The 55,288-nt window shown below is 72.2% G+C and carries 52 protein-coding genes and 2 pseudogenes (1 of these 54 cut by a window edge); 31 read left to right on the forward strand and 23 right to left on the reverse strand.

The features are described 5' to 3' along the window. The coding region (locus tag ACGF5O_RS30675; RefSeq protein ID WP_393813135.1) for a TIM barrel protein at positions 1-674 on the reverse strand (674 nt) is incomplete at its 3' end. A gap of 255 nt (positions 675-929) precedes the next feature. Between ACGF5O_RS30675 and ACGF5O_RS30680 the strand changes: the two genes are divergently transcribed. The 9 genes from ACGF5O_RS30680 (at position 930) to sigJ (ending at position 10,950) form a co-directional block, all read left to right on the forward strand. Further along, positions 930-2,447 (forward strand): sugar ABC transporter ATP-binding protein, encoded by a 1,518-nt coding sequence (locus ACGF5O_RS30680; protein WP_393813136.1) that lies wholly within the window; start codon positions 930-932, stop codon positions 2,445-2,447. Next, positions 2,444-3,484, forward strand: a complete 1,041-nt coding sequence (locus ACGF5O_RS30685) for an ABC transporter permease (RefSeq protein WP_393813137.1) — start codon at positions 2,444-2,446, stop codon at positions 3,482-3,484. The genes ACGF5O_RS30680 and ACGF5O_RS30685 overlap by 4 nt, the downstream gene beginning before the upstream one ends. After that, a complete protein-coding gene (locus ACGF5O_RS30690; protein ID WP_393813138.1) occupies positions 3,477-4,454 on the forward strand; it encodes an ABC transporter permease in 978 nt (325 codons plus the stop codon). Before ACGF5O_RS30685 ends, ACGF5O_RS30690 begins: the two co-directional genes overlap by 8 nt. An 88-nt stretch (positions 4,455-4,542) precedes the next feature. After that, positions 4,543-5,625: a rhamnose ABC transporter substrate-binding protein gene (gene rhaS / locus ACGF5O_RS30695; RefSeq protein WP_393813139.1), complete on the forward strand. Its 1,083-nt coding sequence runs from the start codon at positions 4,543-4,545 to the stop codon at positions 5,623-5,625. A gap of 32 nt (positions 5,626-5,657) precedes the next feature. Next, positions 5,658-5,978, forward strand: a complete 321-nt coding sequence (locus tag ACGF5O_RS30700; RefSeq protein ID WP_393813140.1) for an L-rhamnose mutarotase — start codon at positions 5,658-5,660, stop codon at positions 5,976-5,978. Between the two features lie 37 nt (positions 5,979-6,015). Then, complete coding sequence (locus tag ACGF5O_RS30705; RefSeq protein ID WP_393813141.1) at positions 6,016-7,440, forward strand: BNR repeat-containing protein; 1,425 nt, start codon at positions 6,016-6,018, stop codon at positions 7,438-7,440. A 100-nt stretch (positions 7,441-7,540) separates the two neighbouring features. Continuing rightward, positions 7,541-8,566 carry a LacI family DNA-binding transcriptional regulator gene (locus ACGF5O_RS30710; RefSeq protein ID WP_362595260.1) on the forward strand — a complete coding sequence of 342 codons (1,026 nt, stop codon included), beginning with the start codon at positions 7,541-7,543 and terminating at the stop codon, positions 8,564-8,566. Positions 8,567-8,663: 97 nt separating this feature from the next. After that, entirely contained in the window at positions 8,664-9,965 is a 1,302-nt protein-coding gene (locus ACGF5O_RS30715; RefSeq protein ID WP_393813142.1) for an alpha/beta fold hydrolase, read from the forward strand. A gap of 79 nt (positions 9,966-10,044) precedes the next feature. Beyond that, on the forward strand, positions 10,045-10,950 hold the full coding sequence (gene sigJ / locus ACGF5O_RS30720) for an RNA polymerase sigma factor SigJ (protein WP_393813143.1): 906 nt from the start codon (positions 10,045-10,047) through the stop codon (positions 10,948-10,950). Positions 10,951-10,966: 16 nt separating this feature from the next. Here sigJ and ACGF5O_RS30725 read toward each other — a convergent pair whose 3' ends face one another. Beyond that, the gene (locus ACGF5O_RS30725; protein WP_393813144.1) at positions 10,967-12,049 is read right to left on the reverse strand and encodes an aldo/keto reductase; all 1,083 of its coding nucleotides are present in this window, start codon (positions 12,047-12,049) and stop codon (positions 10,967-10,969) included. A gap of 160 nt (positions 12,050-12,209) precedes the next feature. Here ACGF5O_RS30725 and ACGF5O_RS30730 point away from each other — a divergent pair, with 160 nt between their 5' ends. Beyond that, on the forward strand, positions 12,210-13,124 hold the full coding sequence (locus tag ACGF5O_RS30730; protein WP_393813145.1) for an AraC family transcriptional regulator N-terminal domain-containing protein: 915 nt from the start codon (positions 12,210-12,212) through the stop codon (positions 13,122-13,124). A gap of 9 nt (positions 13,125-13,133) precedes the next feature. Beyond that, entirely contained in the window at positions 13,134-13,967 is an 834-nt protein-coding gene (locus ACGF5O_RS30735) for a pentapeptide repeat-containing protein (protein WP_393813146.1), read from the forward strand. On the opposite strand, the gene ACGF5O_RS30740 is transcribed toward ACGF5O_RS30735, so the two are convergent. Continuing rightward, a complete protein-coding gene (locus tag ACGF5O_RS30740) occupies positions 13,926-15,464 on the reverse strand; it encodes a cytochrome P450 (RefSeq protein ID WP_393813147.1) in 1,539 nt (512 codons plus the stop codon). The genes ACGF5O_RS30735 and ACGF5O_RS30740 overlap by 42 nt on opposite strands. Before the next feature lie 108 nt (positions 15,465-15,572). Between ACGF5O_RS30740 and ACGF5O_RS30745 the strand changes: the two genes are divergently transcribed. Together ACGF5O_RS30745 and ACGF5O_RS30750 are read left to right on the forward strand one after the other, a co-directional pair. After that, on the forward strand, positions 15,573-16,178 hold the full coding sequence (locus tag ACGF5O_RS30745) for a TetR/AcrR family transcriptional regulator (protein ID WP_393813148.1): 606 nt from the start codon (positions 15,573-15,575) through the stop codon (positions 16,176-16,178). A gap of 111 nt (positions 16,179-16,289) precedes the next feature. Then, positions 16,290-17,021 (forward strand): DUF2470 domain-containing protein, encoded by a 732-nt coding sequence (locus ACGF5O_RS30750; protein ID WP_393813149.1) that lies wholly within the window; start codon positions 16,290-16,292, stop codon positions 17,019-17,021. Here the strand turns inward: ACGF5O_RS30750 and ACGF5O_RS30755 are convergent. The 3 genes from ACGF5O_RS30755 to ACGF5O_RS30765 form a co-directional block, all read right to left on the reverse strand. Continuing rightward, positions 16,989-18,191, reverse strand: a complete 1,203-nt coding sequence (locus ACGF5O_RS30755) for a lactonase family protein (protein WP_393813150.1) — start codon at positions 18,189-18,191, stop codon at positions 16,989-16,991. The genes ACGF5O_RS30750 and ACGF5O_RS30755 overlap by 33 nt on opposite strands. Positions 18,192-18,296: 105 nt before the next feature. After that, positions 18,297-19,349: a hypothetical protein gene (locus ACGF5O_RS30760; protein ID WP_393813151.1), complete on the reverse strand. Its 1,053-nt coding sequence runs from the start codon at positions 19,347-19,349 to the stop codon at positions 18,297-18,299. Continuing rightward, positions 19,346-20,626 (reverse strand): aromatic acid exporter family protein, encoded by a 1,281-nt coding sequence (locus ACGF5O_RS30765; protein ID WP_393813152.1) that lies wholly within the window; start codon positions 20,624-20,626, stop codon positions 19,346-19,348. The genes ACGF5O_RS30760 and ACGF5O_RS30765 overlap by 4 nt, the downstream gene beginning before the upstream one ends. A gap of 197 nt (positions 20,627-20,823) precedes the next feature. Between ACGF5O_RS30765 and ACGF5O_RS30770 the strand changes: the two genes are divergently transcribed. Then, on the forward strand, positions 20,824-21,222 hold the full coding sequence (locus ACGF5O_RS30770; RefSeq protein ID WP_393813153.1) for a DUF3592 domain-containing protein: 399 nt from the start codon (positions 20,824-20,826) through the stop codon (positions 21,220-21,222). Positions 21,223-21,333: 111 nt separating this feature from the next. Then, a pseudogene (locus ACGF5O_RS30775) lies at positions 21,334-21,522 on the forward strand (DUF3626 domain-containing protein); the annotation flags it as partial. Here ACGF5O_RS30775 and ACGF5O_RS30780 read toward each other — a convergent pair. Beyond that, positions 21,507-21,898 (reverse strand): annotated as a pseudogene (locus ACGF5O_RS30780) (helix-turn-helix transcriptional regulator); the annotation flags it as partial. The pseudogenes ACGF5O_RS30775 and ACGF5O_RS30780 sit on opposite strands and share 16 nt — an antisense overlap. A 35-nt stretch (positions 21,899-21,933) precedes the next feature. Here ACGF5O_RS30780 and ACGF5O_RS30785 point away from each other — a divergent pair. The 3 genes from ACGF5O_RS30785 to ACGF5O_RS30795 all read left to right on the forward strand — a co-directional run bounded on the left by ACGF5O_RS30785 (position 21,934) and on the right by ACGF5O_RS30795 (position 26,657). Next, positions 21,934-24,774 carry a cytochrome P450 gene (locus ACGF5O_RS30785; protein ID WP_393813154.1) on the forward strand — a complete coding sequence of 947 codons (2,841 nt, stop codon included), beginning with the start codon at positions 21,934-21,936 and terminating at the stop codon, positions 24,772-24,774. Between the two features lie 216 nt (positions 24,775-24,990). Beyond that, positions 24,991-26,280, forward strand: coding sequence for an ROK family protein (locus ACGF5O_RS30790; protein WP_393813155.1), 1,290 nt, complete (start codon positions 24,991-24,993; stop codon positions 26,278-26,280). Between the two features lie 155 nt (positions 26,281-26,435). Beyond that, positions 26,436-26,657 (forward strand): hypothetical protein, encoded by a 222-nt coding sequence (locus tag ACGF5O_RS30795; protein WP_393813156.1) that lies wholly within the window; start codon positions 26,436-26,438, stop codon positions 26,655-26,657. A 47-nt stretch (positions 26,658-26,704) separates the two neighbouring features. On the opposite strand, the gene ACGF5O_RS30800 is transcribed toward ACGF5O_RS30795, so the two are convergent. Beyond that, on the reverse strand, positions 26,705-27,667 hold the full coding sequence (locus tag ACGF5O_RS30800) for an SDR family NAD(P)-dependent oxidoreductase (protein ID WP_393813157.1): 963 nt from the start codon (positions 27,665-27,667) through the stop codon (positions 26,705-26,707). Positions 27,668-28,126: 459 nt separating this feature from the next. Here ACGF5O_RS30800 and ACGF5O_RS30805 point away from each other — a divergent pair, with 459 nt between their 5' ends. Further along, positions 28,127-28,384, forward strand: coding sequence for a hypothetical protein (locus ACGF5O_RS30805; protein ID WP_393813158.1), 258 nt, complete (start codon positions 28,127-28,129; stop codon positions 28,382-28,384). 25 nt (positions 28,385-28,409) lie between these two features. Here the strand turns inward: ACGF5O_RS30805 and ACGF5O_RS30810 are convergent, their stop codons facing one another. The 4 genes from ACGF5O_RS30810 to ACGF5O_RS30825 all read right to left on the reverse strand — a co-directional run bounded on the left by ACGF5O_RS30810 (position 28,410) and on the right by ACGF5O_RS30825 (position 32,486). Continuing rightward, positions 28,410-29,654 carry a ricin-type beta-trefoil lectin domain protein gene (locus ACGF5O_RS30810; RefSeq protein WP_393813159.1) on the reverse strand — a complete coding sequence of 415 codons (1,245 nt, stop codon included), beginning with the start codon at positions 29,652-29,654 and terminating at the stop codon, positions 28,410-28,412. Positions 29,655-29,820: 166 nt separating this feature from the next. Continuing rightward, positions 29,821-30,273: a VanZ family protein gene (locus ACGF5O_RS30815; protein WP_393813489.1), complete on the reverse strand. Its 453-nt coding sequence runs from the start codon at positions 30,271-30,273 to the stop codon at positions 29,821-29,823. Positions 30,274-30,816: 543 nt separating this feature from the next. After that, complete coding sequence (locus ACGF5O_RS30820; RefSeq protein ID WP_351712197.1) at positions 30,817-31,449, reverse strand: DUF4230 domain-containing protein; 633 nt, start codon at positions 31,447-31,449, stop codon at positions 30,817-30,819. Between the two features lie 224 nt (positions 31,450-31,673). Next, on the reverse strand, positions 31,674-32,486 hold the full coding sequence (locus ACGF5O_RS30825) for a helix-turn-helix transcriptional regulator (protein ID WP_393813160.1): 813 nt from the start codon (positions 32,484-32,486) through the stop codon (positions 31,674-31,676). Between the two features lie 77 nt (positions 32,487-32,563). On the opposite strand from ACGF5O_RS30825, the gene ACGF5O_RS30830 reads away from it, so the two are divergent. From ACGF5O_RS30830 to tuf, 3 genes are all read left to right on the forward strand, one after another. Continuing rightward, the gene (locus ACGF5O_RS30830) at positions 32,564-33,280 is read left to right on the forward strand and encodes an SDR family oxidoreductase (protein ID WP_393813161.1); all 717 of its coding nucleotides are present in this window, start codon (positions 32,564-32,566) and stop codon (positions 33,278-33,280) included. 59 nt (positions 33,281-33,339) lie between these two features. Then, on the forward strand, positions 33,340-34,296 hold the full coding sequence (locus ACGF5O_RS30835; RefSeq protein WP_362595302.1) for a ribose-phosphate pyrophosphokinase: 957 nt from the start codon (positions 33,340-33,342) through the stop codon (positions 34,294-34,296). Positions 34,297-34,361: 65 nt separating this feature from the next. Continuing rightward, positions 34,362-35,555, forward strand: a complete 1,194-nt coding sequence (tuf, locus tag ACGF5O_RS30840; RefSeq protein WP_393813162.1) for an elongation factor Tu — start codon at positions 34,362-34,364, stop codon at positions 35,553-35,555. Between the two features lie 62 nt (positions 35,556-35,617). Here tuf and ACGF5O_RS30845 read toward each other — a convergent pair whose 3' ends face one another. Next, on the reverse strand, positions 35,618-36,010 hold the full coding sequence (locus ACGF5O_RS30845; protein WP_393813163.1) for an anti-sigma factor antagonist: 393 nt from the start codon (positions 36,008-36,010) through the stop codon (positions 35,618-35,620). Between the two features lie 207 nt (positions 36,011-36,217). Then, a complete protein-coding gene (locus tag ACGF5O_RS30850; RefSeq protein WP_351486588.1) occupies positions 36,218-36,646 on the reverse strand; it encodes a MarR family transcriptional regulator in 429 nt (142 codons plus the stop codon). 116 nt (positions 36,647-36,762) lie between these two features. Here ACGF5O_RS30850 and ACGF5O_RS30855 point away from each other — a divergent pair, with 116 nt between their 5' ends. Both ACGF5O_RS30855 and ACGF5O_RS30860 read left to right on the forward strand, forming a co-directional pair. Continuing rightward, positions 36,763-38,220, forward strand: a complete 1,458-nt coding sequence (locus ACGF5O_RS30855) for an aldehyde dehydrogenase family protein (RefSeq protein ID WP_393813164.1) — start codon at positions 36,763-36,765, stop codon at positions 38,218-38,220. Positions 38,221-38,245: 25 nt separating this feature from the next. Beyond that, positions 38,246-39,352 carry an NAD(P)-dependent alcohol dehydrogenase gene (locus tag ACGF5O_RS30860; RefSeq protein ID WP_393813165.1) on the forward strand — a complete coding sequence of 369 codons (1,107 nt, stop codon included), beginning with the start codon at positions 38,246-38,248 and terminating at the stop codon, positions 39,350-39,352. Positions 39,353-39,361: 9 nt separating this feature from the next. Here ACGF5O_RS30860 and ACGF5O_RS30865 read toward each other — a convergent pair whose 3' ends face one another. Then, complete coding sequence (locus ACGF5O_RS30865; protein WP_393813166.1) at positions 39,362-40,312, reverse strand: NADP-dependent oxidoreductase; 951 nt, start codon at positions 40,310-40,312, stop codon at positions 39,362-39,364. Positions 40,313-40,473: 161 nt separating this feature from the next. Between ACGF5O_RS30865 and ACGF5O_RS30870 the strand changes: the two genes are divergently transcribed. Continuing rightward, positions 40,474-41,319, forward strand: coding sequence for a hypothetical protein (locus ACGF5O_RS30870; RefSeq protein WP_393813167.1), 846 nt, complete (start codon positions 40,474-40,476; stop codon positions 41,317-41,319). A gap of 4 nt (positions 41,320-41,323) precedes the next feature. On the opposite strand, the gene ACGF5O_RS30875 is transcribed toward ACGF5O_RS30870, so the two are convergent. Both ACGF5O_RS30875 and ACGF5O_RS30880 read right to left on the reverse strand, forming a co-directional pair. Beyond that, positions 41,324-41,890 carry a TetR family transcriptional regulator gene (locus ACGF5O_RS30875; RefSeq protein ID WP_393813168.1) on the reverse strand — a complete coding sequence of 189 codons (567 nt, stop codon included), beginning with the start codon at positions 41,888-41,890 and terminating at the stop codon, positions 41,324-41,326. After that, entirely contained in the window at positions 41,887-42,249 is a 363-nt protein-coding gene (locus ACGF5O_RS30880) for a DUF1304 domain-containing protein (protein WP_362595319.1), read from the reverse strand. Before ACGF5O_RS30880 ends, ACGF5O_RS30875 begins: the two co-directional genes overlap by 4 nt. Before the next feature lie 346 nt (positions 42,250-42,595). On the opposite strand from ACGF5O_RS30880, the gene ACGF5O_RS30885 reads away from it, so the two are divergent. Genes ACGF5O_RS30885 through ACGF5O_RS30905 form a run of 5 tightly spaced genes read left to right on the forward strand, consistent with a single transcriptional unit; the run spans position 42,596 to position 47,024 of the window. Then, the gene (locus ACGF5O_RS30885; RefSeq protein ID WP_393813169.1) at positions 42,596-44,416 is read left to right on the forward strand and encodes an ATP-binding protein; all 1,821 of its coding nucleotides are present in this window, start codon (positions 42,596-42,598) and stop codon (positions 44,414-44,416) included. Positions 44,417-44,421: 5 nt separating this feature from the next. Next, positions 44,422-44,832, forward strand: a complete 411-nt coding sequence (locus ACGF5O_RS30890; RefSeq protein ID WP_046733906.1) for a roadblock/LC7 domain-containing protein — start codon at positions 44,422-44,424, stop codon at positions 44,830-44,832. Beyond that, positions 44,829-45,200 (forward strand): DUF742 domain-containing protein, encoded by a 372-nt coding sequence (locus ACGF5O_RS30895; protein WP_362595324.1) that lies wholly within the window; start codon positions 44,829-44,831, stop codon positions 45,198-45,200. Before ACGF5O_RS30890 ends, ACGF5O_RS30895 begins: the two co-directional genes overlap by 4 nt. Further along, positions 45,181-45,786, forward strand: a complete 606-nt coding sequence (locus ACGF5O_RS30900; protein ID WP_362595326.1) for an ATP/GTP-binding protein — start codon at positions 45,181-45,183, stop codon at positions 45,784-45,786. The genes ACGF5O_RS30895 and ACGF5O_RS30900 overlap by 20 nt, the downstream gene beginning before the upstream one ends. Beyond that, positions 45,783-47,024 (forward strand): cytochrome P450, encoded by a 1,242-nt coding sequence (locus ACGF5O_RS30905; RefSeq protein ID WP_393813170.1) that lies wholly within the window; start codon positions 45,783-45,785, stop codon positions 47,022-47,024. The genes ACGF5O_RS30900 and ACGF5O_RS30905 overlap by 4 nt, the downstream gene beginning before the upstream one ends. Positions 47,025-47,132: 108 nt before the next feature. Here the strand turns inward: ACGF5O_RS30905 and ACGF5O_RS30910 are convergent, their stop codons facing one another. The 3 genes from ACGF5O_RS30910 to ACGF5O_RS30920 form a co-directional block, all read right to left on the reverse strand. Then, positions 47,133-48,863, reverse strand: a complete 1,731-nt coding sequence (locus tag ACGF5O_RS30910) for a hypothetical protein (RefSeq protein WP_393813171.1) — start codon at positions 48,861-48,863, stop codon at positions 47,133-47,135. 677 nt (positions 48,864-49,540) lie between these two features. Beyond that, complete coding sequence (locus tag ACGF5O_RS30915; RefSeq protein WP_393813172.1) at positions 49,541-51,175, reverse strand: amidohydrolase; 1,635 nt, start codon at positions 51,173-51,175, stop codon at positions 49,541-49,543. A gap of 12 nt (positions 51,176-51,187) precedes the next feature. Continuing rightward, positions 51,188-52,681, reverse strand: coding sequence for an APC family permease (locus tag ACGF5O_RS30920; RefSeq protein WP_393813173.1), 1,494 nt, complete (start codon positions 52,679-52,681; stop codon positions 51,188-51,190). A 128-nt stretch (positions 52,682-52,809) separates the two neighbouring features. Here ACGF5O_RS30920 and ACGF5O_RS30925 point away from each other — a divergent pair, with 128 nt between their 5' ends. Next, positions 52,810-53,550 (forward strand): helix-turn-helix domain-containing protein, encoded by a 741-nt coding sequence (locus ACGF5O_RS30925; protein WP_393813174.1) that lies wholly within the window; start codon positions 52,810-52,812, stop codon positions 53,548-53,550. 61 nt (positions 53,551-53,611) lie between these two features. Here the strand turns inward: ACGF5O_RS30925 and ACGF5O_RS30930 are convergent, their stop codons facing one another. From ACGF5O_RS30930 to ACGF5O_RS30940, 3 genes are all read right to left on the reverse strand, one after another. Beyond that, complete coding sequence (locus ACGF5O_RS30930; RefSeq protein WP_393813175.1) at positions 53,612-53,917, reverse strand: DUF4235 domain-containing protein; 306 nt, start codon at positions 53,915-53,917, stop codon at positions 53,612-53,614. Positions 53,918-53,933: 16 nt separating this feature from the next. Then, positions 53,934-54,956 (reverse strand): glutathione S-transferase family protein, encoded by a 1,023-nt coding sequence (locus ACGF5O_RS30935; protein ID WP_393813176.1) that lies wholly within the window; start codon positions 54,954-54,956, stop codon positions 53,934-53,936. Between the two features lie 317 nt (positions 54,957-55,273). Next, positions 55,274-55,288, reverse strand: partial view of a nitroreductase family deazaflavin-dependent oxidoreductase gene (locus ACGF5O_RS30940; protein WP_393813177.1) — the final stretch only. 426 nt of this gene lie beyond the right edge of the window; the window shows 15 of its 441 coding nt (coding positions 427-441); the start codon falls outside the window, past its right edge — the gene reads right to left on this strand; the stop codon is at positions 55,274-55,276.

Consider the following 55,288-nt stretch of genomic DNA (forward strand, 5'->3'; position numbering starts at 1 on the left):
GTGCCCGGCGCGTGGTGGCCGGTGTCCACCACGACCTGCGCCTTCGGCCCCAGCTTCAGGCAGTGGGCGTAGGCCGTCCCCCAGTCCGGCACGTCCGTCGTGTAGAAGGCCGGCTCGAAGAGCTTGTACTCCAGCAGCATCCGCTGCCCCTCGCCGAGGCGCGCGTACACCTCGGCCAGCCCCTCCGCCAGCCGGTCCTGCCGGGAGCGGATGTCGTCCTGGCCGGGATAGTTCGTGCCGTCGGCGAACCACAGCTTCAGGTCCTTCGACCCCGTCGCGTCCATGATGTCGACGCACTCGAGGAGATGACCGACGGCCTTTCGGCGCACCGCCGCGTCCGGGTGGCAGATGCTGCCCAGCTTGTAGTCGTCGTCCTGGAACGTGTTGGAGTTGATCGCCCCCAGCCGCAGCCCGCGCTCCTCGGCGTGCTTGGCCAGGTCCGCGTATCCGTCGGCGCCGTCCATCCTGTCCCAGGGGATGTGCAGCGCCACCGTCGGCGCCACCCCGGTCACCGCGTGGACCTGCGCCGCGTCGTCCAGCTTCTCCTTCGGCGAGCGCGGCACGCCCTGCTGGGCGAACACCTTGAAACGGGTCCCCGAGTTTCCGTACGCCCACGACGGCGTCTCGACGGCCTGGGTCTTCAGCGCGGCCTTCACCGCGACGAGGTCGGTCACTTAGGGGCTCCCGGAGTGAATGATGAAACGATTCAGAACGGCAAAGTATGAGTCCGTCGAGGGGGTGTCAAGCTCTCCGGTCAACCCTGTTTTCCGTGACTCCGCCGTGACCTTAGGCTATCGAAATTTTTTCGACACGGACCCATTGACGTGACATGCCCGTGGTGCCTACGGTCCCGGCAATCCAGTTGAAACCTTTCACGACGCCGTGAGGTCCGGTGCCCACCGGCTCGCCGGTGTCGTCGAGGAGCCCCCATGACCCACCCGTCCGACACGGGACCGGCCCCGGTGCTGGCGCTGAAGGACGTCTCCAAGTCCTTCGGTGCCGTGCGCGCCCTGCGGGACGTCTCCCTGGAGCTGTTCCCCGGCGAGGTGCACGCCCTCGCCGGGGAGAACGGCGCGGGCAAGTCGACGCTGATCAAGACCCTCGCCGGAGTGCACCGACCGGACACCGGGCAGGTGCTGCTCGACGGCGGGCCCGTCGTCTTCCACGGCCCCGGCGACGCCCGCGACGCCGGAATCGCCGTGATCTACCAGGAGCCCACGCTCTTTCCCGACCTGTCGATCGCCGAGAACATCTTCATGGGCCGGCAACCCCGGCGCGCGCTCGGCCGGATCGACCACAAGGCCACCCGCGCGGCCACCGCCGCCCTGATGAAGCGGCTCGGTGTCGCCCTCGACCCCGACCGCCCCGCCCGCGGCCTGTCCATCGCCGACCAGCAGATCGTGGAGATCGCCAAGGCGCTCTCCTTCGACGCCCGGGTCCTGATCATGGACGAGCCGACGGCCGCCCTCACCGGCAGCGAGGTGGCCCGCCTCTTCGGCGTGGTCCGCACCCTGCGCGACCAGGGCGCCGCCGTGCTGTTCATCTCGCACCGCCTGGAGGAGATCTTCCAGATCTGCCGGCGCGTCACCACCCTCCGGGACGGCGCCTGGATCTCCAGCGAGCTCGTCGAGGGCATGACCGAGGACGACCTGGTGCGCCGGATGGTCGGCCGCGACCTGGACGAGTTGTATCCCAAGCAGGACGTCAGCCCCGGCGAAGTCGCGCTGAGCGTACGGCGGCTGACCCGCGAGGGCGTCTTCACGGACGTCTCCTTCGAGGTCAGGTCGGGTGAGATCGTCGGCCTCGCCGGTCTGGTCGGCGCCGGCCGCACCGAGGTCGCCCGCGCCGTCTTCGGCGTCGACCGCTGGGACGCCGGCGAAGTCGAGGTCAGGGGACGGAGACTGACCAACGGCGCACCCTCCGTCGCGATGTCCGCCGGCCTCGCCCTCGTCCCCGAGGACCGGCGCGCCCAGGGCCTCGTGATGGACATGTCCATCGAGCGGAACATCGGCCTGACCGGACTGCGGACGACCGTCAGAGCGGGCCTGGTCGACCGGGGCGCCGAACGCAGCCGCTCCCTCGACTGGGCGGTCCGGCTCCAGGTGAAGTACGCAAGGATCGCCGACGCCGTCTCCACCCTCTCCGGCGGCAACCAGCAGAAGGTCGTCCTCGCCAAGTGGCTGGCGACCGGGCCCCGGGTGCTGATCGTCGACGAGCCGACCCGCGGCATCGACGTCGGCACGAAGGCCGAAGTCCACCGGCTCCTGGGTGAGTTGGCCGCCGACGGGGTCGCCGTCCTGATGATCTCCTCCGACCTGCCCGAGATCCTCGGCATGGCCGACCGCGTGCTGGTGATGCACGAGGGCCGGATCACCGCCGAGATCCCGCGCTCCGAAGCCAGCGAGGAAACCGTGATGGCCGCAGCCACGGGGAGGGCCGCCGCATGACGGTGACCACGTCCGAACAGACCCCCGTCGCCGAGACGCCCGAGTCCGCGGGGACCCGGCTCGTCGACCGCGTCTTCAAGATGCGCGAACTCGCCATCCTCGTCGTCTTCCTGGTGATGATCGCCGTCACCCAGGCCGGCAACAGCGAGTTCCTCTCCGAGCAGGGCATCAAGGACCTGCTGCTCAACGCCACCATCCTGGTGCTGGTCGCCACCGGCCAGTCCCTGGTGGTGATCACGAGGAACGTCGACCTGTCCGTCGGCTCCACCCTCGGCATCACCGCCTTCGCCGCCGGCGACTACCTGCACGGCGGCGGCAGCACGGTCGTCGCGATCCTGCTCGCCGTACTCCTCGGCATCGGCTGCGGACTGCTCAACGGGCTGCTGGTCAGCCTCGGTCAGGTCCCGGCGCTCGTCGTCACCCTCGGCACGCTGTACATCATCCGGGGCGTCGACTCCATCTGGGTCGGCTCCCGGCAGATCACCGCCGCCGACCTCCCCGGCTCCTTCGTCGACTTCGGCTCCGGCGGTCTGGCGGCGATCCCCTGGCTGGCCCTGATCGCCCTCGCGGTCCTGGTCGCCACCGCCTACTACCTCAAACACTTCGGCAGCGGACGGGAGTTGTACGCCCTCGGCTCCAACCCCGAGGCCGCCCGGCTGGCCGGTATCCCGGTCCGCAAGCGGATCCTCACCGCGTACACCTGCTGCGGCGCCCTCGCGGGCCTCGCCGGAGCGATGTACCTGGCCCGGTTCGGGAACGTCGACTCCGGCACCGGCACCGGCTACGAACTCACCGTCGTGAGCGCCGTGGTCGTCGGCGGCGTCGTCTTCACCGGCGGCTCCGGGAGCGTGTACGGCGCCGCGCTGGGCGCCCTGCTGCTGACGTCCGTCAACAGCGTCCTGCCGGCCCTCGGGGTCAGCTCCGTGTGGGTCCTCGCCATCAACGGCTTCCTGCTGCTGCTCGCCATCGCCGTCGACCGGATCGTCGCGCTGCGGGTGGCCACCGCCCTGAAGAAGAGGAGCACCCGCCATGCCTGACTCCCTGACCCGCGCGGTCCGCTGGGACACGGTCGTCGGCGCGCTGCTGATCGTCCTCCTGCTGCTGTCGTTCGGCTTCGTCGACGGCTTCGGGAACTCGCTCAACCTGTCGTTCCTGATCGGCAACACGCTTCCCATCGCGCTCATCGCGCTGCCCATGACCCTGCTGGTCGTCGCCGGCGAGATCGACCTCTCGGTCGCGTCGACCGCCGGGCTCTCGGGCGCCGTCATGGGCCGGCTCTGGAACGAGGGGATGGCGATCGAGACGATCATCCCGTTGTGCCTGCTGCTCGGTGTCCTGTGCGGGCTGGTCAACGGGCTGCTGGTGACCCGGCTCGGGCTGCCGTCGCTGGCCGTCACCATCGGCACGCTCGCGGCCTACCGGGGCATCGCGCAGATCGTGCTCGGCTCGGATGCCGTGACCGACTTCCCCACGCAGTACCTGGACTTCGCGGCGGGGCGGCTCGGCGACACGTTCCTGCCGCGGGCGTTCCTGCCGTTCCTGGTGCTGCTGGCGATCGCCGTGGTGCTCCTCCACGCCACGCCGTTCGGGCGGTCGCTGTTCGCGGTGGGGGCGAGCGAGGAGGCGGCGCGGTTCGCGGGGATCCGCGTCAAGCGCAACAAGCTGGTCCTGTTCGTCGCCACCGGGTTCATGGCCTCGCTCACCGGGATCTTCTGGGCCCTGCACTACGCGAGTGCGCGGTACGACAACGCGACGGGGCTTGAACTCTCCGTTGTCGCCGCCGTGTTGCTCGGGGGGATCGACTTCGACGGGGGCAAGGGGACGTTGGGTGGCGCGATCGCCGGGGTGTTCCTGCTCGGGGCGTTGCAGAACGTGATGAGCCTGCTCAATGTCTCCGCGCAGTCTCAGATTGTCGTGACCGGTGTGTTGCTTGTCGTCTCGGTGCTTGGGCCTCGGGTTGCCCGGCAGATCTCGTTGGCACGGCACAGGGCGGCCAAGGCCGTCTGAACACTGCGGGCCGTATGTGGCTGGTCGCGCAGTTCCCCGCGCCCCTGAAGGGGCGCTCACCTGAACCCTTCTTTCAAAGGAACCCGTCATGCGTAAGTCGTCCCTCCGGCGTGTCTGCGTGGCCGTCGCTGCTGCTTCCTCCCTCGCCCTCTCCGCCACCGCCTGTGGTGGTACCACCAAGAACAACTCCGGCAGTGACGAGACGTCGGCCGCCACCTCCACCGCCAAGGCCGACCCGAACGCCGCGCTCAAGAAGGGCCTCACCGTCGGGTTCCTGCCCAAGCAGGTCAACAACCCCTACTTCACCTCCGCCGACAAGGGCGGCGAGAAGGCGCTCACCGAGCTGGGCAGCAAGTACAAGGAGGTCGGGCCGTCGAGTGCGACCGACACTTCCGGGCAGGTCAGCTACGTCAACACCCTGACCCAGCAGCAGGTCAACGCCATGGCCGTGTCCGCCCAGGACCCCGGCGCCCTGTGCACCGCGCTGAAGCAGGCCATGAGCAGCGGGATCAAGGTCGTCACCTACGACTCCGACACCAACGCCGGCTGCCGCAACGCCTTCGTCTCGCAGGCCAGCGCCGAGGACCTCGGCCGTACCGAGGTGCAGCTGCTCGCCGAGCAGATCGGGTACAAGGGCGAGATCGCGATCCTGAGCGCCGCGCAGACCGCGACCAACCAGAACACCTGGATCGGGTTCATGAAGGAGGAGCTGAAGGACCCGAAGTACAAGAACGTCAAGCTGGTCAAGGTCGCCTACGGCAACGACGACGCCCAGCAGTCCTTCCAGCAGACCCAGGGCCTGCTCCAGCAGTACCCGGACCTGAAGGGGATCATCTCCCCGACCACCGTCGGCATCAAGGCGGCCGCCCAGTACCTGTCCGGCTCCAAGTACAAGGGCAAGGTCAAGCTGACCGGCCTCGGCACGCCCAACGACATGCGCCAGTACGTCAAGAACGGCACCGTCGACGCCTTCGAGCTGTGGGACCCGGCGAAGCTCGGCGACCTCGCCGCCCGCACCGCCGTCGCGCTCGCCTCCGGGCAGATCACCGGCAAGGAGGGCGAGACCTTCAAGGTCGGCGACACCACGTACACCATCGGCAAGGACGGCGTGATCAACCTCGGCAAGCCGACCGTGTTCGACGCGAAGAACATCGACCAGTTCAACTTCTAGAGCATTCGACTCCCAGCAGGAGAGCGGTACTTATGCAGCGCGTCTGTTTCCTCCTCAAGGTCCGGCAGGACCGGCTCGCCGAGTACCGCGAACGCCATGCCGCCGTGTGGCCGGAGATGCGCGAAGCGCTCTCCGCCACCGGCTGGCACAACTACTCGCTCTTCCTGCGCGACGACGGCCTGCTGGTGGGCTACCTGGAGACCGAGGACTTCGACGCCGCCCTCGCCGGCATGGAGGCCACCGAGGTCAACGCCCGCTGGCAGGCCGAGATGGGCCCCTTCTTCGAATCCCTCGACGGCGCCCGCCCCGACGAAGCGATGAAACCGCTCACCGAAGTGTTCCACCTCGCCTGAACACGACACCTCGCCTGAATCACGACAGGAGCCGCTCGTGAAAAGACGTACCGTGCTGGGGGCCGCCCTCCTCGGCGCCGTGGCCACCCCCGCCCTTGCCGCCGGCACCGCCCGCGCGGCCGACCCCGGACCTTCGGTGAACAAGCAGCAGGCCACGCAACTCGACGCCCAGGCCATCTACTTCGTCTCCTACGACGGCCTGGTCAACAACAACTCCTTCCAGAAGAACGGCCTGTTCACATACCAGGGCTACCAGTACGCCGGCTGGTACACCTCGACCGGCGCCGCGGTGATCGGGCGCCGGGTGCTCGGCGGCTCGTCCTGGTCGACCGTCACCCTCGCCCACCAGCTGAAGTCCAGCGACTCGCACAACGTCATCTCCATGGGCGTCTCGAAGGTCGACGGGCGGCTGCACATCAACATGGACTCGCACAGCGACGGCTTCTTCTACGTGAAGTCGGTCGCCGGGCTGCTCGACAACCCCGGTTCCACGGCCTGGACTTCGGGCGTCTTCGGCGCCGTACAGACCTCGCTCGACGGGCTGGCGCTCACCTCGCAGTTCACCTACCCGCAGTTCATCGCCACACCCGAGGGGAAGCTCCAGCTCGGCTACCGGGTGGGGATCTCCGGGAACGGCCGCAACGCCCTCGCGGAGTACGACGGTTCGAGCTGGACCGCGCTGGGGGAGTGGAGCAGCTCCACCGGGACGTACACGAGCACGCACGGTTCGTCGACCGCCCGCAACATGTACCTGCACGGAATCGACTACGACGTCGACGGGCGGCTGCACGCCTTCTTCACCTGGCGCGAGCAGTCGGCGTCCGTGATGTGCAACAGCGGCGGCATCACCAACCACGACACCGGCTACGTCTACTCCACGGACCGGGGCCGTACCTGGCGCAACGACGCCGGCGCCCTGGTCGCCACCACCGGCAGCGCGGACACCGTCGCGGTCACCGACTCCGGGTTGGTCGTCGACTCGCTCAACCCGGACCACTCCCTGATGAACCAGGAGAGCCAGTGGACCGACTCCGCCGGCCTCCCGCACGCGATCATCAGCTATGTCCCCGGCCGCTTCGGCCAGTGCACCACCGACTACGTCGCCGACCGCACCGCCAACGGCCGCGCCTTCCACCTCCGCAAGAACTCCGCCGGCACCTGGCAGAAGACCGAGATCCCGGTCGCCCTGAACTCCAGCCAGCGCACCAAGCTGGTCCTGGACGGGTACGACAACGCCTACGCCGTCCTTCCCCACGGCCGGATCGCCGGGGCGTCCAAGGCCTCCGGTTACTCCGACTGGGCGTTGCTGTACGACGGCGCCGACCTGAACGCCTTCGGCGAGGTCGTCGTCGACGAACTGCGGGTCAGGGCTGACAACGTGCTGTCGTTCATGTACCAGGAGACGTCGAGCGGTACGACCCCCTCCGCGCTCCATGTCGTCGACTTCGCGCTGCCCGGCTGACCCGGACCGGTGTGCGAGTCATGCCGTAATGTGAAGTCCTTCCCGATGGGCCCTTCCGTGCTGTGAAGGCGCCGTCCATGTTTCCTGGAGGTCTCGACCGATGGCCCAGTCGGTGGGTATCAAGGACGTCGCCCGCGCCGCCGGAGTCTCGGTGGGCACCGTCTCGAACGTCATCAACCGCCCGGACACCGTCGCCGGCGAGACCCGGGCCCGGGTGCAGTCGGCGATCGACCGGCTCGGCTACGTCCGCAGCGAGTCCGCGCGTCAGTTGCGCGCGGGCCGCAGCCGGATCATGGGCCTGCTCGTCCTCGACATGGGCAACCCCTTCTTCGTGGACGTGGCCCGGGGCGCCGAGCGGGCGGCCCGGGACGCCGGGCTCGGGGTGATGGTCTGCAACAGCGCGCAGAACGCCGGCGAGGAGGCCGAGTACCTCTCGCTCTTCGCCGAGCAGCGGGTGCGGGGCGTCCTGCTGACCCCGGCGGACGCCACCGGCCGCAACATCGAGACCTTCCGCCGGCACGGCATCCCCTTCGTGCTGGTCGACCGGGTCGCCGAGGGCACCACGGAGTGCTCGGTCAGCGTCGACGACGTGGCGGGCGGGGCGCTGGCCGTGCGCCACCTGGTCGACGCCGGGCACCGCTCGATCGCGTACGTCAGCGGGCCGCCCGGGTTCAACCAGGTCCGTGACCGCCGCACCGGCGCCCTGAACGCCCTCGCCGAGGCCGGGCTCGGTCCCGACGCGCTGCGCGAGCTGCCGACCGAGCGGCTCGACGTGGCCGCCGGGCGGGACGCGGGCGCCCGTCTGCTCGGCCTCGCCGACCGGCCCACCGCCGTGTTCTGCGCCAACGACCTCCTCGCCCTGGGCGTCCTCCAGGCCATGTACGCGGCCGGGGTGGTCGTCCCTGACGACCTCGCGATCGTCGGCTATGACGACATCGAGTTCGCCGCCGCTGCCGCCGTACCGCTGACCTCGGTCCGCCAGCCCGCCGTCACCATGGGGGCCATGGCCGCGGACCTCCTCCTGGAGGAGACCGAGGAGCGGGACGGACAGTCGGCGCACGAGCACCGCCGGGTGGTGCTCCAGCCGGAACTGGTGGTGCGCCGCTCCAGCCTCGCCGGCCGCTGATCGGTTATTCAGTAACGATTTCATGATCCCGGGGGCGGATCCGCCCGGGACGTGTGCTGAACTGGGACGCGACCGTCCGTCCGTCCCGGGAGAACCGTTGAGCCTCAGCTACCGCCAGCCCGGCGTCGTCCTCACCGACCGCCGCTTCACCGTCCCCCTCGACCACGCGGACCCGGACGGTGAGACCATCGAGTTGTACGCCCGGGAGGCGGTCGCGAGCGACAAGGCCGGCAAGGAGCTGCCCTGGCTGCTGTACCTGCAGGGTGGTCCCGGATTCGGGGCGAATCGTTTCGTCGGGCGGCAGGCCTGGCTCGACCGGGCCCTGGACGACTACCGCGTCCTGCTCCTCGACCAGCGCGGCACCGGCCGCTCCACCCCGGTCAACCGGCAGACGCTCCCGCTCCGCGGCGGCCCGGCCGCCCAGGCCGACCACCTCGCCCACTTCCGCGCCGACTCGATCGTCCGGGACTGCGAGGCGATCCGCCCGCAGGTCACCGGCGGCACCCCCTGGACGACGCTCGGCCAGAGCTTCGGCGGCTTCTGCACGGTCACCTACCTGTCGTTCTTCCCCGAGGGCCTCAAGACCTCCGTGATCACCGGCGGCCTGCCCTCCCTGGACGCACACGCCGACGACGTCTACCGCGCCGCCTACCCGCGCATCGAGCGCAAGGTCAGGGCGCACTACGACCGCTACCCGCAGGACGTCGAGCGGACCCGGCGGATCGCCGAGCACCTCCTGGAGCACGAGACCCTGCTGCCGAACGGCTACCGGCTCACCGTCGAGGCCTTCCAGTCCCTCGGCCTGATGCTGGGCACCGGCGACGGCAGCCACCGCCTGCACTTCCTCCTGGAGGACGCCTTCGTCCGCACCTCCTCCGGCCTCGAACTCTCCGACGCCTTCCAGGAGCAGGTCCAGGGCCTGCTGTCGTACGCGAGCAACCCGCTGTACGCCCTGGTCCACGAGCCGACCTACGGCCAGGACGCCCGCCCCACCGCCTGGGCGGCCGAGCGGGTCCGTGCCGAGTTCCCGCAGTTCGACGCGGCCAAGTCGCTCGCGGGCGACGCCCCGGTGCTGTTCACAGGGGAGACCGTGCACCCCTGGATGTTCGAGACCGACCCGGCCCTGCGGCCCCTGAAGGCGGCGGCCGACCTGCTCGCCGCCCGCACCGACTGGCAGCCCCTGTACGACCCGGCGCGGCTGGCCGCCAACGAGGTCCCGGTCGCCGCCGTCGTCTACCACGACGACATGTACGTCGACGCCGGGCACTCGCTGGCGACCGCCCGGGCCGTGAAGGGCCTGCGCACCTGGGTCACCGACGAGTTCGAGCACGACGGGCTGCGCGTCGGCGCCCCCCGGGTCCTGGACCGGCTCCTCGCGCTCGTCCGCGACGAGGTGTGACCCCCGCCGGCAGAAGACGTCGCGGGCGCGGCAGGTCCGCATAGTCTGCGGCCGTGGACGAACGGGGGACACGGGGGACATGACCATGGACACGGAACTGCTGGCCGGCCGCTTCCAGGAACACCGCGGCCAACTGCGCGCGGTGGCCTACCGGATGCTCGGCTCGCTCACCGAGGCCGACGACGCCGTCCAGGAGGCCTGGCTCAGGCTGGGGCGCACGGACCCGGACGAGATCAGGAACCTGGGCGGCTGGCTGACCACGGTGGTCGGCCGGGTCTGCCTCGACATGCTCCGCTCCCGCGCGGCGCGCCGCGAGCAGCCGATCGACGAGACCTTCGTCCCGGACCCGGTGATCAGACCGCTGACGGGCATCGACCCGGAACAGGAGGCGCTGGAGGCGGACTCCGTCGGGCTCGCCCTCCTCATCGTCCTGGAGACGCTGGAGCCCGCCGAACGGCTGGCGTTCGTCCTGCACGACCTGTTCGCGATCCCCTTCGACGACATCGCGCCGGTCGTGGAGCGCACTCCGGCGGCCACCCGCCAGCTGGCCAGCCGGGCCCGCCGCCGGGTCCGGGGTGCCGTCCCGTCGGCCGACCCGGACCTGGGCCGACAGCGCCAGGTCCTCGACGCCTTCCTGGCCGCCTCCCGGGGCGGTGACTTCGAGGCGCTGGTCGCGCTGCTCCACCCGGACGTGGTGCTGCGCGTCGACTCGGGCGCGCTGGTGCGCGGCGCCGCCGCCTCCAAGGTGCTGCGCGGCGCGCGGACGGTGGCCGAACAGGCCCTCACCTTCCGGCAGTTCGCGGACGCGGCACGACTCGCCCTGGTCAACGGCACCGTCGGCATGGTCACCGCGCCCGAGGGCCGCCCGCTCTCCGTCATGGCGGTCACCGTCGCCGACGGCCGGATCACCGGGATGTACATCCTGGCCGACCCCGAGCGTCTGGGCCGCCTCGACCGCCTCGACTTCACGGCGGACGAAGGCTGATTCACCAGGGCCCCGGTCAGTAGCGGGCGGTGCTCGCCAGCAGAGACGGGTACGCCGCGCTCGGCACCCCGTCGACCGTGGCGCCCGCGTACTTGAGCATGGCGCCGACCCGTTGGTTGAGGTCGTGGGGGAAGCCGAGGGCCGGGGCGGACACCTCGTCGAGCCGGGCCGTCTGCTCCGGTGTCAGGCGGACGTCGAGGGCGGCGACGTCGGCCTCCAGGTGGGCGTGGGTGCGCGGGCCGATCAGGGTGGAGGTGACGCCGGGGCGGTTCTGCACCCAGGAGAGGGCCACGGCGGCCGGGCTCGCGCCGGTCTCCCCGGCGACCGCGGCGAGCGTCTCGATCACGGTGAACTGCTCCTCGGTCGGCTGTCCGAGGACGGCCGCCCGCTTCGCCTCGGCCGGTGCGGGCCGGTCCCTGCGGTACTTCCCGGAGAGGAAGCCGCTCTTGAGCGGGGACCAGGGCAGCATCCCCATCCCGGCGTCCTGCGCGAGCGGGATCAGCTCGCCCTCGATGGTGCGCTCCAGCAGCGAGTACTCCATCTGCAGCGCGGTCACCGGGGTCCAGCCGCGCAGCAGGGCCGTGGTGTGGGCCTTGGCGGTGAACCACGCCGGGGTGTCGGAGAAGCCGACGTACCGGATCTTGCCGGCCGTCACCAGGTCGTCCAGGGTGCGCAGGGTCTCCTCGACGGGCGTGGACCGGTCGTGGTTGTGCAGCCAGTACAGGTCGACGTAGTCGGTGCGCAGCCGGCGCAGCGAGTCCTCCAGCTGGCCGACGATCGCCTTGCGGCCGGCGCCGCCGCCGTTGGGGTCGCCCAGGTGCAGGTTGCCGAAGAACTTGGTGGCCAGCACCAGGCGGTCGCGGCGGCCCGGGCGGGCGGCGAGGAAGTCGCCGAGGATCGCCTCGGAGTGGCCGTTGGTGTAGAAGTTCGCGGTGTCGACGAAGTTGCCGCCGAGGTCGAGATAGGTCTGGATGATCTTCTCCGACTCCTCGACCGAGCAGCCGAAGCCGCCGTCCTCGCCGAAGTTCATCGCGCCGAGGCAGAAGGGGCTCACCTTGAGTCCGGACCGGCCGAGACCGACGTACGAGTCGAGTGCCATGAAATGCTCCGTGGAAGACGCGTGGGGATTCCGACTCCTTGAGCAAACCAGGCTGAGCTGGGGGAACGTTAGGGCGATCGCGTCGTCGGCTTGCACGATCCTGCCGGGTTTCCGGGGGAGGGCATTGCGGCCGTCCCCGGCCGGCGTTTCAATCGGGAGCGTGTCCCTCGACGAACTGCGCTCCCTGATCGACCGGCACGCCCCGCGCGACGCCGACGCCGTCCCCGCGATCGACGGCCTCCTGCTGACCCGCGCCGAACGGCCCACCGGGCCGCGCTCGGGCATCGCGGACCCCGTCCTCGCCCTGGTCGCCCAGGGCGCCAAACGGCTCACGCTGGGCGGCCGGATCTACGACTACGAGGTGGGCCAGTACCTGGTCGTCTCGGTCGACCTGCCGGTCAGCGGGCAGTGCACCCGGGCGAGCCGCGAGACGCCGTTCCTGGGGTTCGGGTTCCGGCTGCGGCCCGCGCGCATCGCGGCGCTGCTCCTGGAGACCGGCACCGACCCGCACGCGGGCGGGGCGCGCCGCCGTACCGGTCTGCCCGCGCTCGCGGTCGGCGAGGCGCCCGCCGACCTGCTCGACGCCGCCCAGCGGATGGTCCGGCTGCTCGACCGGCCCGCCGACATCCCGGTGCTCGCCCCGATGATCGAGCGGGAGATCCTGTGGCGGCTGATCAACGGCGAGCAGGGCACGCTGGTCCGGCAGATCGGGCTCGCCGACAGCAGGCTCACCCAGATCGGGCGGGCCGTCCGCCACATCCGCGCGCACTACACCGACGCCCTGCGCGTCGACGACCTGGCCCGGCTCTCCGGGATGAGCGCCTCCCCGTTCCACCGGCACTTCCGCGCGGTCACCGCGATGACCCCGATCCAGTACCAGAAGCACATCCGGCTCCAGGAGGCCCGGCTGCGCCTGATGAGCAGCACCGACGACGTGTCCGACGTGGGGTACGCGGTCGGCTACGACAGCGCCTCCCAGTTCAGCCGCGAGTACCGGCGGCAGTTCGGCCGGCCGCCGGGGGCGGACGCGGCCCGGCTGAGAAATTCGGACGAGGAGGTCCTCGCCGGTCAGTAGGCTGACCGGGTGCCAGAACAGATATCCGAACGGGCCCGGTTGAGCGGGGACTGCGCCCGTTGTTTCGGGCTCTGCTGTGTCGCCCTGCCGTTCGCCGCGTCGGCGGACTTCGCCTTCGCCAAGCCCGCCGGAACGCCCTGCCCCAACCTCGGCGGCGACCACGGCTGCGGCATCCACGCCGAACTGCGGCAGAAGGGGTTCAACGGCTGCACGGTCTACGACTGCTTCGGCGCCGGGCAGCGGGTCTCGCAGGTCACCTTCGGCGGCCGGGACTGGCGGGGCGGGTCCGCCGCGGACGCCCGCCGGATGTTCGACGCGTTCCCGGTCGTACGGCAGCTGCACGAGCTGCTCTGGTACCTGACGGAGGCCCTCGGCCTGGCCGCCGCCCGCCCGGTCCACGCCGATCTGCGCGCCGCGCTGCGCAGGACCGAGGAACTGGCTCTGGGGACGCCGGAGGAGCTGGCCGCCCTGGACGTGGCCGCCCATCGCCGGGAGGTCGACGTGCTGTTCCTGCGGACCAGTGAGCTGGTCCGGGCGGGGGTGCGCGGCCGGACGAAGGACCGGCGGGGCGCCGACCTGATGGGCGCCCGGCTGCGGGGCGCCGACCTGCGCGGGGCGAGCCTGCGCGGCGCCTACCTCATCGCCGCCGACCTCACCGGGGCCGATCTGCGGGACGCGGACCTGATCGGCGCCGACCTGCGGGACGCCGACCTCCGCGACGCGGACCTCACGGGCGCCTTCTTCCTGACCCGGCCCCAGCTCGACGCGGCCCGGGGCAACGCGGGGACGCGCCTGCCGGCGTCAGTCACCCGCCCGGTGCACTGGACAGCCGCCGCCCTCTGACGCGGGCGCCTCCGGCACGGTCACCGGCGCCGGGGCGGGGGTGCGCCGCTCCAGCCGCAGCCGCAGGCCGTCCGGCATCAGCGTGAGCCGCTCGGTCACCCGCAGCCGGTAGTCCGGGTCGGCGCCGAGGCCGTAGCGGCGCAGCAGCAGGCCGAGGACCAGGGTGGCCTCGTGCAGCGCGAACTGGCGGCCGATGCAGGCGCGTGCGCCGGTGCCGAAGGGCTTGAAGGTGTGCGGGGCCCGGCCGCGTGCCGCCTTCGCCTCGAACCGGTCCGGGTCGAAGCTCTCCGCGTCCGGGCCCCACACCCCGGGGTCCCGGTGCAGCATCGGCGTCAGGACCAGCGCCCAGGCGCCCCGGCGCATCGGGTGCCCGCCGGCCAGCACGGTGTCCTCACGGGCCTCGCGGGCGAAGGCGGGAGCCGTCGGCCACAGCCGCAGCGACTCGTCGAGGACCCGGCGCACGTAACGGAGCCTGGCCACCTGGTCGTAGCCCGGCGCGGGCGTGTCGCCCCAGACGCGGTCCACCTCGGCGGCCGCCCGGGCGGCGATCTCCGGGTGCAGGGCGAGGTAGTGCAGGGCGAAGGAGAGCGCGCCCGAGGTGGTCTCGTGCCCGGCGACCAGGAAGGTGATCACCTGCCGCCGTACGTTCTCGGCGGACAGCCGCTCCCCGGTCTCCGGGTGGGCGGTCTCCAGCATCCGGTCGAGCAGGTCGCCTTCCCCGCGGCCGGTCCTGCGCCGCTCGGCGACCAGGCCGTCGACCGTGCGGTTGAGGTGGTCGATGTCGGCGGCGTTGCGCCGGGCGGCCTGCCGCAGCATCAGCGGGGCCAGCGGCCCTGGCACGCTGTTCAGGCGCTGCGCGTAGGTGAGCGTGCCGATCATCGCGGTCACGAAGGGGTGCGGCCGGTCCCGTTCGAACGAGCCGAAGTCGTGGCCGAACCCGGTGCGGGCGATCGTCTCCAGGGTCAGCTTGGTCATGTCGCCGGGCACGTCCACCCAGCGGCCGGCCGCCAGCTCCCGGTCCCAGTGGTCGGTGAGCCGTCCGGCCACCGCCAGCATCATCGCGTGGTAGCCCTCCATGGCCTCCCGGCTGAAGCCCGGGGCCAGCACGTCGTGCGCCAGCTGCCAGTTCGGCTCGTGGTTGTAGGCCGTGAACAGGCCGTCCCCGGCGACCGGGCGGAGATTGGCCACCCCGAGTCCCACGTGCTTGGCGAACCGCGACTCGTCGGCCATGTCGGCGGCCGGTTCGGCGCCCGCCACGAACACGAACTCGTTGCCGAACGCCTTGCGCCGGAAGATCGGGCCGAGCTGCCCGCCGATCCGCATCGAGTCCTGGAGCGGGGTGCGCCGGTCGACGCCGAGGACGTCGCCGAGGAGCGGCAGGCGGCGCGGCGGGTGCGGGATGCGGTGCAGCTCGGGCCAGCCCTGCTCGGCGCCCCGGAACCCCTTCGGCAGCGGGCCGCCCGTCCCTGCCCCCGGCTGTGTGGCCGTCTCCGCCATGACGCGATCTCCCTCGATGCTGCGGCACGTCGATCTCGTTGTACGTGGGTTCAATAAGCGGTTTCAGTCTCGTCCCGTTGTTGAACTCACGTCAAGTAAAGTGCGGACATGGTCCCGAACCAGGGTGAGCGCAGCCGCCGCAGACTCAGCACCGCGGAGCGCCGTGAGCAACTCCTCTCGGTCGGGGCCAGGCTCTTCTCGGAGAGCCCGTACGACGACGTGTGGATCGAGCAGGTCGCCGAGATCGCGGGGGTCTCCCGGGGCCTGCTGTACCACTATTTTCCGACGAAACGTGATTTCTTCGCGGCGGTCGTGGCGCGCGAGAGCGAGCGGATGCTGCGGATGACGGCGGCCGAGCCCGGTGTGTCCGCCCGCGAGCAGCTCACCGCGGGCCTCGACGTCTACCTCGACTACGTCCACACCCACGCGCACGGTTTCCGCGCCTTCCACCGCGCGGAGGCCTCCGGCGACCAGGCCGTGCGCCGCGTCTACCGGCAGGCCCAGGCGGCCCAGGAGCGCCAGATCCTCGCCGCACTCGCCGCCGACCCCGAGTTCGGCCCCGCCCTCGGGCAGCGCCCCGACACCAGGCTGGCGGTGCGCGGCTGGCTCGCCTTCACCACGCACGTCTGCCTGGAGTGGCTGCGCACCGAGGAACTGACGCGGGAACAGGTCCGGGACCTGTGCGCGCGGGCCCTGCTGGGCGTCATCTCCTGACCGCCCGGCTTCCGGTCCCGGCCGGTTCTTCACGTACGTGACGCATCCCGTGCTTGGCGTACCCCCCGATCTTCGATAAGTTAGGTGAGGCTTACCTAAGGAGGTTTCGGGATGGGTGACGAACAGGCAGCCTGGGCGGCCGGACCCGGTGCGGCGGAGCAGGCCCGGTCCCTGCTGGCCGTCGCGTGGTCGTGCATGGTGACCGCGGACGGCGGACGCGAGGAGTACGTCGGCGCGCACGCCGTCGCCGACGACGGCCGGGTGCTGCTGCACGTGCCCGAGGACAGCGCCCTGCTCACGGCGGCGATCTGCGCCCCGCGCGGCGAGCCGTCCGCGGTGCTGGAGTTCGCCGACGTGGCGCCGGTCCCGGTGCGGAGCCGGATCCGGGCCCGGCTCTGGATGGCCGGCTGGTTCGGCCCCGCCGACGAGCACCTCGTCTTCCACCCCACCCGGGTGGTGTTGCGCCGGCCCTCCGGCGCCGTGGTCGTCGACCGCGACGAGTTCGCCGCCGCCCGGCCGGACCCGCTGGCCGGCGCCGAGGCCGGACTGCTCACCCACCTCGCCGACTCCCACCCGGACGCCGTCGAGCGGCTCACCCGGCTCGTCGAGCCCGAGAGCCTGCACGCCGCGACCCGGGTCCAGCCGCTCGCCGTGGACCGGCACGGACTGACCCTGCGCATCGAACGCACCCGCGCGCACGGCGACGTACGGCTCGTCTTCCACGCGCCCGCCGACGACGTCTCCCAGCTCACCGAGCGCATGCACGCCCTGCTCGCCCGGGCGAGCGCGGCGGCCTCCTGCCCGCGGACGCTACAGCGGCAGCGCGCAGACGGCGACCGGTGACGCGAACGGCTCGCCCGCGAGCCGGAGTTCACCGCTGTCCGGATCGACGGTGAAGACGCTCACGGTGCCGGACCGCTGGTTGGCCGCGAACAGCAGCCGGCCGTCGGGGGAGAAGGCGGTCTGCCGCGGGAAGTCCCCGTGCACCGGCACCGTGTCCAGCAGCCGCAGCCGGGCCCCGGCGGCCTCGACCGCGTACCGCGCAAGGGTGTTGTCGCCCCGGTTGGCCAGATAGGCATGGCCGCCGTCCGCGGTGACCAGGAACTGGGCCGGGTAGTTGGTGGTACCGGCCGCACTGCCGGTGGACTGCGGATCGCCGATCGTCAGCCGGCCGGTGGCCGGGTCGTAGCCGCAGACCGAGACGGTGTTGCCCACCTCGTCGGCCAGGTACGCGTACCGGCCGCCCGGATGGAAGGTCAGATGGCGCGGGCCCGCCCCCGGCTTCGTGTGCGCCTGGGCGGCCTCGGTGAGCGTGCCCCGGGCGGGATCGAGGCGGTAGCTGTAGACCGTGTCGGTGCCGAGGTCCGTGGCGAGTACATGGCCGCCGTCCGGGCTGGTGATGAACTGGTGGGCGTGCGGGCCCTGTTGACCGGGCCCTGGGGCCGGACTGGAATGCGTGACCAGGGCGGTGCGCTCGCCGAGGGCGCCCGAGGCGTCGATCGGGTGCACGGCCACACTGCCCGAGGTGTAGTTGGCGCTCAGCAGCCAGCGGCCGGTCGGATGGACCGAGACATGGCACGGGCCCGCCCCGCCCGTGCTCCGGCTGCCCAGGATCCTCCGGTCCGCCATGCGTACGGCGGTCACGCCTCCGTCCGTGCGCTCGTTCACCGCGTAGAGCGTGCGGCCGTCCGGGTGGACCGCGAGGTACGACGGGTCGGCGACCCCGGTGAGCGTGCCGGTGCCCGTGATCGCGCCGGTCACGGGGTCGTAGGCGGCCAGGCCGATGCCGGTGCCGCCGCCGTCCACGGAGGTGTAGGTGCCGAGGTAGAGCGGGCGGGGCGCCGAGGGAGTCCGCGCCGGGGTGCCGGCCGCCGGCCGCGGCGCCCGGCGGGACCGCTCCGCGGGGGGTGCCGCCGGCGCCGGGACCGCGACCACCGCGCCCACGCCCGCCACCGCGCCGACGAACCGGCGCCTGCTCCAGCCGCCGCGCGTCCCTTCCGTACCACTGCCCATGCCACGCACCTCAGGTCGTGAGTCACCCCGGACCTGACACACCTTGACGTGGACCACGGAGGCAGCGCAAGAAAAGCAACAGCCGTTGCATCGGGTGCAACGGTGTCACCAGTCGCCGTCCTCCACCGGCTTGCCCTGCGCGTCCTTCAGCGGAACCACCTGTCCCGGGGCCGGCTGCTGCCAGGTCTCCAGGTCGTCGCCGAGCCAGTCGCCCACCGGCTTGACCGCCTCCAGGGTGTCCGTGGGGGCGAGATCCCGGGCGTCCTGGTCGTAGTAGTCGTACCAGGGCAGGCCCGCGCGGGTGTACGCCGCCCGGTCCACCGGCGACGGCGGGGGCGCCTCGCCGGTGATGCGGTGCCACTGCGGGGGCGTGACCAGGTGCACGAAGACGCGCCCGGCCGGGATCCCGGCCCAGTCGCCCGGCGGCCGGTCGTCCTCGTACACCTCCTGGCGCATCGAGCCGCCGACGCCGAGCCCCATCCCGGCCGACCTGGCGGCCGGGGCGCCGCCCGGGGCGGGGGCGGGCGCGGGAAGGGCGGACATCATCGGCAGGGCCGCGCCGACGGCGCCGGCGGGCCCGCGCATCCGCTCCCGCCGCAGCTGCTCCTGGCGCAACCGCTCCTGGCGCCGCCACTCGGCGAGCGGGCCGTCCCCGAGCGTGAAGGACTGGAGCTGCACCCCGCCCCACACCTCCTCGCCGGTGACCTGCCCCTCCACCGTCGCGCCCAGCCCGAGCGGCACCGCCACGAACTGGCGGACCGTGCCCTTCCCGGAGTTGATGCCGTCCAGCCACGGCTGGCGCGGCAGCACCAGGTAGTTCTGCGGTCTCCGGGACAGCCGGTCACGCCACGGCTCGCCGGAGACCGCGCACACCTTGCCGACGCCGACCTGGAGCGCGGCCGGTTCCGTCGTGCCCGCGAAGCTCAGCCACATCGCCTCGCGCAGGTACACCGGCAGCATCACCCCACCGCGCGCCCGCCACTCCTCCGGAACCGTGTCCGGGAAATCGCTCACCCGCCGGAGCGGGAACTCGCCCAGCCCCGGCGGCAGCGGATGCGTGCCCGTCTCCGGCAGCCGCAGCGTGCGCACGAACCGCACCGCCACCCCGCCCGGCAGCCGCAGTGTGTTCCCGTCGATCCGTACCGCCGTGTCCGTCATCGGCGTGCCCCCTTCCCCGTCCCTGACGGAGAACGTCCGGGACCACCGCCCCGGTTCCGGCGCAGCCGGTCCGGTACGCCCACCCGCTCCCGCAGCCAGGTCAGCCACGGCCGCCTGGCGCGCTGCTCGCCGGAGACCCGGTCCAGTTCCTCCAGCAGACGGCGGGTGCGGTGCTCGGTGTCGAGCTCGTCAAGGAGCCGGTTGACCTCGGTCAGGACGGCGCCGAGCAGCTGCCAGTTCCGGTCGTCGTGGCGGATCTCCTCGTGGAGCAGGTCGGCGAGCTTGTCGCGGGTGCCGGACGCGGCGTGCAGCTCGGCGGCGAGCCGGGCCTCGGCCGACTCGGCGTTCTCGCTGATGCTGGTGGTCACCAGCACCGCGAAGCTGACCACGGCGTCGGCGATCTGGGACAGCAGCTGCTCCACGGCCGTACCCGCGTCCGACGCGAACAGCGGTTCGGGCTCGCGGGCCTTGGCCAGGTCGGTGAAGGTGCGGGCCAGCACGCGCAGCACGACCGTGCAGATCTCCAGCGTGTCCAGGCCGGTGCGCAGCACCACCCGGTGCAGCAGCCCCTCCCTGACCCGCGGATTGAGCCGCAGACTGTCCTCCGCCTGCCGCAGCGCCGCGTCCACCTCGACGATGGCGTGGTCCAGGCGGCGGGCCTCGTGCAGCCGTGCGGCGGCCTGCTGCCACGGCATGACCTCCGCCGCCTCCTCGCCCATCCGCAGCATCAGCTGCCGCAGCCGGCGGGCCAGGCCCTCGATCGACTCCCCGGCCTCGTCCACCCACACCGGGGGCGGCAGCAGCAGGTTGCAGCCCATGCCGACGACCGCGCCGATCAGGGTCTCCACGATCCGCGCCCACGCCGTACTGCTGATCGTCGTGACCCCGAGGACCAGCATGGCGCTGATCGCCACCTCGGGGATGTACTCGTCGACCCGCACCAGATGGCCGACCCCCAGCGAGGCCACGATCAGCAGGGCCAGACTCCACCAGGTCAGCCCCACCAGCTGGCTGAAGGCGATGGCCACCAGTACCCCGGCCACCACCGAGTTGACCCGGCGGAAACCGTTGGTCAGGGTGGCGTACAGGGTCACCTGGACGACCAGCAGCGCGGTCAGCGGGGCGGTCAGCGGTGCCGGCTCCGGGCTCAGGTGGAGCGCGACCACGTAGGCGATCGTGGCCGCGGTGGCCGACCGCAGGGTCTGGACGACCACCGGGTCCCGGTGCCGGTGCAGGAGTCGCCGCAGCCCCTCGGCCCACTTCCGTACGGTGTGCATCCCTTGGCCTGTTCCCACTCGTGTGTCACGGCGAACGTGTTTTCCGCAGATGACTACCGCGCCGGTGGCTGCTTGACCAGAGCCGATTACGGAAAGTTCCCGAAGCGGAACCCCGGCCTCGGAAACCGAACGCCAGGCCGACGCGTCTTCTCCAGCCGAGGTGCTGAACGGTCGGGCGGGGCGGAAGGGTTGAGGCTTTGAACATCGGTGCGGTGCTGTGCGCGGTGGCCGGCCTGGGGCTGCTCGTGGCCGCGGTGCACGAGGGCACGGTGGTGCACCGGCTGCGGCGGCACGGCGTGCACACCTGGGGACTCGTCGTGGACAACGTGCGCACCAGGGACAGCGACGGGCCGAAGTGGGTCCCGGTCATCGCCTTCACGGACCGCCTGGGCTACCGGGTGGAGTTCAGGCCACGGGCGCAGGGGACCGGCATGGGCCTGGCGACGGGACGGCAGGTGGAGGTCGTCTACCTGGCACAGAACCCGCAGATCGCCCGGGTGCGCATGTGGCGGCACGTCGTGGGCCCTGTGGTGTTCCTGGCCTTCGGCGCGCTGCTCTTCCTGGGCTTCGGAGTGCTCATCGCCGTGACGAGCTGACCTGCACGGCGAAACGGCCGCGACCCTCCTCGGCGTGATCGGCCAGGGTCGGCCGGCACCGGACCGGGCACAGCCCGCGGCCGGCACCGGACCGGGCACAGGGGGAGTCCGATGGACGTCACGGACACCGGGACGGCACGGGGCACGGCGGCACTGCGCCACGTGGCCGCGCTCTCCTCGGGCCCGCTCCTCGACCCCGGCCTGCGCATCACCCTGAACTTCCACCCGGACCGCCTCTCGACCGGCCTGCCGATCCTGGAGGCGCTCGTCCGGGACGGCGCCTGTCACTCCCGGTTCGTCCCCGCTTCGGTGCCCCCGCCGCCGCGGGTACCGCCTACCCGGCCGGGACGGGTGGCCAGACGTCCGGCCTGAGCACGCCCAAGGCGTAGGCGCGGGCGATCAGTCCGGTGCGGTTGGCCGCGTCCCAGCGGGCCGAAAGGCGGCGCAGGTGGTAGGTGACACCGTCCCTGGTCAGGCCCAGCTCCTTGGCGGCCCGCTCGGTGGTGGCGCCCCCGGCCAGCAGCGCCAGCACCCGACCCTCGACCGGTGTGACCCGTGCGGGCTCCGCCCGCGGTGCCGCGCGCTCGCCGTCCACCCGCAACATCACCAGCAGCGAGGGCGTCTCGCCCACCGCCTCGCTCACCGGGTCCGCCGTCAGCTCCCCGTACCGGTCCGCCCGAGCCCAACTGGGCCAAGGCGCACGACATCCTGATGCCCGCCTTCGCGCTCGGCTCGATGCGCACCTACCACCCGGTGATGGTGCGGGTCGCCCGCCGGCTCATCGGGTCCTGGGACCGGGCCGCCCGCGACGGACGTCCGGTCGACGTCCCGGACGACATGACCCGGATGACCCTCGACACCATCGGTCTGGCCGGGTTCGGCTACGACTTCGGCTCCTTCGAGCGCGCCGAACCCCACCCCTTCGTCGAGTCCATGGTCCGCTGCCTGGAGTGGAGCATGACCCGCCTGGCCCGCAAGCCCGGTACCGACCACTCGGCGGCCGACGCGGCCTTCCAGGACGACGCCGGCTACCTCGCCCAGGTCGTGGACGACGTCATCGCCGCCCGCACCGGCACCGACCAGAGCGAAGCCGGGGACCTCCTCGGCCTGATGCTCTCCGCCCGGCACCCCGAGGACGGCACCACCCTGGACCGCGCCAACATCCGCAACCAGGTCATCACCTTCCTCATCGCGGGCCACGAGACCACCTCCGGCGCGATGTCCTTCGCCCTGTACTACCTGGCCAAGCACCCCACCGCGCTCCAACTGGTGCAGCGCGAGGCGGACGCCCTGTGGGGCGACACGCCCGACCCGGAGCCGACGTACGACGAGGTGGGCCGGCTGGCCTACACCCGGCAGGTGCTCAACGAGGCGCTGCGGCTGTGGCCGACCGCCGCCGCCTTCGGCCGGCACGCCCTTGAGGACACCCTGCTCGGCGGCCGGATCCCGCTGAAGGCCGGGCAGTCCGTCACCGTCCTCGCGCCGATGCTGCACCGGCAGCCCGTCTGGGGCGACAATCCCGAGCTGTTCGACCCCTCCCGGTTCGCCCCGGAGGCCGAGGCGGCCCGCCCTGTGCATGCCTTCAAGCCCTTCGGCACCGGTGAACGCGCCTGCATCGGGCGGCAGTTCGCGCTCCACGAGGCGACCATGCTGCTGGCCGTGCTGGTGCACCGCTACCGGCCGCACGACCACGCGGACTACGCGCTCACCGTCAAGGAGACCCTCACCCTCAAGCCCGAGGGCTTCACCCTGACTCTGACCCCGCGCACCCCCGCCGACCGCGTCCATCCGCCCCTGCCGGGCGCCCTGCCGACCGCCGCCCACGACCCGCACACGACGGCCGCGCTCCCGGCCCGGGTCCGCACCGGTACCGGCGCCCTCCTCCTGCACGGCAGCAACTACGGCACCTGCCGCGGCTTCGCCGCCCAACTCGCCGACGAGGCGGGCGACATCGGCTGTGACACCGAGGTCGCGGCCCTGGACGCCTACGCCGGCGGCCTGCCCACCGACCGGCCCGTCGTCATCACCGCCGCCTCCTACAACGGCCGCCCCACCGACGACGCCACCGCCTTCGCCGCCTGGCTCGACGGCGGCCCCGACCTCACCGGAGTGACCTACGCCGTCCTCGGGGTCGGCGACCGCAACTGGGCCGCCACCTACCAGCACTTCCCGACCCGCGTCGACGCCCGCCTCGCCGAGCTCGGCGCCACCCGCCTCGCCGACCGTGCCGCCGCCGACGCCTCCGGCGACCTCGGCGGCACGGTCCGCGAGTTCACCGCCCGGCTGCGCACCGCCCTGCTGGAGCGGTACGGCGACCCCGACGCCGTCGCCACGCCGGAGCCCACCGCCGGGTACGAGGTCCGCACCCTGACCGGCGGCCCGCTCGACGCCCTCGCCGAGCAGCACGGACTCGTCCCGATGACCGTCACCGAGGCGCACGACCTCACCGCTCCCGGCTACAGCCGCACCAAGCGCTTCCTGCGGATCGCCCTGCCCGAGGACGTCACCTACCGCACCGCCGACCACCTCACCGTGCTCCCCGCCAACGATCCCGCGCTGGTCGCCCGCGCGATCACCGCTCTCGGCGTCGACCCCGACACCGTCCTCGACATCCGCGCCGGCCGCCCGCGCCGCGACGACCTCGCCGTCGACCGTCCACTGACGGTACGTCAACTTCTGGCCCATCACGTCGAGTTGCAGGAGCGGCCCACCGCCCACCAGCTCTCTCTCCTGGCCGACGCCAACCCCTGCCCACCCGAGAAGGCGTCGCTCGCCGCGCTCGCCACCGCGGGCTCCCCGGCCGGCGACCCGCGCACCCTCGTCGAGATCGTCGAGGACCACCCCGCCCTGCGCGGCGCCCTCGACTGGCCCCGCCTCCTGGACCTCCTAACCCCGCTGAAGCCCCGGCACTACTCGATCTCCTCGTCCCCGGCCGCCGACCCCCGCCACGCGGACCTGATGATCTCCCTCCTGGAGGCCCCCGCCCGCTCCGGCAAAGGCACCTACCGGGGTACCGGCTCGGGCCACCTGGCCACCCTGCGCCCCGGCGACACGCTCTACGCCCGCGTCCAGCCCTGCCGGGAGGCCTTCCGGATCGACGGCAGCGCCCCGGTCGTCATGATCGCCGCGGGCACCGGCCTCGCACCCTTCCGCGGTGCCGTCGCCGACCGCACCGCGGCCCTCCGGTCGGGCGCCGAACTCCCGCCCGCCCTCTGCTACTTCGGCTGCAACGCCGCCGCCGCCGACTACCTGCACGCCGAGGAACTCCACGCCGCGCAGACCGCCGGTGCCGTCTCCCTGCGCCCGGCCTTCAGCACGGCCGGCACCTTCGTCCAGCACCGCATCGCGGCCGAGGCGGACGAGGTGTGGCACCTGCTGGAAGCCGGCGCCCGGGTGTACGTCTGCGGAGACGGCGCCAGGATGGCACCGGGGGTTCGGGAGGCGTTCCGCGCCATCTACCGGGATCGCACGCCTGGCGGAAACGCCGAGGAATGGCTGAACTCCCTGGTGGCGGACGGACGTTTCGTGGAGGATGTGTACGCATCCTCCTGATCGAGGCCTTGGTGCGGAGCGCCCCTTGAGGGGCGCGGGGAACTGCGCGACAAGCCCCCTGCGGCCGTCGGTCCGCGCGCGACCCGCACCCCTGTGGCGCGACCCGGTGCCTCCCCCTCCTTAGCTCACAGCGTGAACTAAGGGTTGGGAAAATATCGCTTCCACCCTCCCGAAGGAGTATGTTGCAGGTCGGGCAGGGTTCGTGAAGGGAGCCACATGGCGGGGCGGAACGGGCGCACGGTACGCGACCTCAGGAGGGCCAACCGCACGGCCGTACTGCAGAGGCTCTACTTCGACGGCCCCCTGAGCCGCTTCGAGCTGGGCCCGGCCACGGGCCTGAGCTCCGGCTCGGTGAGCAACGTGGTCGCGGACCTGGTCGCCGACGGCCTGGTCGAGGAGGCCGGCAGCGTCGACTCCGACGGCGGCCGTCCGCGCACCCTGCTGCGCGTCGCCCCGCACAGCGGCCACATGATCGGCGTGGACGTCGGCGAGACCCGGGTCCGGGTCGAGCTGTTCGACCTCAACCTCACCGAACTGGCCCGCGTCGAGCGCCCCCTGGCGCAGCAGGGCTACGACGTCGAGGTGATCGTCGGCCACATCAGGGACGGCATCGACGAGGTCCTCGCCACCGAGGGCGCCTCGCCGGAACTGCTCCTCGGCGTCGGCGTCGGCGTCCCCGGCATCATCGAGCACACCGACGACCGGGGCGCCGTCGTACACGGCCAGACCATCGGCTGGGACGCCGTCCCGCTGGAGGAACTGCTCCGCTCCGGCTGCCGGCTCCCGGACTCGGTGCGGTACTTCATCGACAACGGCGCCAAGACCCTCGGCCAGGCCGAGATGTGGTTCGGCGCCGGCCGCGGCGCGGACAACGCGGTCGTGGTGCTCTTCGGCTCCGGCGTCGGCGCCTGCCTGGTCACCGCCGACGTCGAGAACGGCCGGGCCGTCGAGTGGGGACATCTGACGGTACGGGTGCGGGGCCGCCGCTGCCGCTGCGGAGCGCTCGGCTGCCTGGAGGCGTACGCCGGCGCCGAGTCGCTGCTGGCCCGCTGGCACGAGGAGGGCGGCCGGCCGGCCGAGGGCGTCGACGAGGAGACCGCGCTCGCCGCGATGCTCGCCGCCGCCTACCCGTCCGAGGGCGCCGAGCCCGACCCGGTCGCGCTCGCCGTCCTGGAGGAGACCGCCGAGTACCTGGGCGCCGGCCTCTCCGACCTGATCAACCTGTTCCAGCCGGAGCGGATCCTGATCGGTGGCTGGGCGGGCCTGGAACTGGGCGCCCGCTTCCTGCCCGCCGTACGCCGGTACGCCACCACGTACGCGCTGCGCCACCCCGCCGAGCAGGTCACCATCGACCTCGGCCGGCTCGGCCCGGACGCGGTCACCGTCGGTGCCGCGATCCTGCCCCTCGCCGACTTCTTCAACCGCGGGGGCCGCCGCGCCGAACCGGCGACCGAGGACCGGCTCCCCGCCTGGCGCGCGGCCCTGGAGGAACGCAGCCCGCGCTGACCGAAGCGCCCGCCCGTCCCCGCGCCGACCCCGGGTTTCGCCCGGTTCCGCCGAGGTACTCGGCTGATGCCCGGACGGGGCCACCAGGCCATCGGACGAGATCACGGGACGAGGCCTTGGGGCGTCGTCCCGGAACGACGCGAGGGGAGTACGCGGTGGGCGAGAAGCGGGGCGGCAAGCCGGTGCCCCGGGACCTCCCGGACCAGCAGGCCGGGTCCGGCCGCGACCCGTGGGAGGCCGCGGAGAGCGGACGGCAAGAGGAGCACGGCGACACCGGCCTCCCCGACCCCGACGAGGCCGGCGCGGGTCCCCGGGGGGCACCGCGCTCGGGGGCGGTGCACCCCGGGGACCCGGTACCCGACGAGCCGTCGGCCTGACCCCGGCAAGGGGCGACGGCTCGTCGGGTACCGCGTCCCCGCTCGCCTCAGGCGAACGCGTCGACGCCGGTCAGCTCCGCCGACAGGTCCCACAGCCGGGCGGCCTGCTCCGGGTCGACCGCCCACGCCTTCACGCCGGCCGTCGCGCCCTCCACGGCGGGCTCGGCGACGTCGCAGTCCTCCAGGTACACCCCGCCCATGTCCGCCAGCTGCGCGGAGGTGGCCGCCCAGGTCTGGGTGGCCGCACCCTGCTCGGGCGTCTTGAAGCCCTGCGGGTTCAGGAAGGTGCCCTGCTCGTCGATCCAGCCGCGCTCGATCATCTCCTCGCGGGGGATGTGCCGCTGGAGCGGGGTCATGATGCCGCCGGGGTGCAGGGCGAAGGCCCGCACGCCGGAGTCCCGGCCGAGCCGGTCGAGGTGCACGGCGAACAGCACGTTCGCGGTCTTGGCCTGACCGTACGCCTCCCACTTGTCGTAGCCGTGCGTCCACTGGACGTCGTCCCAGCGCATGCCGGCGAAGTGGTGGGCGCGCGAGGAGACCGACACGACCCGGGCGCCGCCGGGCGCGAGGGCCGGCCAGAGCCGGTTGACGAGGGCGAAGTGCCCGAGGTGGTTGGTGGCGAACTGGGCCTCCCAGCCGGGCCCGACCCGGGTCTCCGGGCAGGCCATGATCCCCGCGCTGTCGATCATGAAGTCGACGGTCCGTCCGGAGGCCAGGAACCGCTCCGCGAAGCCGCGCACGCTGTCCAGGTCGCCGAGGTCCAGCTCGTCCACCTCGACCCCGTCGAGGCCCGCCAGCGCCTCGTGGGCGGTCTCGGCGCGCCGTGCGGGGACGACGACGTGGGCGCCGGCCCTGGTGAGGGCCCGGGTGGTCTCCAGTCCGAGCCCGGAGTAGCCGCCGGTGACGACGGCGAGCCGGCCGCCGAGGTCGAGGCCCGCCAGGACCTCGTCGGCCGTGCTGGCCGCGCCGAATCCGGAACCGATCTTGTGCTGAGGTGTCGTAGCGCTCATGACTCGAACGCTACGAATTCGAGTGCTCTCGAAGTCAAGCCGGGGCGGCGCGCCGGGCCGGACGGCCGTGATCGGTCCCGAACAGGAGAAAGCCCCGGCCGCGACGGGGGATTCGCGGCCGGGGCGGCCAAGGTGGTGGGCACGGATGGCGGTCGCCTCTCGGCGAAAGGCTCCACAGGGCTTCAGCCGAACGATCGTCCCTGTGGGCAAAAGGTGAGGCCCGGGGACACTGTCCCATCCGCACCCACGCCTGGTTCAACGGGCAACCACCCCTGGGTGTTCCGGGCCGGCGGGTGACGAGCGTCACCAAGGTCGGTCGTGGATTTGCCCGTACTTTTATCAAAGCCGCGCAAAACTGAAGAATCCTGCGCAAATATCCTGGCAAAGTCCGTGGCGGCCTCGGCCGTCGGGGTGACTTGCGCCGGTCACTTCCGGCCAGGGAGATCTACCCTCGATTGCATGACCGAGATAGCGAGCCCGTACATCTCCCAGCCGCGGATCCTGGTGCTCGGAGTCATGACCGGCAAGCCCGGCACCCCGCCCTTCCGCATCGTGGAGATCGACGGTGAGGTGGTCGGCCAGGCGCGCGCCGTCACGGACGTGCTGGAGGTCGCCGCGTCCTACGGCATCCAGGTCCACGACCTGGACGATCCGGACGTGGTCTGCTGGGTGGGCGGGGACAAGTTCACCTGGGCGCCCCGCCCGCTGCGCCGCTAGCCCAGGCCCGCGGCACGCCCTGCGGTCAGCCGACCGTCCACTTCTGGTTGGCGCCGCCCGAGCAGGTCCAGATCTGCAGCCGGGTGCCGTTGGCCGAGTTGTTGCCGGTGACGTCCAGGCACTTGTTCGCCTGCGGGTTCACGATGTCGTTCGCCGAGGAGACCGCCCACTTCTGGGCGGCCGTGCCGTTGCAGTCGTAGAGCTGGACCGTCGTGCCGTCCGCCGTGCCGCCGCCGGTGACGTCCAGGCACTTGCCCAGCGCGCGGATGGTGCCGTCGCTGCCGACGGTCCACTGCTGGGCGGCGGTGCCGTTGCAGTCGTAGAGGTCGACGGGCGTGCCGTTGGCGGTGTTCGCCCCGGCCACGTCCACGCACTTGCCGGCCAGGCCCCTGATCGCGACCCCGGCCGCGCTGTCACTGGTGGTCACCGACACCGAGTCCACGACCAGCTGCGCCGGGAAGGCGGTCGAGCCGTCCGGGTCGCCCGGCCAGTAGCCGCCCACGGCCAGGTTCAGGATCAGGAAGAACGGCTTGTTGAAGGCCCAGGTGTTGCCGCCCACGTCGGCGGGGGTGCGCGTCTGGTAGACGACACCGTCGACCGACCACCTGATCGAGTTGGGCGCCCAGTCGACGGCGAACGTGTGGAAGGCGTCCGCGAAGGCCTGCCCGTTCGACAGCGAGTAGGCGGCGCCTATCCCGTTGGACCCGGAGTAGCCGGGGCCGTGGATGGTGCCGTGGACCGTGGAGGGCTCGTAGCCGACGTTCTCCATGACGTCGATCTCGCCGGAGTTCGGCCAGCCGACCGACCCGATGTCGGTGCCGAGCATCCAGAACGCCGGCCACATGCCCTGCCCGCGCGGGATCTTCATCCGGGCCTCGACATGTCCGTACTGCGCGCTGAACCTGCCCGAGGTGTTCAGCCGGGCCGAGGTGTACTGGCAGGTGCCGTACCAGCACTGGTAGTTGGCGGGGTTCTCCTTCTTCGCCGTGATGACCAGGTGGCCCTGGCCGTCGAGGGCGGCGTTGTCGGTGCCGGAGGTGTAGTACTCCCGTTCGTGGTTGTTGACGTTGTCGCCGGTCTCCAGCGTCCACTTCGAGGAGTTCACCGCCGAACCGGCGGCTCCGTCGAAGTTGTCGGAGAAGGTCACGGCTGCCGCGCTCGCGTCGGCGGCCTCGGCCCGGTGTGCGGGACCGACCGCGACGGACCCGACCAGGGCGGCGGCGGACAGGACGGCGAACAGGCATCTACGGAGCAGTCGTGGCGAGGCCATGGCGCTCCCTTCCGTACGGCGGCCGTGCGCGGGGAGGCGTCCGGCCGGGGTGGGGGGTAAGGGTGATGCCTGTTGATTTAAGGAGTGAGATAAGTCGTGAGTCAATACTTTGGTACGGACCGGTGCTGGACGATCTGGTGGCTGGTTCCGGACGCCCGCCCGGCCGTCAGGCCTTGCGCTTGCGGGCGTGCACCGCGCGACCGAGCCGGCGGCCAAGGAGCAGCCAACCGACCAGCGCGCCCGTGGTGTTGAGGATGACGTCGTCCACGTCGAACGCCCGGCCGGTGACCAGCGCGCCCTGTGCCAGCTCCACCAGCAGCATCACGATCGCGGTGAGCAGCAGCACCCGCAGGACGCCCCGGGCACCCGGCGCGAGGACCGGCACCAGGATCCCGAACGGGACGCCCAGCAGGATGTTCCCGCCGACCTGCTTCACGGCGTCGCGGAACGCGGGCTGGTCCAGATAGATCTTCAGGGTGGCGCCGGGGTGCAGGTTGGTGTGGGCGATCGAGACCGAGGCGGGGGAGGGGTCGAGCGTCAGCTTGGCCAGCACGACCGCGAACGCCACCATCACGGCGAAGGCACACGTCATGGCCAGCAGCCGCAGGGGGAGGGGCAGCGGACGCCGCTCGGCGGCGTCGGCCTTGGCGGACGAGGCTTTCCCGGTGGTGGCCTTGGCGGAGGAGGCCTTGGCAGTGGTGGCCTTGCCGGGCGCCTTCCCCGGCGCCTTTCCCGGGGCGGGCTTCCTGCCGAAGCCGCGAGCCCTGCCGGTGGCGCCCTTCTTCCCGCCGGCGCCGTTCTTGCCGGTGCCCGCGGGCTTGGCGGCGCCGCCCTTCTCCTTGGTGGCCCCGGCCGCGGTGCCGCGGCCCCTGACCAGCTGTGCGGTCCTGGTGAACAGCCCGGCGCTCCTGCCGGATCCCCTGCCCTTCTTCGTCTCCTCGTTCGGTTCGCCCTTGGCGGTGCGCAGGCGCGAGGCGGCGCTGGCCATCCGATCCTCCACTCGTGAACTTGGCGGCGTGGTAACGCTGTTACCCGCGAAGCGCCCCAAGATGCCGACGTTCCCGCGGCACCTGGAGCACATCGTTGCGTGGCCCGGCCACCGGTCGGCGCCGCCGCGCTCGGGGCACGGCGGCGCCGGTCGGGCTGACCGCGCGGTGTCGGGTCAGACCGTCCCGTAGGACACGTGCACCTCCGTGAAGCCGAGGGAGTGCAGCAGGCCCTCCAGCATGCCGGTGGTGTTGGTCTCGGCGCGGGTGGTCAGCCCGCTGTCCTTGGCCGCGTCCGAGATGTGCTTCACCGCGAGCTTCTGCACCGCCTGTTCGCTGTTCGGGTTGTCCGAGAACAGGTCCCCGATCCGGTCCAGCAGACCGCGCTGCTTGGAGACGGCGTACGAGTGGTCGGCGTCCAGGGTGGCCTTGCCCAGCTGCGCGTGCGGCAGCCGGATGGTGGCCTCGGTCCGGTCGTCGTTGACCGTCACGTCCTTCTGGGCGATCTTGCCGAGGTCGACGTAGGAGTCGACGGTGCCCGCGCCGACGTACAGGGTGCGGGTGCCGCGGATCGCGCTGGGCAGGTACTTGGCGTCCTTCTCCAGGTCCACGACGACCTGGAAGTTGCCGGAGGCCGCGTCGTAACGGCTCATGTCCTGGATGGACTTGAGCAGCGCCGGGCCGGTGTTGTCGCGGGTCTCCGTGCCGAACAGGTCCTTGATCCCCGGCAGCACCGCCAGTTTGATCCCGGCGAACAGCACCACGAGCACCAGCACCAACGCGGTGACCAGTTTCGCCCAGCCGGGCATGCGCCGGGGCCGGGCCGTGACGGGAGCCTCCTGAGTGGAGCTCGCCTTGCTCTCCTTGGTGGAACTCGCCATGTGACGGTCCTCCTTTCCAAGGACACGAATGCCCGCCAACGGCCTTGTCAGACCGCGTTGTCGGCCGATTGAGACAGCTGGGTCAGGACTGATACACGCGGTGCCGAAACGTGTTCGAAGACCACCCGCCACCAGCGCGCCCGGAAGGCCGGTCAGACCCCCGCGGCCAGCTCCGCGATCCGCCGCGCCGACGCCGAACCCGGGTCCGCGGTGACGAGGACGACCTCCTGGTCGTCCTCCGGCACCAGCAGGACGTCGCAGTTCAGCCGCAGCCGCCCCAGCTCCGGATGGTCGAGGACCTTCGTGCGGTGTCCCGGTGCGTGCACCGGATGGGTCGCCCAGATCCGCCGGAAGTCCGCGCTTCCCGCCCGCAACTCGCCGAGCAGCGCGGCGAGTTGCGGGTCGTGCGGATAGCGCTCGGCGGCCCGCCGCAGCCGGGCCGCCACGATGTGTCCGAACTCCTCGGCGCCGGAGCTCTCGTGCATCCGCCCCTGGCCGAGGAAGCGCCGCCGCGCCAGGTTGGTCGTGCCGTGTCCCAGATCGCCGCCGAGCAGCAGCTGGGCGAGGGGGTTCCAGGCCACCAGGCCGTAGGCCGCGTCGGTGACGATCGCGGCGGTGTCGGGAAGCCGCTCCAGCAGGCGGGCCACGTGCGGCCGTACCCGCCGTACCGCCGCGGTGCCGGGCGGCGGCGCGGCCGAGCCGGCCAGCCGGAAGAGGTGGCTGCGCTCGGCGGGGGCCAGCCGCAGCGCCCCGGCCAGGGCGTCCAGGACCCGCGGGGAGGGACGGGGGCCGCGGGCCTGTTCGAGCCGGATGTAGTAGTCGACCGACATGTGGGCCAGCTCGGCGACCTCCTCGCGGCGCAGCCCGGGGGTGCGGCGGTCGGTGCCCGGCGGCAGGCCCACCGTCTGCGGGCGCAGCCCCGCGCGGCGCTCGCGCAGGAAGCGGGCCAGTTCCTGCCTCGCCATGCCGTCGTCCTCTCCTCGGCCCGCCTGGTACAGGTGGTCCCTGGCAGGGCGGACGCGGCCGGGGGACCGTGACTGCCATGAACGATCGCACAGCACTCGTCACCGGTGCCAACAAGGGCATCGGGTTCCATGTGGCCAGACTGCTGGCCGAAGAGGGTTTCCGTGTCCACGTCGGTTCGCGGGTCGCCGACCGTGGCGAGCGGGCCGTGGCGGAGATCGGCGCGAACGCGCGGCTGCTGCTGCTCGACGTCACGGACCCGGGCAGCGTCGAGCGGGCCGCCGCGGGCGTCGAGCACCTCGACGTCCTGGTCAACAACGCGGGTGTCCAGCCGGTGACCGGCACCCCCGCCGAGACCGGTGTCGAGTACTTCCGGCAGACGTACGAGGCCAACGTCTTCGGCGTCGTCGCCGTCACCAACGCCTTCCTGCCCGCCCTGCGCCGCTCCGCCCACCCGCGCGTCGTGAACGTCTCCAGCGGTACCGCGTCCCTCACCTGGAGTACCCGGCCCAATCCGCAGTTCACCGAGGGCGTCCCGCGGTCCGCCGCCTACCGCTCGTCCAAGGCCGCGCTGAACGCGCTGACCGTCCTGTACGCCCAGGAGCTGGCCGAGGCCGGATTCAAGGTGAACGCCCTGGCCCCGGGGCGGCGGGCCACCGACCTGGTGCCCGGCGCGGCCGTCGGCGGCGGCGACCCGGCCGAGGGCGCGCGGGGGGCCGTACGGCTGGCGCTGCTGCCCGACGACGGCCCTACCGGCGGGTTCTTCTCCTGGGACGGGACACCCGTGCCGTGGTGAGAGCGCCACGGTCCGTAGCATGAGCCCGTAGCCCGTATTGATCATGCGAGGAGCGGATCGTGCGAGACATCGCCGTCTTCAGCGGCAGTGCCCACCCCGAGCTGGCCGAGGAGGTCTGCGCGCACCTCGGGGTGCCGCTCAGCCCGACCCGGGTCAGCCGGTTCGCCAACGACTGTCTGGAGGTGCAGCTCCAGGCCAACTGCCGGGAGCGGGACGTGTTCCTGATCCAGCCGCTGGTCCGGCCGGTGCAGGAGCACCTGGTGGAGCTGCTGCTGATGTGCGACGCGGCCCGCGGCGCCTCCGCGGGCCGGATCACCGTCGTCATGCCGCACTACTCCTACGCCCGCTCCGACAAGAAGGACGCCCCGCGCATCTCGCTCGGCGGCCGTCTGGTCGCCGACCTGCTGGTGGCCGCCGGGGCGAGCCGGGTCCTCGCGATGACCCTGCACGCCCCGCAGGTGCACGGCTTCTTCTCGGTGCCGGTCGACCACCTGCACGCGCTGCGCGAGCTGGCGGCGCACTTCCGGCGGTACGACCTGTCGCGCACCACCGTCGTCTCGCCCGACCTCGGCAACGCCAAGGAGGCCGCCGCCTTCGCCCGGCTGATCGGCGCCCAGGTGGCGGCCGGCGCCAAGCAGCGCTACCCGGACGACCGGGTCACCATCAGCTCGGTGATCGGCGAGGTGGCCGACCGGGACGTCATCGTGCTCGACGACGAGATCGCCAAGGGCAGCACCGTCGTCGAACTCCTCGAAAGGATCAGGGAGCTGGGCCCGCCGCGGTCGATCCGGATCGCCTGTACGCACGGGCTGTTCGCGGCCGGGGCGCTCAAGCGGCTGAGCGAGCAGCCCGACGTGCTGGAGATCGTCTGCACCAACACCGTGCCGGTGCCCGCCGAGGAGCACACCGACAAGCTGCGGATCCTGTCCATCGCCCCGGCGCTGGCGGAGGCCGTACGCCGTATTCACAACGGTGAGTCCGTGAGCGCCCTGTTCGACGAGCCGCGCAACCTCTAGACAGGAAGGAGGAGTTGCAGCGCTGAACCGCGCTCGGCGGCACCGAGGCGGACGGGAGGCCCCCAGTGGCGAAGGCCAGGTTCGAGCGGACGAAACCACATGTGAACATCGGCACCATCGGACACATCGACCACGGCAAGACCACACTCACCGCGGCCATCACCAAGGTGCTGCACGACAAGTTCCCCCGGCTCAACCCCTTCACGCCGTTCGACCAGATCGACAAGGCGCCCGAGGAGCGGCAGCGCGGCATCACCATCTCCATCGCGCACGTCGAGTACCAGACCGAGCGCCGGCACTACGCGCACGTCGACTGCCCCGGCCACGCCGACTACATCAAGAACATGATCACCGGGGCCGCCCAGATGGACGGGGCGATCCTGGTGGTCGCCGCCACCGACGGGCCGATGCCGCAGACCAAGGAACACGTGCTGCTGGCCCGTCAGGTGGGCGTCCCGTACATCGTCGTTGCCCTCAACAAGACCGACATGGTCGACGACGAGGAGATCCTGGAACTCGTCGAGCTCGAGGTGCGCGAACTGCTCACCGAGTACGAGTTCCCCGGCGACGACGTCCCGGTGGTCAGGGTCTCCGCGCTCAGGGCGCTGGAGGGCGACCCGCAGTGGACCGCGGCCCTGCTCGAACTCCTCGACGCCGTCGACGAGTTCGTGCCCGAGCCGGTGCGGGACGTGGACCGGCCGTTCCTGATGCCGATCGAGGACGTGTTCACCATCACCGGCCGCGGGACCGTCGTCACCGGCCGGATCGAGCGCGGTGTGCTGCGGGTCAACAGCGAGGTCGAGATCATCGGCATCCACCCGCAGAAGACCAGGACCACGGTCACCGGCGTCGAGATGTTCCGGAAACTGCTCGACGAGGGCCGGGCCGGGGAGAACGTCGGGCTGCTGCTGCGCGGGGTCAAGCGGGACGACGTGGAGCGCGGCCAGGTCGTCATCAAGCCCGGATCGGTCACCCCGCACGTGGAGTTCGAGGCGCGGGCGTACATCCTCTCCAAGGACGAGGGCGGCCGGCACACCCCGTTCTTCGAGAACTACCGTCCCCAGTTCTACTTCCGCACCACCGACGTGACCGGCGTCGTCACCCTGCCCCCGGGCACCGAGATGGTGATGCCGGGCGACAACACCACCGTGCACGTCCGGCTGATCCAGCCGATCGCGATGGAGGAGGGCCTGAAGTTCGCGATCCGCGAGGGCGGGCGGACCGTCGGCGCCGGTCAGGTGACCAGGATCCTCGAGTGACCTCGGTGACCTCGGTGACCTCGGTGACCTCGGTGGCCACGGCGATCACGGTGGCAACGCTGTCATAGGGTGCCGGACGTGGCCTCGGGCTGGCCCAGGGCCGCGTCCAGCGTCGCCCTGGGCGGCAGCAGCCGCGACAGCCCGGTCACCTTCAGCACCCGCAGGGTCAGCGGGTGCGCGCAGACCAGCTGGAGCTGTCCGCCGCGCTCCAGCACCCGGCTGCGCGCCCGGTACAGCAGCCGCAGTCCCGAGCAGTCGAAGAACTCGACGGGCAGCAGGTCGATCACCACCCGGGCGTTCTCCCGGGCGGTCGCCCGGTCCAGATAGGGCATGATCTCCGTCGCCGCCGCGATGTCGATCTCGCCCCGCAGCTCCAGCACCGTGTGGCCGCGGTCCTCGTGGATGCGCAGGTGCCGGGAGAGCGGCGCGGGATCCTGCCGGGGTTCCTGGCGCACGACGACATCACCTCCCACCCCTGCCGGTTCAATTCCGTTCCCCGCCCTGCAAGTTACCCTCGATGGAGGGAATTTGAGCATGTTCGATTGACATATGTCTGCTGCTTCGGCTCGCCATTTTCTGTGGCGTACGCGACAGTCGGCGAACGGGCACGTGGGAGCGGTGCCACGCGGGTGCCGCCGGAACGGGAAAGTGCCGCGGTCCGGCTAGGACAGCGCGTGCCACGCCTTGCTCAGCGCCTGGCGGAACTGCTCCTCCTGGTGTGCGGTGAGCTCGCGGACCATCCGCTCCTCCAGCTCCCGCACCGGCCCGGCGACCCCGGCGAGCAGCTCGCGCCCGGCGTCGGTCAGCAGGATCAGCAGCTCGCGCCGGTTGCGCGGATTGCGCTCCCGCCGGATCAGCCCACGCGTCTCCAGCGACCGTACGAGGTCGGCCATCGACTGGGCGGTGACGAACGAGTCCCGTGCCAACTGGGCCGCCGACAGCCCGTCGTGGCGCTCCAGGACGGTCAGGGCCGTGTACTGCAGCGCGGTGATCCCGGCGGGCTTCACCAGCTCGTCGAGGTGTGAGCGCACCACCAGCTCCACCTGCTTGACCATGTACAGCAGCGAGGGGCGTGTCTTTGTACCGACCATGCGTCCACCCTAGAGCATTGACAGGAATCCTGTCTGTAACCAGACTGCGGTCCAGGGACACAACCAACAGGAATCCTGTTTGTTGAAGACTTGGCGATCGACGCTGGGAGTGGGCAATGACGACCACCTTCGGGACCGGACCGGGACGGCTGTTCATCGGCGGCCAGTGGCGGGAGGCAGCCGACGGGGCCAGGACGGAGGTGACCGACCCGGCCACCGGCCAGGTGATCACCACCGTCGCGGAGGCCGGGGCGGCCGACGTCGACGCCGCGGTGCGCACCGCCCGCGAGACCTTCGACGCGGGGGAGTGGCCGGGGCTCAGCGGTCGGGAGCGCGGCCGGGTGCTGCACCGCGTCGCCGAGCTGATCCGGGAGCACGCCGAGGAGATAGCCGCCCTGGAGAGCCTGGACGTCGGCAAGCCGATCACGCTCGCCGGAGCCGTCGACGTCACCAACGCGGCCAACGACTACGAGCACTTCGCGGCCCTCGCCCACTCCCTGGACGGCGCCGTCCGCGACGTCCCGCTCAACGCCCTCGCCTACACCCGGCGCGAACCGGTCGGCGTCGTCGCCGCCATCACCCCCTTCAACTTCCCGCTCATCCTGGCCGGTTCGAAGATCGGCCCGGCCCTCGCCGCCGGCAACACGGTCGTCCACAAGCCCGCCGACGAGACCCCGCTCAGCGCCCTCTACATGGCCCGCCTCTTCCAGCAGGCCGGCCTCCCCGACGGGGTGCTGAACGTCGTCACCGGTGCCGGACCGGTCGCGGGCGAGGCGCTGCTGCGCCACCCGGGCGTCGACAAGGTCGCGTTCACCGGCTCCACCGCCGTCGGCCGGCACGTCGCGGGCACGGCCGGGGAGGCGCTCAAGCCGGTCACCGTGGAACTCGGCGGCAACGCGGCGCACCTGGTCTTCGAGGACGCCGACCTGGAGAAGGCCGTCGGCGCGGTCATCAAGGCCTTCGTCTTCAACACCGGTCAGTTCTGCATGGGCGGCCCCCGCCTCCTCGTCGCCCGCCCGGTCTACGCCACCCTGCTCGGCATCCTCGCCGAGGCCGTCCCCGGCGTGCCGGTCGGCGACCCGCGCGACCCCGCCACCGTCGTCGGGCCGATGGCGGGGGAGAAGCACCTGCGCAAGGTCGAGGAGTACGTCGACCTCGCCCGCAAGGAGGGCGGCCGCATCGTCTGCGGCGGCGAACGCCTCGACCTGGACGGCGGGTTCTACTACCGGCCGACCGTCGTCGCCGACCTGCCGAACGACTCCCGGGTGGTCCAGGACGAGATCTTCGGCCCGGTCCTCACCGTGCAGCCCTTCGACTCCGAGGACGAGGCCGTCGCCCTCGCCAACTCCACGCCGTACGGCCTCGCCTCGGGCATCCAGACCGGCAACCTGGCCCGCGCGCACCGGGTCGCCGCCCGCCTCCAGGCCGGGATCGTCTGGGTCAACGACTGGGCGATGCTCGACCCCGCCGTCCCCTTCGGCGGCGTCAAGGCCTCCGGCTTCGGCCGCGAGTACGGCCCCGAGGCGCTCGCCTCGTACACCAAGGTCAAGTCCGTCGTCGTCTCGCTCGACTGAGCCCCGCAGACCAGGAGTCCGTACGATGCCCACCACCACCCGAGCCGCCGTCGTCGAGTCCGGCGGCGCGCCCTTCACCCTCGCCGACGTCCAACTCGACGCGCCGGGGCCGTACGAGGCGCTCGTCCGCATGGTCGCCACCGGTCTGTGCCACACCGACCTCAGCGTGGCGAGCGGCGGACTGCCCTTCCCGCTGCCCGGAGTCCTGGGCCACGAGGGCGCCGGCGTCGTCGAGGCCGTCGGCTCCGCCGTCACCGGCGTGGCCCCCGGCGACCACGTCGTGCTGTCCTTCACCTCCTGCGGCGGCTGCCGCAACTGTCACGGCGGCCACCCGGCCTACTGCACCACCTGGCTGCCGCTCAACCTCATCGGCGGCCGGCGCGCCGACGGCACGCCCACCGTCAGCCGGGACGGCGAGCCGCTCGGCGGGCACTTCTTCGGCCAGTCCTCCTTCGCCGAACGGGCGTTGGTGGACGAGCGCAGTCTGGTCAAGATCGACCCGGACGTCCCGCTGGAGTCGGTCGCCCCGCTCGGCTGCGGGGTGCAGACCGGGGTCGGCGCCGTGTGGAACGTCCTGGAACCGGCCGCCGGCAGCACGGTGGTCGTCCTCGGCGCCGGAGCGGTCGGCCTGTCGGCCGTCATGGCCGCCGCGCTCACCCCCGCCACCACGATCGTCGCCGTCGACCGGGTGGCCGAACGCCTGGAACTGGCACGGGAGGTGGGCGCCACCCACACCGTCGACGCCACCCGGGAGGACGTGCCCGAGGCCCTGCGGCGCGTCTCGGACGGAGCGGGCGCCGACGGGATCGTGGAGACGACCGGCAACGCCGGCGTGCTCCGCCAGGGCGTCGACGCGCTGGCCGCCCGCGGCACCCTGGTCGTCGTCGGCGCCCCGCCCTTCGGCACCGAAGTGCCCCTGGACGTCAACGGGTTGCTGTCGGGCAAGCGGATCGTCGGCCTCACCCTCGGCGACAGCGAGACCCAGGCCTTCATCCCGGCCCTGGTCCGGCTGGTCCGCGAGGGACGGCTGCCGCTGCACCGGCTGATCAGCACCTACCCGTTCGCCGAGATCGACCGGGCGGTGCGGGACATGAGCACCGGCAAGGCGATCAAGCCCGTGCTCACCTTCTGACCGCGCGGGTCAGTCCACCACCAGGACCAGCTTCCCGGTGGTCCGGCCGGTGCCGCCCAGCTCGTGCGCCTTGGCGGCATCGGCCAGCGGGAAGGTCCCCGCGACCGTCGCGCGCAGCTTCCCCGCCGCCACCAGTTCCGCGACCGCCCGCATCCCCGCCCGGTCGGCGTCCACCAGCATCCGCACCGCCCGCACACCCAGCCGCTCGGCCTCCTCGTACAGCGCGGGCGAGCCCACCGGCAGGATCGACACCAGTATCCCGCCGGGCCGCAGCACCCGCAGCGAGGCGGCCGAGGTGTCCCCGCCGACGGTGTCGAGCACGACGTCGACGTCCCGCACCGTCTCCGTGACGTCCACGGACCGGTAGTCCACCGGCTCGTCCACGCCGATCTCCCGCAGGAAGTCGTGCTTGCCGGCGCTCGCCGTGCCGATCACGTACGCGCCACGCGCCTTGGCGATCTGCACCGCCACATGCCCGACCCCGCCGGCCGCCGCGTGGACCAGCACCCGCTGTCCCCGCTGGACGCCGGCGTTCTCCACCAGCGCCTGCCAGGCGGTCAGGGAGACCAGCGGCAGCGCGCCCGCCTGGACGTGGTCGATCGCGGCGGGCTTCGGCACCAGGGCCCGGGCCGGGACGATCGCGTACTCGGCGTGCGTGCCGTGCCCGAACGGGTAGGACACCATGCCGAAGACGTCGTCACCGGGCTTGAAGGCGGCGACGCCGATCCCGGTCTCCTCGACGGTGCCGGAGACGTCCCAGCCGAGGACGAAGGGCGGCCTGCCGAGGAAGCCGCCGTTCTCCCGGTGCTTCCAGTCGGTCGGGTTGAGGCCGGCGGCCCGCACCCGGACCAGTACCTCGTTGGGGCGCGGCTTCGGCCGCGCCGTCTCGATCACCTTCAGCACCTCGGGGCCGCCGAGGACGTCCTGGCTGATCGCACGCATCGTGTTCACATCGTTCATGGTCACCCAGCCTGCCGGGAGCCGCCCGGCGGGAAAATGGCACGATGGCCAACCTTCGATGGAATCGTGCCAGCACCTCCCGCTCCCTCCCGGCGAGCGTGAACGTTCCACCCAGCTCCGCCGTCGAAGGACGGCAACGGTGACGAGCGGCGGGGGCGGGCATGCGCAGAGGGCTGGCGGCGACGGTACTGGCGGCGGCCGCGGTGGTGGGCTGTGACGGTGCGCGCGGGCCGGACGTGGTGGTCGAGGGGACGCCGCCGGCGACCCCGTACCGCGGGCCGCTGGACATCGCCACGAAGGAGGCCGACGCGAGCAGCCCGCAGGCCATGCGCATCGCCTCCGGTGCGGCCGGCCGCGCGCTGGAGTGCGACGGGGAGATCTACTGGGGCACCGGGCCGGACGGCTGGAGCGACAGTGACGGCGGCGGTTCGCCCGAGGACGGTCTGCGGCTCTTCTTCGACATGTTCGACCCGGAGGTGCCGCGTGACGGCTACCGCGTGGAGCGGAGGGGAGCCGACCGCGTGCTCTACTCCTACGACGTACGCGGGCGCACGAAGGTGGCCGTCGTGGTCGCCAAGGACCAGCGGGACAGGCCCGGTTGGGGTCCGGAGACCAACGCCTCCTGCGATCCCTCCGAACTCCCGGCGAGTGTGACGTCGGGCCAGGGACGGCACGAGATCTGGACCGACGCCCGCGGTCACCGGGTACCGGTCACGAAGATCACCAGCTCCGCCGGCGCCGGGCACTGCGGCTGGCAGTCCGCGCACTTCCTGACGGTCGGCGGCAGGACGTACGTCCGCGATCCCCACGGCGTGTTCGCCGAGGACTCCGTACTCGCCGGACGCTACGACGGTGACGCCACGATGCCCGCCGACGCGCACGACACCGGATACCGTTTCCGTGGCTGGCGGCTGTGGCTGACACAGGACGGCGACACGGCGTACGTCCGCACCTCGCACGGTGTGGAGGCCTGGCCGAAGGAGCGGCGCGGTTTCGCCTGCCGATGACCGCTCAGCGGCTCATGTGCAGGGCGACCAGCAGCTGCCAGACCTGGTCCGCCACCTGGTCCGGATCGGCGTCGAGGAGGCCGTGCAGCCAGTCGGCCAGCACCCCGGCGAAGGTGGCGGCCACCGCCGAGGCCACCAGCGGGGCGTCCGCCGCGCCCACCAGCTCCCGCTCGGCCAGGCTGCGCGCCCGCAGGTCCCGGTGCAGCACCCGGCCCAGCGGACCCCCGCCGCCGGGCGCGAGCAGCTCCCGGTACAGGGCCGCGTGCGGGACCAGCCCGGCGAAGAACTCGCGCAGCGCCGGTGGCGCGTGCACCGGGTCCGGCCGGCCGCGCCAGGCGTGCAGCGCGTCGACGGCCTCCCGTACGACGTCCGCGCAGGTGTCGACCGCCAGCGCCTCCAGGCCGTCGTAGTGGACGTAGAACGTGGCCCGGCCCACCCCGGCCCGGCGTGCCACCGCGGCCACCCCGGCCTCGGCGAGCGGCCGTTCGGCGCACTCCTCCAGGAGGGCCGCCCGCAGCCGCGCCCGGGTGCGGGCGGCCCGCGGGTCTTCCGCGGCCGGGCGGCCGGTCACCGGGCGGCGAGGACGGCGGCCAGGGCGAGCGCGCCGGGCAGCGCCTGCGCGAACAGGATCCGCCGGTTGGCCGTGACCGCGCCGTACACCCCCGCCACCACCACGCACGCCAGGAAGAACACCTGGGCCCGGAAGCCGGTCGGGTCGGCGGCCACGAGCCCCCACACCAGGCCGGCCGCCAGGAAGCCGTTGTAGAGGCCCTGGTTGGCGGCGAGCGGTGCGGTTCGCCGGGCCAGTTCCGCGTCGAAGCCGTGGAAGCGCATCCCGGGGCCCTTCTGCCACAGGAACATCTCCATCACCAGGATGTACGCGTGCAGCGCGGCCACCAGTCCGACCAGCACGTTCGCCAGAATTTCCATGATCGGCGGATCCTCCCCATCTCTTGAACAGGTGTCCACTATAGCTGGACAGGTGTCCATGAAGTTACGGTTCTTCCGGCCGGGGTGTGGGGGTGCATGTCCGGAAGTCGCGGGTGGCAATGGGTATTTGTTGATTTGGCACCAACTGGCGGAGCGTGACGGAACCCTCACTTCCTCTGTCCGCCGAGGTTGATCCTTTCGGGTTCAAACCCGATAAGCTCCCTTCCGTCACAGCGAGTTGACGCACCCCAGGGTGGGTCCGTCCCGCCGTGCGTACTCGTGAGTGCGGCCTTCGCACACCGCCCCTGTTCGCTGTTGTTCGATCGTGTTGCTTCGAGGGATGCAGATGGAACTCGCCACTCCGCCGCCGGCGGCGCGGGCCCCTGTCGCCTGGTACAGCTGGTGGCTGATGCCACTGGCCTTAGGGGGAGGGACGGTCGCTGCCACGTTCATGAGCTCGGAGCGAATAACCGCGGCCGTCGCCGGCGCCGCGGCCACCGCCGCCAGCTCCGTGTGCGTGCGCCTTTTGATCCGCACGCAGCGCCAACTACGCAGCTCCGAAGGGTCGTTCCGAAGCTCGCAGGCCGAGCACTCCCAGCAGTGGCAGCAGCATGTCTCGGGCCTGGAGCGCAAGTTCTCCGCCGAGCGCGCCACGCTGGAGGGCCGGCTCGACGAGCAGTCGGCCGCGTTCGACGCCCAGCTCGCTGAGCAGGCGTCCGCCTTCGAGGGCCGGCTCGCCGACCGGACCGCCCACTACGACGCCCAACTGGCCGAGCAGGCCCGGGCGTACGAGGAGCGGCTCGCCGACCAGCTGAAGTCCGCCGACGCGCAGCTCGCCGACCAGGCCGAGGTCTGGCAGGAGCAGGTCACGCACCAGCGGGCCGCGATCTCCCGGCTCGCCGGCGAGCAGCTGCCCGAAGCGCTGAAGCGGCTGCGCGAGGGCGACGCCATCGACGACCTGCTGCCCGTCACCGAGCAGTGCGCCAAGGTCGACAAGGACGTCCGGGCCGACCTGCGCCGCATCCTGCGCACGTCGCTGATCGGTGTGGAGGAGGAGTTCAACCGCTCCACCTCCGCCGAGCAGGCCGTGATCAGCATCGGCAACCGCATCCACGTCCTGACCAGCAAGCTGCGCGGCCGGCTGCACGAGATGCAGGGCGAGCACGGCAGGCTGCCCGCCGTGGCCCGCGGTCTCATGGAGCTCGACCAGGAGCTCGGCCCCGCCGACTCGCTCGCCGGCAGCATCGGCGTGCTGGGCGGCTCGGACCGGCCCGGCCGCCAGTGGCAGGAGCCGCAGCGCCTGCTCAGCGTGGTGCGCGGCGGCATCGGCCGGATCAAGGACTTCCATCGCGTCGAGGTCCGGCATCTGCCCGAACTCGGCGTCGACGGCGGTCTGGTGGACCACCTCACGCTGATCTTCGCCCACCTGCTGGACAACGCGGCCCGCTACTCGCCGCCCACCGAACCGGTCGTCGTGTCCGGCAAGGAGGTACCGAACGGCGTCGGCATCGAGATCCAGGACTCCGGCAAGGGCCTGAGCGAGGAGAAGAAGCGCGAGGCCGAGCACTCCCTGGCCGGCACCGACACCGGACCCGGTATCGGGGGCATCTCCGAGGACGCCAACATCGGCCTGCGGGTCGTCGGCATCCTCGCCCGCCGGTACGGCATCCGGGTCACCTTCGCGGACTCGCCCTGGCTCGGCACCTCGGTGGTCGTCGTGGTCCCGCACAAGTTCTTCAGCCCGCTGCCCGCGGCCCCCGCCGCTCCGGCCCCCGTGGCGGCCGCCCCCGCCGCCGCGTCCCCGGTGCAGGCGCACGGCCCGGTCGCCGTCGAAACCGTCACTCAGCCGGAGTCCGGCGAGGCCTTGGACACCACCCCGGGCGGACTGCCCCGGCGGCGCAGCCGGCGCCGCGAGGACGAGCAGCCCGAGGAGCGCCCCGTGCGCACGGAGGGCGCCGCGTTCCCCGCGGTCCCGCCCGACGAGTCCTTCGCCGGCCTGGCCGCATTCGCCACCGCGGGCCGCGCGCCCGTCGCCGGCGAAGCGGCGGACAGCGAGGCCGAGTTGACCGGAGACGAAGACGACGCGGCACCCGCGAACCCGGCCGGCGCCGATGACGCCGCCGCCGGACGCGAGTCCGCCGAGCACCGCACTGAAGAGAGCGACTAGTCCACATGACGCAACAGGGAACCGACGTGAGCTGGGCGCTCCGCGATCTGGTGGAGAGCATCCCGGAGATCCGTTTCGCCCTCGTGGCCTCCAGCGACGGCAAGGCCATCACCTCCTTTGGTGCCGAGGACCCCGACGACGTGGACCGCTTCGCGGCCGTGGTGGCGGGGCTGCAGGCCCTGGCCCAGCCGGTCGCCGAGCAGTTCCCCAAGTACGCGGGGCAGCTGCGGCTGGCGATGATCGAGGTCGACGGCGGTCACCTCTTCGTCGTGCGGGCCGGTGTGGAGACGTATCTCGGGGTGCTCGCCCGCGAAGGACTCGACCAGGGGTTGCTCGGCCATCAGATGAGGGACCTGTCACGGCGGATGGGCGAGCTGCTCGGCACCTCTCCGCGCCTGGAGGAGCACTCTGGATGAGTGCTCCCCGCGGGCCCTCGGATCCGTCCGGTCTCGAGCGTTACTACGTCCTCACCGGGGGACGCAGCGGACCGGGCGGGTCGGCGTCGAGTCTCGACGTGGCCACCCTCGTCGTCTCCCGCACCGCCCCCGTCCCGGGGATGCAGCACGAGTACGAGGAGATAGTCCGGCGCTGCCGTGATCCGCTGTCGGTGGCCGAACTCACCGCCCATCTCGGATTGCCCTTCAACATTCTCGCGGTGCTGTTGGCGGATCTGCTGGACGCAGGCCGTATTGAAGCCCGTGATCCCATTCCGGCGCACCACGCCGGACGCGGGCCTGACCTCGCGCTCCTCCAGGAGGTACTCAGTGGACTTGAAAGGCTTTGACCATCCCGGCGACCCCGGTGCCGGGGGGACCCGCTCGGTCAAGGTGATGATCGCCGGGGGGTTCGGCACCGGGAAGACCACCATGGTCCGCTCCGTCAGCGACATCAAGCCGCTCACCACCGAGGAGACCCTCACCCAGGCGACCGTCGGCGTCGACAACCTCATCGGTGTCGCGGACAAGACCGAGACCACGGTCAGTCTCGACTTCGGCAAGATCAGCCTCAACGAGAACCTGATGCTGTACCTGTTCGGCACCCCCGGACAGGAACGGTTCTGGTTCCTGTGGAACGGGCTGTTCAAGGGAGCTCTTGGCGCGATCGTCCTTGTGGACACCCGGCGGCTGGCCTCCAGCTTCCGGGCGATCGAGGAGATGGAGCGGCAGAACGTGCCGTTCGTCATCGCCCTGAACGTCTTCCCGGACTGCAAGGAACACCCCATCGAGGAGATCCGGGACGCCCTCGACATCTCCCCGCACACCCCGATCGTGGCCTGTGACGCCCGGGACCGGGCCTCCAGCCGTGACGTGCTGATCGCCCTGATACGTCATTTGAAGGAACGCTCCGCCGTCGCACTGGAGCCGCGATGAACGACCAGAGCCCCGACGTCCCCCGCGGCTGCCCGGTCGCACACGGTTCGCCCGAACTGGCCCGGCTGTACGGGCCCGACGCGGCCACCGACCCGCTCGGCATCTACGAGCGGCTGCGCAAGGAGCACGGCTCCGTCGCGCCGGTGCTGCTGGAGGGCGACATCAACGCCTGGCTGGTGCTGGGCTACCGGGACAGCCGGCGGGTGCTCGACAATCCCCGCCAGTTCGCCCGGGACGCGCGGATCTGGCGGGACTGGCAGGAGGGCCGGGTGGCGGAGAACCACCCCCTGGTTCCGATGGTCGCCTGGCGCCCGGACTGCGTGTCCCAGGACGGCGAGGCGCACCGCCGGCTGCGCGAGGCCGTCAACGACGGGCTCCAGGCCGCCGTGGGCCGCGGTATCCGGCGCCATGCCACCTACTTCGCCAACAAGCAGATCGACGCGTTCGCGGGCGTCGGCCGCGCCGATCTGGTGGCGGACTACGCCGGCTACCTGCCGATGCTGATCCTCACCCGCCTGCTGGGAGCCACCGAGGCCGACGGGCGCCGGCTGGTCGAGTCCAGCGCCCTGGTGTTCCAGGGCGGCGAGGAGGCGATCCGGCACGACGCCATCATCAGGGAGATCCTCGGCGAACTCGCGGACCGCAAGCGGGCCGAGCCCGGATCCGACTTCACCACCGGCCTGCTGGAGCACCACGCGGCCCTCGACCACGACGAGATCGTCAGCCATCTGCGTCTGGTGCTGGTGGCCGGGCACAGCACGACCAGCAACCTGCTGGCCCGGGTGCTGCAGCTCATCCTGACGGACGACGCGCGGCTCTCCAGCCTGATCAGCGGTCAGCTGACCATCTCCGCGCTGGTGGAGGAGGTCATGTGGAACTCCCCGCCGCTGTCCGTCCTGCCGGGGCGCTTCGCCGTCAGCGACGTCGAACTGGGCGGGCACCGCATCGAGGAGGGCGACCTGCTCGTCCTCGGCCTCGCCCCGGGCAACCTCGACCCCGAGGTCCGGCCCGACCCGAGCGCCTCGATGCAGGGCAACGAGTCGCACCTCGCGTTCAGCGCGGGCCCGCACGAGTGCCCCGGGCAGAGCATCGGGCTGTCGATCATCGAGATCGCGGTCGACGTCCTGCTGCACCGGCTGCCGGGGATTCGGCTGGCCGTGCCGCCGGAGGAGATCACCTCCACCTCCTCCACGTGGATGTCCCTGCTGGACAGCCTTCCGGTCGAGTTCGCGGTGTAGACCCGGACACGCCGCTGCCCGGTCCTCTCACGAGACCGGGCAGCGCCGCCGTCCCCCAGGAGAGACTCCCCGTAGGGCCCCCGTAGGGACCAAAAGGGGAGCTCCGCGTCAGCCGTCGAGCCAGTCGCCCGTGACGCCCGTGGGGCGGTATCCCGTGGCGTTCCAGAGGAAATGCGGGTGGGCGCCGCCGAACATGTAGGCGAGCAGGGTGGTGTCCTCCCGCCCGGTCCGGGGATCGTGCAGGGCGTGGAACCGCTCGGAGCCGACCACGCCGGCGTCCTGCTGGATCTCCCGCGCACGGGCCGGGGGCGCCGCGGCGATCGACGCCTCCACGGCCGCGACATAGGTGCGGCGCAGGATGTCCCAGGTGCTCTCGACGTCGCCGTGCCAGGGGCCGTGCAGTGCCTCGAAGGCGTGCAGTTCGGCGTCGAAGAGGGCCCAGGCCCCGGGGTGCTCGGTCCGGCAGCGGGCGGACAGCTCGGCGGTGCGGGTGCCGAGCGCCGGAACGGTGGGCCGCGGGCCGACGGCGAGGGTGGTGCCGTCGCTGAGGATGCCCGTGCACGGGTTGGGCTGCAGGTCGCACAACGCGCACCCCTCGGCCGGGGGCAGGCCCCGGGTGATGCCGTCGAACCACAGGGCGTGGCGGCCCGTGAGCCCCATCCAGACGATGGTGGTGGTCAGCAGCCAGGTGTTCCACATCGGGCGGTGCGCCTCGGGCATGCAGCCGTACTTGACGAGGGCTATCGCGCAGGCGGAGTAGAACGCCTTGGTGTGGGTCGGCATGTCGGCGAGCCAGAAGTTGCTTATCTCGCCGGTGAGGGCGTCGGCCCGTACGTCGGCCATGTCGTCGATGACGCGGCACAGCAGCAGGGAGGCGAGGTTCTCCTCCTGCCACAGTTCGGTGTCGGGCGCGACGTGCCAGAACAGGCAGTCCAGCATCTGCAGGACCGAGTAGGCGCTCTGGTCGAGCGGGTTGGTCTGCGGGAGCACGACGCGGCCCGCGTGGTGCTGGCGGAGCCAGTACTCGTCGACGGACCGCTTGTGGGCCGCGAAGAGCCCGGAGACCAGGGCCCGTGCGCTCGGGGTGCTGAAGTTCTCGGCCAGGCGGCTTTCGACGTGCTGGGTCAGGCGCGCGGTGTCGATGGTGTCGATCACGCGTTTGTACTCGTGGAAGACGAGGATGTCGTCCTCGAAGCGGTGCCGGTGGCCGAGATCGCGCTCCAGGTCGTTCATCTGCCGGGTCCAGGACCAGCCACCGGTCAGGACGCTGTCGAGTTCCCGGCGGTACGGCCAGGTCTTGACCGCGAGGGGCCGGCCGGCGCTCTGCCGCCAGCTGTAGTCGTCCAGCGTGCGGGCGGGGGGCGTGGGCAGGTGACGGCAGAGCGGGCAGGTGCAGTCGGTCGCCTGCTCCTCTTCGCGCGGCGGGGCGAGCGCCCGGGTCCGCCAGGCCCCCTCCAGCATCGCGCAGGTCAGCCGGCAGAGCTCGATGTCGGTGCTGACCTGGGGGAAGGCCGCCTCGATCGTGCGCAGGCCGGCGTCGAGCCGTTTCAGCCGGGCGTAGCCCTCCTCGTCGGGCGGGAGGAAGGCGCGCGGCGCCGGCCGGAGAGCTCCCGCCAGGTGCAGCGTGGTGGCGGCGTGGGGGGAGCCGAGCGCGTCCAGCCGCTCCCGGGCGGCGCTCTGGTCCCGCCGGTACTGCTCCGTGCTCCCCTTGACGCGTTCGGTCAGGAGGCGGGCCAGGGCGTCCCCCGTCTCCGCGGGCTGGAGCGGGGCGCTCGGCTGCGCCGGGAGCAGGCTGTCGGCGGACGCCTTCTGGACAGCACCTACGCCTCGGGAATTCACACCGGTCTCCTTCAAGCTGTGGTCATGACAACGAAATCGGCCGACTGCGGTCGTCGGCAGTCCTGTCCGGGGCGCCGCCCCCTGCTGCTGCGGCCGTGCCGAACGGCCGGACGCACGCGACCGGCTCCGGCTGCTGCCGCGAACGGCTGCGAACGGCTGCGAACGGCTGCGAACGGCCGTGAACGGCCGCGGACACCCGCGAACGACCGTGAGGGGTACGACAGCTGTGCCCACGGCAGGGGAAGCGGAGCGGGCCGCCCGACGGGGCGCCGGTCCACGGCGGATGCGTCCTCGGCACCGCCGGCCTGCCGCGGACGGCACGCCCCCGGCGCAGCGCTCCTGCTACAGGACGAGGACCTGGTGCGCGGCCTCAGCAGTGCTGAAGAGGCCGCGCACCAGGTCCATGTCCCGGAGCCGGCGCGGATGACGGGCGCGCGGACTCCGGATGCTCATCGACGGGGGACTCGAAGGGCAGGTCGAAGGTGACGTCCTGAGGCATGTGTTTCCTTTCGGGCGACAGTGCGCAGAGTCCCCCCGTCCCTGCGAACGGGTGGCCTGTCGGCCACCCGTGCACTCGAACTGGCCTTCGTGGCTCGAAAGTTGAGCCGTGAAGCGCTACGAGGCTGCCCAGAGCGTAAATGATCTACGCGTGACCTGGCCGTGATGTGTGTTACTGCTCATACCTCCTGAGCTGAGTACACTCGCGCGCCCCCGACGTATGTGTGCGCGACGCGTGTGTCCGCGAGGTGCTCGGGGGGCCCGTTGAACGGGTCGCGGTCCAGGACCACCAGATCCGCGAGCGCGCCGGCCGCCACCCGCCCGGTGTCGTCGAGATGGTTCACGTAGGCCGAACCGGCCGTGTACGCGCTGAGCGCCGCCGCGAGTCCCAGTCGTTCCTCCGGCAGGAACACCGGCGCGTCGCCGCCCGGTTCGACCCGGTTCACCGCGACATGGATGCCCTGGAGCGGATCGGGGCTGCTCACCGGCCAGTCGCTGCCGGCCGCGAGCCGGGCCCCGGAGCGCAGCAGCGACCCGAACGGGTACTGCCATCCCGTCCGTTCCGCGCCCAGGAAGGGGATCGTCAGCTCGTCCATCTGCGGCTCGTGCGCGGCCCACAGCGCCTGGATGTTCGCGGTGGCGCCGAGCTGGGCGAAGCGCGGTATGTCGGCTGGGTGCACGACCTGGAGATGTGCCAGGTGGGGCCGCGTGTCGCTCATCCCGTTGGCGGCCCGCGCCGCCTCGACCGCGTCCAGGGCGTCCCGTACCGCCCGGTCGCCGAGCGCGTGGAAGTGGCACTGGAAGCCGAGGGCGTCCAACTCGGTCACGTACTTCGGGAGCTGCCCCGGGTCGATGAAACTCTTGCCCCGGTTGCGCGTCGCGCAGCCGCACGGGTCCAGGTAGGGATCGAGCAGTGCGGCCGTGCCGTTCTCGGCGACCCCGTCCAGCATCAGCTTCACCGTGCCCGCCCGGAACCTGCCGTGGGTCAGCGCGGCCCGCTTTTCGACGAGTTCGGGAATCTGCTCGGCCCCGCGCTCCCGGTCCCACCACAGCGCCCCGACCACCCGCGCGGTCAGCGAACCGTCCCGGGCCGCCGCCAGATACGCCGACGACGGGTCGTCCATGCCGAGGAAGTCCCCGATCAGCGCGTCCTGCCAGGCCGTGATGCCCAGCGCGTGCAGATGGCGCTGCGCGTCCAGCAGTGCCGCCAGCCGGTCCGCCGGGCCGGCCGGCGGGGCGAGCCGGCCGACCAGCTGCATCGCGCCCTCCTGGAGCGTGCCGCTCGGCGCGCCGGAGGCGTCCCGCTCGATCCGCCCGTCGGCCGGGTCGGGCGTGTCGCGCCCGATCCCGGCCAGCTCCAGCGCCCGGCTGTTGACCCACGCCCCGTGATGGTCCCGGTTGGGCAGGTACACCGGCCGGTCCGGTACGACGGCGTCCAGCAGCTCCTTCGTCGGCGTACCGCCCTCGAACGCCTCCATGGACCAGCCGCCGCCCAGGATCCACGGCCGCTCCGGATGCACCGCGGCATAGGCGCGTACGGCGGCCACGGTCTCCTCGGCGGTCAGCAGCCCGGTCAGGTCGCACTGGGCCAGTTCGAGGCCCGCCGGGACCGGATGGACGTGCGCGTCCTGGAACCCGGGCAGCAGCAGCCGCCCGGCGAGGTCGACCACCTCGGTGCGCGGCCCGGCGAGCTCCCGCAGCTCCCCGGCGGGGCCGACGGCCGTGATGCGCTCACCGGTGACGGCGACGGCGGTGGCCGCGGGGCCCTCCGGAGTGAGGACGGGGCCACCGGTGAAGAGCAGATCTGCGTGCATGTTTCCTGTTCCTCAGTTGGGGGTCGTGAGCAGCTGGAGCGCGTCGGCGTCGGTGCCCCGGCCGGTGCGGAAGTACGGCGAGCGCCGCACGTACTTCGCCCAGCCGGCCGCGACGAACCCGGACGCGATCATCGCCAGCGGGGTGGCCAGCAGGAACCACCCGTTGTCCGCGCTGACCTCGAAGTGGTCGGTGGAGGTGTAGAAGGACCAGCCGAGGTAGCCGCCGAGGCCGAGCAGGACGAGGGCGCTCAACGCCGGGAGCACCACGGCCCGTACGCCCTGCCGCCAGTCCTCGCGCAGCAGGGAGCGGAAGCGCGCGGCGGCGGCGAGCGCGGTCAGCGCGTAGGACAGGGCGACCACGATGCCGACCGCGTTCACCGTCGCCATGATCATGTCGGCGAGCCGCGGGATCACCAGGGCCAGCCCGGCGACCACCGTGGCCAGCGCCCCGATCAGCAGCGTGCCGACCGCCGGGGTCCCGTACCGGGCGCTGACCCTGGACCACACCGGCCCGAGGGTACGGTCCCGGCTCATCGCGAACATGCCCCGGGCCGTCGGGATCACCCCGGCCTGCAGCGAGGCCACCGCCGAGAACATCAGCGCCACCAGCGGCAGCGCGGCCCACGGCTGTGCGGCCAGCCGGTCGCCGAAGAACGCCAGCCCCTCGGCCCCGTGTCCGGCCAGCTCCTGCTCCGACAGCACCCGCTGGAACGCCACCGAGCCGAGCAGGAACAGTCCCAGCATGGTCACCAGGGTGATCAGCCCGGCCCGGGAGGCGTCCCGGGGGTCGCGGACCTCCTCGTTGACGCTGAACGCGGCCTCGAAACCCCAGTAGCAGAAGACCGACAGCAGCAGGCCCTGCGCCAGCGCCGTCGCCGACGGGATCGCGAACGGGTCGAACCAGCTCAGGCTGAAGGGGTGCGGTCCCTTGACGATGCCGTATCCGCAGAACCCGAGCAGGACCACGTACTCGAAGACCAGCAGCCCGGTCTGCAGGCGGGCGGCGGTGCGGATGCCGGTCACGGCGGTGAGGGTGACGGCGACCAGGACCAGGATCCCGAGGGCCGTGGTCTGCGCCGTCGAACCGGGGTCGAGACCGAGCGAGCCGATCCGGTGCACTCCGGCCTCTCCGGCCAGTTGCAGCAACGCGGACCCCGTGACCGCCGTGGTGTACGCGAGGAAGGCCACCGTCGCCACGATGTTCACCCAGCCCACCAGGAAGCCGAGCCACGGGTTGAGCGAACGGCCCACCCACACATAGCCGTTGCCCGCGTTCGGCTCCACCCGGTTCAGCCGGGAGTAGGCGCCCGCGATGCCGAGGACCGGCACGAACGCCAGCAGCATGATGGCCGGCAGATGCAGCCCGACCACCCCGGCCGTCACCCCCAGACCGATGCCGATGCTGGTCGTGGCGGCCGTACTGGACGCGGCGACCGCCACGCCGTCGAGGACGCCGAGGGATCTGCGCAACTCGGGGGGATCCGCTGTGTAGGGCTGGTCGGACATGGCCGGCACACTCCGCTCGCACCAGGGGGCCGGACTGGTCGGCCCCGGTGACGGGACATGAAACTGCCGGTGCCCTTCACAGGTCAACGGTGTTGTCATAAGGTGCCCGCACGTCATGAGGAGGTCCGTTGAGCGAACGTGTCGTCCCGGCCGCCGCCCGGCAGCGCCGCCGCCCCACCAAACAGGGCGTGGTGCTCTCCGAGGCGCTGATCGTCGAGACCGCGATGCGGCTGATCGAGGAGCACGGCGCGGACGCCCTGTCGGTGCGCCGCCTCGGCCGTGCCCTGGGCGCCGATCCCAGCTCCCTCTACCGCTACTTCCGGCACACCGACGACCTGATGCTCGCCGTCGCCGACGAGCTGATCGGCCGTACCCTGCGCGTCTGGCGGCCCACCGGCGACTGGCGTGCCGACCTGCGCGACCTCGGCCTGCGGATGCACGCAGGCGCCCTCGCCCAGCCCCGGGCGGCGGTGCTCAGCGCCCACCGGGTGACCGGACGGACGTACGAGATCCAGGCCGTCGAGACCATCCTCGGGATACTCCGGAACGCCGGTTTCCCGGACGCCGAGGCGGTCCGCGTCTACCACGCCTTCGTCGACCAGGCCCTCGCCTACGGCGCCCTCGACTCCGCCAACACCGCGCTGCCGGAGCCCGCCCGGGAGGCCGAGACGGACGTGTGGCGGGCGACCTACGCCCGGCTGCCCGCCGACAGCCACCCGAACATCGCGGCCACCGCCCGCCATCTCGTCGCCTCGATGCGGGGCAGCTCCTACCCCGCCGCCCTCGACCTGCTGCTGACGGCCGCCGAGACCCGGCTGGCCCTGCTGGGCGCGGGGGAGCGGCCCGGGGACCGGCCGGCGGGCGGCTGACTCCGCCGACCGGGGACAGCCGGGCCGGGAGGGCCCGCCGAGGGAGCAGGGCGGAGACCGCTCAGTCCCGGCCCCCCTTGCCGGCCGTCGGCCACACCCCGGTGGAGCGCTCTATGGCCGTCGCGCCGGTGCGGTCCACCGCGCTGCGCACCACCGCGAAGACCGCGCCCTGGACCGCCGCGGCCAGCAGCACCTCGCCCCAGCCGCGGTCCCGGTCCAGGGCGTCCGGCGCCTCGTCCTCGCCGCGCAGCGCCTTCCAGGTGCGGCGGAAGGCCAGCGCACCCAACGCCCCGCCGGCCCAGCTCAGCACGAACCCGAGGGGCGCGTAGACGAGGGGAAGCTTCAGCTTCTTCCTGCTCTTGGCCATGCCTGCCTCCGCGTTCTCAGGGCCGCCCCGCGACCGCGACCTCCTCGGCCGCCCGCACCGGGCCCGGCGGCGTCCCGTCCCCGAAGGGCCGGCCGCCGAGCCGCTCCCGGTGATGGGGCGTCAGCCACCCGGCGGAATCCGGGCCGAGGGGCACGATACGGGTCGGGTTGATCCCGGTGTGGACCTGGTAGTAGTGCCGCTTGATGTGGTCGAAGTCGACGGTGTCACCGAATCCCGGCGTCTGGTAGAGGTCCCTGGCGTACGCCCACAGCACCGGGCTCTCCGTGAGCTTGTACCGGTTGCACTTGAAGTGGCCGTGGTAGACGGCGTCGAACCGCACCAGCGTGGTGAACAGCCGGATGTCGGCCTCCGTGATCGTGTCCCCGACCAGGTAGCGCTGCCCGGCCAGCCGCCCGGCGAGCAGCTCCAGCCGCCGGAACACGCCGGCGCACGCCTCCTCGTACGTCTGCTGGTCGTGGGCGAACCCGGCCCGGTAGACCCCGTTGTTGACGTCCTCGTACACCCCCGCCACCACCGCGTCGATCTCGTCCCGGTGCCGTACCGGGTAGAGGTCCGGCGCCCCCGCCCGGTGCAGCGCCGTCCACTCGGTGGCCAGGTCCACTGTCAGCCGCTGGTAGTCGTTGGTGACCAGCTTCCCGCTCGGCACGTCCACGACCGCGGGCACGCTCACCCCGCCCGGGTAGCCGGTCTCGCGCCGGTCGTAGGCCTCGCTGAGGTACCGGATGCCGAGCACCGGGTCACGGCCGCCGGGGTCGAGGGTGAACCGCCAGCTGCGGTCGTCCTGGATCGGGTCGGTGACGGCGAGGGACAGGGCGTCCTCCAGGCCGAGCAGCCGCCGGGAGATCACCGCCCGGCTCGCCCACGGGCAGGCACGGCTGACCACCAGCCGGTAGCGCCCGGCGGCCACCGGCCAGCCGTCCCGTCCGTCCGCGGTGATCCGGTCCCCGAAGTGGCTGGGGGACCGGTCGAAAGCCTTGTGTCCCAGCGCGCTGTTGCCGTCGCCGGCGTCGTCGCTCATGCGTCCTCCTTGTCGCGGGCCGCCCTACGGTCGACCGGGAGCCCTGAGGGAATGCGTTCCCGGGAGACCGGCGCGGCGGCACCTGAGGCAGAAGCGGTCGGAGCAGAAGGGGCCGAAGGCCGACCGTCGCCGTCCGAGGCACATGAAAGCCCCGCCGCGACGGGGGAACGCGGCGGGGCCTGATATTCGGCTGCCCGGCACGAAGCCGGTTCATGCCTCCCCGAAACAGATTTTTCTAAATTCCGCCGGTCCCCGGCCGGAATGAATTCCCGGAATCATCAGTTCCCCGGTTCCGGTTCCGGCCGCTCCGGATCCGGTTACTTGGGTTCCAG

Source organism: Streptomyces sp. NPDC048291 (assembly GCF_043201715.1).
Classification (GTDB): domain Bacteria; phylum Actinomycetota; class Actinomycetes; order Streptomycetales; family Streptomycetaceae; genus Streptomyces.

Excerpts from the sequence above, each read along its gene's own strand:
- ACGF5O_RS30680 (WP_393813136.1), top strand. The coding sequence starts at position 930 with ATGACCCACCCGTCCGACACGGGACCGGCCCCGGTGCTGGCGCTGAAG.
- ACGF5O_RS30685 (WP_393813137.1), top strand. The coding sequence starts at position 2,444 with ATGACGGTGACCACGTCCGAACAGACCCCCGTCGCCGAGACGCCCGAG.
- ACGF5O_RS30690 (WP_393813138.1), top strand. The coding sequence starts at position 3,477 with ATGCCTGACTCCCTGACCCGCGCGGTCCGCTGGGACACGGTCGTCGGC.
- rhaS (WP_393813139.1), top strand. The coding sequence starts at position 4,543 with ATGCGTAAGTCGTCCCTCCGGCGTGTCTGCGTGGCCGTCGCTGCTGCT.
- ACGF5O_RS30700 (WP_393813140.1), top strand. The coding sequence starts at position 5,658 with ATGCAGCGCGTCTGTTTCCTCCTCAAGGTCCGGCAGGACCGGCTCGCC.
- ACGF5O_RS30710 (WP_362595260.1), top strand. The coding sequence starts at position 7,541 with ATGGCCCAGTCGGTGGGTATCAAGGACGTCGCCCGCGCCGCCGGAGTC.
- sigJ (WP_393813143.1), top strand. The coding sequence starts at position 10,045 with ATGACCATGGACACGGAACTGCTGGCCGGCCGCTTCCAGGAACACCGC.
- ACGF5O_RS30725 (WP_393813144.1), bottom strand. The coding sequence starts at position 12,049 with ATGGCACTCGACTCGTACGTCGGTCTCGGCCGGTCCGGACTCAAGGTG.
- ACGF5O_RS30740 (WP_393813147.1), bottom strand. The coding sequence starts at position 15,464 with ATGGCGGAGACGGCCACACAGCCGGGGGCAGGGACGGGCGGCCCGCTG.
- ACGF5O_RS30745 (WP_393813148.1), top strand. The coding sequence starts at position 15,573 with ATGGTCCCGAACCAGGGTGAGCGCAGCCGCCGCAGACTCAGCACCGCG.
- ACGF5O_RS30750 (WP_393813149.1), top strand. The coding sequence starts at position 16,290 with ATGGGTGACGAACAGGCAGCCTGGGCGGCCGGACCCGGTGCGGCGGAG.
- ACGF5O_RS30755 (WP_393813150.1), bottom strand. The coding sequence starts at position 18,191 with ATGGGCAGTGGTACGGAAGGGACGCGCGGCGGCTGGAGCAGGCGCCGG.
- ACGF5O_RS30760 (WP_393813151.1), bottom strand. The coding sequence starts at position 19,349 with ATGACGGACACGGCGGTACGGATCGACGGGAACACACTGCGGCTGCCG.
- ACGF5O_RS30765 (WP_393813152.1), bottom strand. The coding sequence starts at position 20,626 with ATGCACACCGTACGGAAGTGGGCCGAGGGGCTGCGGCGACTCCTGCAC.
- ACGF5O_RS30785 (WP_393813154.1), top strand. The coding sequence starts at position 21,934 with ATGCCCGCCTTCGCGCTCGGCTCGATGCGCACCTACCACCCGGTGATG.
- ACGF5O_RS30790 (WP_393813155.1), top strand. The coding sequence starts at position 24,991 with ATGGCGGGGCGGAACGGGCGCACGGTACGCGACCTCAGGAGGGCCAAC.
- ACGF5O_RS30800 (WP_393813157.1), bottom strand. The coding sequence starts at position 27,667 with ATGAGCGCTACGACACCTCAGCACAAGATCGGTTCCGGATTCGGCGCG.
- ACGF5O_RS30805 (WP_393813158.1), top strand. The coding sequence starts at position 28,127 with ATGACCGAGATAGCGAGCCCGTACATCTCCCAGCCGCGGATCCTGGTG.
- ACGF5O_RS30810 (WP_393813159.1), bottom strand. The coding sequence starts at position 29,654 with ATGGCCTCGCCACGACTGCTCCGTAGATGCCTGTTCGCCGTCCTGTCC.
- ACGF5O_RS30820 (WP_351712197.1), bottom strand. The coding sequence starts at position 31,449 with ATGCCCGGCTGGGCGAAACTGGTCACCGCGTTGGTGCTGGTGCTCGTG.
- ACGF5O_RS30825 (WP_393813160.1), bottom strand. The coding sequence starts at position 32,486 with ATGGCGAGGCAGGAACTGGCCCGCTTCCTGCGCGAGCGCCGCGCGGGG.
- ACGF5O_RS30830 (WP_393813161.1), top strand. The coding sequence starts at position 32,564 with ATGAACGATCGCACAGCACTCGTCACCGGTGCCAACAAGGGCATCGGG.
- ACGF5O_RS30850 (WP_351486588.1), bottom strand. The coding sequence starts at position 36,646 with ATGGTCGGTACAAAGACACGCCCCTCGCTGCTGTACATGGTCAAGCAG.
- ACGF5O_RS30855 (WP_393813164.1), top strand. The coding sequence starts at position 36,763 with ATGACGACCACCTTCGGGACCGGACCGGGACGGCTGTTCATCGGCGGC.
- ACGF5O_RS30860 (WP_393813165.1), top strand. The coding sequence starts at position 38,246 with ATGCCCACCACCACCCGAGCCGCCGTCGTCGAGTCCGGCGGCGCGCCC.
- ACGF5O_RS30865 (WP_393813166.1), bottom strand. The coding sequence starts at position 40,312 with ATGAACGATGTGAACACGATGCGTGCGATCAGCCAGGACGTCCTCGGC.
- ACGF5O_RS30870 (WP_393813167.1), top strand. The coding sequence starts at position 40,474 with ATGCGCAGAGGGCTGGCGGCGACGGTACTGGCGGCGGCCGCGGTGGTG.
- ACGF5O_RS30880 (WP_362595319.1), bottom strand. The coding sequence starts at position 42,249 with ATGGAAATTCTGGCGAACGTGCTGGTCGGACTGGTGGCCGCGCTGCAC.
- ACGF5O_RS30885 (WP_393813169.1), top strand. The coding sequence starts at position 42,596 with ATGGAACTCGCCACTCCGCCGCCGGCGGCGCGGGCCCCTGTCGCCTGG.
- ACGF5O_RS30890 (WP_046733906.1), top strand. The coding sequence starts at position 44,422 with ATGACGCAACAGGGAACCGACGTGAGCTGGGCGCTCCGCGATCTGGTG.
- ACGF5O_RS30895 (WP_362595324.1), top strand. The coding sequence starts at position 44,829 with ATGAGTGCTCCCCGCGGGCCCTCGGATCCGTCCGGTCTCGAGCGTTAC.
- ACGF5O_RS30905 (WP_393813170.1), top strand. The coding sequence starts at position 45,783 with ATGAACGACCAGAGCCCCGACGTCCCCCGCGGCTGCCCGGTCGCACAC.
- ACGF5O_RS30915 (WP_393813172.1), bottom strand. The coding sequence starts at position 51,175 with ATGCACGCAGATCTGCTCTTCACCGGTGGCCCCGTCCTCACTCCGGAG.
- ACGF5O_RS30920 (WP_393813173.1), bottom strand. The coding sequence starts at position 52,681 with ATGTCCGACCAGCCCTACACAGCGGATCCCCCCGAGTTGCGCAGATCC.
- ACGF5O_RS30930 (WP_393813175.1), bottom strand. The coding sequence starts at position 53,917 with ATGGCCAAGAGCAGGAAGAAGCTGAAGCTTCCCCTCGTCTACGCGCCC.
- ACGF5O_RS30935 (WP_393813176.1), bottom strand. The coding sequence starts at position 54,956 with ATGAGCGACGACGCCGGCGACGGCAACAGCGCGCTGGGACACAAGGCT.